Origin of the sequence: Streptococcus pacificus, assembly GCF_016481305.1 — a bacterium.
In the GTDB taxonomy this organism is placed as follows: Bacteria; Bacillota; Bacilli; order Lactobacillales; family Streptococcaceae; genus Streptococcus; species Streptococcus pacificus.
On sequence record NZ_JAENBO010000001.1, the window covers coordinates 461372 to 519042 of the forward strand.

Annotated in this window: 57 protein-coding genes (2 of these 57 running past the window's edge); 43 read left to right on the forward strand and 14 right to left on the reverse strand. The window is 33.9% G+C overall.

What is annotated here, in order from left to right; translation table 11 throughout:
* The 6 genes from JHK62_RS02090 to pgfM1 all read left to right on the forward strand — a co-directional run.
* Positions 1-158, forward strand: the 3' end of a protein-coding gene (locus tag JHK62_RS02090) for an ABC transporter ATP-binding protein (protein ID WP_199575022.1). 997 nt of this gene lie to the left of the window's left edge; the window shows 158 of its 1155 coding nt (coding positions 998-1155); its start codon lies off the left edge, out of view; it ends in the stop codon at positions 156-158.
* Positions 142-936 carry an ABC transporter permease gene (locus JHK62_RS02095; RefSeq protein ID WP_199575023.1) on the forward strand — a complete coding sequence of 265 codons (795 nt, stop codon included), beginning with the start codon at positions 142-144 and terminating at the stop codon, positions 934-936. The genes JHK62_RS02090 and JHK62_RS02095 overlap by 17 nt, the downstream gene beginning before the upstream one ends.
* Positions 933-1709, forward strand: coding sequence for an ABC transporter permease (locus JHK62_RS02100; protein WP_199575024.1), 777 nt, complete (start codon positions 933-935; stop codon positions 1707-1709). Before JHK62_RS02095 ends, JHK62_RS02100 begins: the two co-directional genes overlap by 4 nt.
* Positions 1702-2775: an ABC transporter substrate-binding protein gene (locus JHK62_RS02105; RefSeq protein WP_199575025.1), complete on the forward strand. Its 1074-nt coding sequence runs from the start codon at positions 1702-1704 to the stop codon at positions 2773-2775. Before JHK62_RS02100 ends, JHK62_RS02105 begins: the two co-directional genes overlap by 8 nt.
* 146 nt (positions 2776-2921) lie before the next feature.
* Positions 2922-3872, forward strand: a complete 951-nt coding sequence (pgfS, locus tag JHK62_RS02110) for a glycosyltransferase PgfS (RefSeq protein ID WP_199575026.1) — start codon at positions 2922-2924, stop codon at positions 3870-3872.
* 3 nt (positions 3873-3875) lie between these two features.
* Positions 3876-6812, forward strand: coding sequence for a glycosyltransferase PgfM1 (pgfM1, locus tag JHK62_RS02115; RefSeq protein ID WP_199575027.1), 2937 nt, complete (start codon positions 3876-3878; stop codon positions 6810-6812).
* 55 nt (positions 6813-6867) lie between these two features.
* Here pgfM1 and JHK62_RS02120 read toward each other — a convergent pair whose 3' ends face one another.
* Positions 6868-7356, reverse strand: coding sequence for a prolyl-tRNA synthetase associated domain-containing protein (locus tag JHK62_RS02120; RefSeq protein ID WP_199575028.1), 489 nt, complete (start codon positions 7354-7356; stop codon positions 6868-6870).
* Between the two features lie 167 nt (positions 7357-7523).
* On the opposite strand from JHK62_RS02120, the gene JHK62_RS02125 reads away from it, so the two are divergent.
* The 5 genes from JHK62_RS02125 to radC all read left to right on the forward strand — a co-directional run bounded on the left by JHK62_RS02125 (position 7524) and on the right by radC (position 11747).
* Positions 7524-8162, forward strand: coding sequence for a GDSL-type esterase/lipase family protein (locus tag JHK62_RS02125; protein WP_199575029.1), 639 nt, complete (start codon positions 7524-7526; stop codon positions 8160-8162).
* A gap of 15 nt (positions 8163-8177) precedes the next feature.
* Entirely contained in the window at positions 8178-8564 is a 387-nt protein-coding gene (locus JHK62_RS02130; protein ID WP_246447862.1) for a hypothetical protein, read from the forward strand.
* Between the two features lie 413 nt (positions 8565-8977).
* A complete protein-coding gene (locus JHK62_RS02135; RefSeq protein WP_199575030.1) occupies positions 8978-9802 on the forward strand; it encodes a Cof-type HAD-IIB family hydrolase in 825 nt (274 codons plus the stop codon).
* 39 nt (positions 9803-9841) lie between these two features.
* A complete protein-coding gene (locus JHK62_RS02140) occupies positions 9842-10990 on the forward strand; it encodes an AI-2E family transporter (RefSeq protein WP_199575031.1) in 1149 nt (382 codons plus the stop codon).
* A 76-nt stretch (positions 10991-11066) separates the two neighbouring features.
* Positions 11067-11747, forward strand: coding sequence for a RadC family protein (gene radC, locus JHK62_RS02145; RefSeq protein ID WP_199575032.1), 681 nt, complete (start codon positions 11067-11069; stop codon positions 11745-11747).
* 34 nt (positions 11748-11781) lie between these two features.
* Here the strand turns inward: radC and JHK62_RS02150 are convergent, their stop codons facing one another.
* The 5 genes from JHK62_RS02150 to JHK62_RS02170 form a co-directional block, all read right to left on the reverse strand.
* Positions 11782-12423, reverse strand: a complete 642-nt coding sequence (locus JHK62_RS02150; RefSeq protein WP_199575033.1) for a redox-sensing transcriptional repressor Rex — start codon at positions 12421-12423, stop codon at positions 11782-11784.
* Positions 12424-12540: 117 nt separating this feature from the next.
* Positions 12541-12888 carry a DUF1831 domain-containing protein gene (locus JHK62_RS02155; RefSeq protein ID WP_199575034.1) on the reverse strand — a complete coding sequence of 116 codons (348 nt, stop codon included), beginning with the start codon at positions 12886-12888 and terminating at the stop codon, positions 12541-12543.
* A gap of 1 nt (position 12889) precedes the next feature.
* Entirely contained in the window at positions 12890-14005 is a 1116-nt protein-coding gene (locus JHK62_RS02160) for a cysteine desulfurase family protein (protein ID WP_199575035.1), read from the reverse strand.
* Positions 14006-14007: 2 nt separating this feature from the next.
* Positions 14008-14985: a ribose-phosphate diphosphokinase gene (locus JHK62_RS02165; RefSeq protein WP_199575036.1), complete on the reverse strand. Its 978-nt coding sequence runs from the start codon at positions 14983-14985 to the stop codon at positions 14008-14010.
* An 82-nt stretch (positions 14986-15067) separates the two neighbouring features.
* Entirely contained in the window at positions 15068-15637 is a 570-nt protein-coding gene (locus JHK62_RS02170) for a CYTH domain-containing protein (RefSeq protein WP_199575037.1), read from the reverse strand.
* 94 nt (positions 15638-15731) lie between these two features.
* On the opposite strand from JHK62_RS02170, the gene yjbM reads away from it, so the two are divergent.
* The 5 genes from yjbM (at position 15732) to pepC (ending at position 20555) form a co-directional block, all read left to right on the forward strand.
* Complete coding sequence (gene yjbM / locus JHK62_RS02175) at positions 15732-16403, forward strand: GTP diphosphokinase (protein ID WP_199575038.1); 672 nt, start codon at positions 15732-15734, stop codon at positions 16401-16403.
* Positions 16378-17211: an NAD kinase gene (locus JHK62_RS02180; protein WP_199575039.1), complete on the forward strand. Its 834-nt coding sequence runs from the start codon at positions 16378-16380 to the stop codon at positions 17209-17211. Before yjbM ends, JHK62_RS02180 begins: the two co-directional genes overlap by 26 nt.
* Positions 17208-18098 (forward strand): RluA family pseudouridine synthase, encoded by an 891-nt coding sequence (locus JHK62_RS02185; protein ID WP_199575040.1) that lies wholly within the window; start codon positions 17208-17210, stop codon positions 18096-18098. Before JHK62_RS02180 ends, JHK62_RS02185 begins: the two co-directional genes overlap by 4 nt.
* Positions 18099-18108: 10 nt before the next feature.
* On the forward strand, positions 18109-19095 hold the full coding sequence (pta, locus tag JHK62_RS02190) for a phosphate acetyltransferase (RefSeq protein WP_199575242.1): 987 nt from the start codon (positions 18109-18111) through the stop codon (positions 19093-19095).
* A 128-nt stretch (positions 19096-19223) separates the two neighbouring features.
* Positions 19224-20555, forward strand: a complete 1332-nt coding sequence (pepC, locus tag JHK62_RS02195; protein ID WP_199575041.1) for an aminopeptidase C — start codon at positions 19224-19226, stop codon at positions 20553-20555.
* A gap of 38 nt (positions 20556-20593) precedes the next feature.
* Here the strand turns inward: pepC and JHK62_RS02200 are convergent, their stop codons facing one another.
* The 3 genes from JHK62_RS02200 to JHK62_RS02210 form a co-directional block, all read right to left on the reverse strand.
* Complete coding sequence (locus JHK62_RS02200) at positions 20594-22204, reverse strand: ABC transporter permease (RefSeq protein ID WP_199575042.1); 1611 nt, start codon at positions 22202-22204, stop codon at positions 20594-20596.
* Complete coding sequence (locus JHK62_RS02205; protein ID WP_199575043.1) at positions 22201-22947, reverse strand: ABC transporter ATP-binding protein; 747 nt, start codon at positions 22945-22947, stop codon at positions 22201-22203. Before JHK62_RS02205 ends, JHK62_RS02200 begins: the two co-directional genes overlap by 4 nt.
* Before the next feature lie 118 nt (positions 22948-23065).
* Positions 23066-23797: a hypothetical protein gene (locus JHK62_RS02210; RefSeq protein ID WP_199575044.1), complete on the reverse strand. Its 732-nt coding sequence runs from the start codon at positions 23795-23797 to the stop codon at positions 23066-23068.
* Positions 23798-23986: 189 nt separating this feature from the next.
* Between JHK62_RS02210 and adhP the strand changes: the two genes are divergently transcribed.
* From adhP to JHK62_RS02240, 6 genes are all read left to right on the forward strand, one after another.
* Positions 23987-25003 carry an alcohol dehydrogenase AdhP gene (adhP, locus tag JHK62_RS02215; RefSeq protein WP_199575045.1) on the forward strand — a complete coding sequence of 339 codons (1017 nt, stop codon included), beginning with the start codon at positions 23987-23989 and terminating at the stop codon, positions 25001-25003.
* A 133-nt stretch (positions 25004-25136) separates the two neighbouring features.
* Positions 25137-25862 (forward strand): ABC transporter ATP-binding protein, encoded by a 726-nt coding sequence (locus tag JHK62_RS02220; protein ID WP_199575046.1) that lies wholly within the window; start codon positions 25137-25139, stop codon positions 25860-25862.
* Positions 25859-27385: a glycine betaine ABC transporter substrate-binding protein gene (locus JHK62_RS02225; RefSeq protein WP_199575243.1), complete on the forward strand. Its 1527-nt coding sequence runs from the start codon at positions 25859-25861 to the stop codon at positions 27383-27385. The genes JHK62_RS02220 and JHK62_RS02225 overlap by 4 nt, the downstream gene beginning before the upstream one ends.
* A 174-nt stretch (positions 27386-27559) precedes the next feature.
* Positions 27560-28720, forward strand: a complete 1161-nt coding sequence (locus JHK62_RS02230; RefSeq protein ID WP_199575047.1) for an MFS transporter — start codon at positions 27560-27562, stop codon at positions 28718-28720.
* Positions 28721-28861: 141 nt separating this feature from the next.
* Positions 28862-30109 carry an MFS transporter gene (locus tag JHK62_RS02235; RefSeq protein ID WP_199575048.1) on the forward strand — a complete coding sequence of 416 codons (1248 nt, stop codon included), beginning with the start codon at positions 28862-28864 and terminating at the stop codon, positions 30107-30109.
* Positions 30106-31158, forward strand: coding sequence for an ArsR/SmtB family transcription factor (locus tag JHK62_RS02240; RefSeq protein ID WP_199575049.1), 1053 nt, complete (start codon positions 30106-30108; stop codon positions 31156-31158). The genes JHK62_RS02235 and JHK62_RS02240 overlap by 4 nt, the downstream gene beginning before the upstream one ends.
* Positions 31159-31178: 20 nt before the next feature.
* On the opposite strand, the gene JHK62_RS02245 is transcribed toward JHK62_RS02240, so the two are convergent.
* Positions 31179-31364, reverse strand: coding sequence for a 4-oxalocrotonate tautomerase (locus JHK62_RS02245; protein WP_199575050.1), 186 nt, complete (start codon positions 31362-31364; stop codon positions 31179-31181).
* Between the two features lie 504 nt (positions 31365-31868).
* On the opposite strand from JHK62_RS02245, the gene JHK62_RS07885 reads away from it, so the two are divergent.
* From JHK62_RS07885 to JHK62_RS02295, 10 genes are all read left to right on the forward strand, one after another.
* The gene (locus tag JHK62_RS07885; protein ID WP_246447865.1) at positions 31869-32243 is read left to right on the forward strand and encodes an AAA family ATPase; all 375 of its coding nucleotides are present in this window, start codon (positions 31869-31871) and stop codon (positions 32241-32243) included.
* Positions 32244-32353: 110 nt separating this feature from the next.
* Positions 32354-32644: a DUF4176 domain-containing protein gene (locus tag JHK62_RS02255; RefSeq protein WP_199575051.1), complete on the forward strand. Its 291-nt coding sequence runs from the start codon at positions 32354-32356 to the stop codon at positions 32642-32644.
* Between the two features lie 136 nt (positions 32645-32780).
* Complete coding sequence (locus JHK62_RS02260; protein WP_199575052.1) at positions 32781-33350, forward strand: thymidine kinase; 570 nt, start codon at positions 32781-32783, stop codon at positions 33348-33350.
* Between the two features lie 15 nt (positions 33351-33365).
* Positions 33366-34445, forward strand: a complete 1080-nt coding sequence (prfA, locus tag JHK62_RS02265; RefSeq protein ID WP_199575053.1) for a peptide chain release factor 1 — start codon at positions 33366-33368, stop codon at positions 34443-34445.
* Positions 34445-35269 (forward strand): peptide chain release factor N(5)-glutamine methyltransferase, encoded by an 825-nt coding sequence (prmC, locus tag JHK62_RS02270; RefSeq protein ID WP_199575054.1) that lies wholly within the window; start codon positions 34445-34447, stop codon positions 35267-35269. The genes prfA and prmC overlap by 1 nt, the downstream gene beginning before the upstream one ends.
* A complete protein-coding gene (locus JHK62_RS02275) occupies positions 35266-35862 on the forward strand; it encodes an L-threonylcarbamoyladenylate synthase (RefSeq protein ID WP_199575055.1) in 597 nt (198 codons plus the stop codon). The genes prmC and JHK62_RS02275 overlap by 4 nt, the downstream gene beginning before the upstream one ends.
* An 11-nt stretch (positions 35863-35873) precedes the next feature.
* Positions 35874-37124: a serine hydroxymethyltransferase gene (gene glyA / locus JHK62_RS02280; RefSeq protein WP_199575056.1), complete on the forward strand. Its 1251-nt coding sequence runs from the start codon at positions 35874-35876 to the stop codon at positions 37122-37124.
* Positions 37125-37231: 107 nt separating this feature from the next.
* Positions 37232-37837, forward strand: a complete 606-nt coding sequence (locus JHK62_RS02285) for a lysozyme family protein (protein ID WP_199575057.1) — start codon at positions 37232-37234, stop codon at positions 37835-37837.
* A gap of 18 nt (positions 37838-37855) precedes the next feature.
* Positions 37856-39580, forward strand: a complete 1725-nt coding sequence (locus JHK62_RS02290) for an ABC transporter ATP-binding protein (protein ID WP_199575058.1) — start codon at positions 37856-37858, stop codon at positions 39578-39580.
* 1 nt (position 39581) lies between these two features.
* On the forward strand, positions 39582-41303 hold the full coding sequence (locus JHK62_RS02295; RefSeq protein WP_199575059.1) for an ABC transporter ATP-binding protein: 1722 nt from the start codon (positions 39582-39584) through the stop codon (positions 41301-41303).
* Between the two features lie 39 nt (positions 41304-41342).
* On the opposite strand, the gene JHK62_RS02300 is transcribed toward JHK62_RS02295, so the two are convergent.
* The 4 genes from JHK62_RS02300 to JHK62_RS02315 all read right to left on the reverse strand — a co-directional run bounded on the left by JHK62_RS02300 (position 41343) and on the right by JHK62_RS02315 (position 44940).
* Positions 41343-43061 (reverse strand): phospho-sugar mutase, encoded by a 1719-nt coding sequence (locus tag JHK62_RS02300; protein ID WP_199575060.1) that lies wholly within the window; start codon positions 43059-43061, stop codon positions 41343-41345.
* A gap of 82 nt (positions 43062-43143) precedes the next feature.
* Positions 43144-43710, reverse strand: a complete 567-nt coding sequence (locus JHK62_RS02305; protein ID WP_199575061.1) for an ECF transporter S component — start codon at positions 43708-43710, stop codon at positions 43144-43146.
* On the reverse strand, positions 43707-44261 hold the full coding sequence (gene coaC, locus JHK62_RS02310) for a phosphopantothenoylcysteine decarboxylase (RefSeq protein ID WP_199575062.1): 555 nt from the start codon (positions 44259-44261) through the stop codon (positions 43707-43709). Before coaC ends, JHK62_RS02305 begins: the two co-directional genes overlap by 4 nt.
* Complete coding sequence (locus tag JHK62_RS02315; protein WP_199575063.1) at positions 44254-44940, reverse strand: phosphopantothenate--cysteine ligase; 687 nt, start codon at positions 44938-44940, stop codon at positions 44254-44256. The genes coaC and JHK62_RS02315 overlap by 8 nt, the downstream gene beginning before the upstream one ends.
* Positions 44941-45103: 163 nt before the next feature.
* Between JHK62_RS02315 and JHK62_RS02320 the strand changes: the two genes are divergently transcribed.
* The 11 genes from JHK62_RS02320 to trmFO form a co-directional block, all read left to right on the forward strand.
* A complete protein-coding gene (locus JHK62_RS02320) occupies positions 45104-46774 on the forward strand; it encodes a formate--tetrahydrofolate ligase (RefSeq protein ID WP_199575064.1) in 1671 nt (556 codons plus the stop codon).
* A 39-nt stretch (positions 46775-46813) separates the two neighbouring features.
* Positions 46814-48388 carry a cardiolipin synthase gene (gene cls, locus JHK62_RS02325; protein ID WP_199575065.1) on the forward strand — a complete coding sequence of 525 codons (1575 nt, stop codon included), beginning with the start codon at positions 46814-46816 and terminating at the stop codon, positions 48386-48388.
* 288 nt (positions 48389-48676) lie between these two features.
* Positions 48677-49753 (forward strand): aspartate-semialdehyde dehydrogenase, encoded by a 1077-nt coding sequence (locus tag JHK62_RS02330; protein ID WP_199575066.1) that lies wholly within the window; start codon positions 48677-48679, stop codon positions 49751-49753.
* A 192-nt stretch (positions 49754-49945) separates the two neighbouring features.
* Complete coding sequence (locus JHK62_RS02335; protein WP_199575067.1) at positions 49946-50284, forward strand: ATP cone domain-containing protein; 339 nt, start codon at positions 49946-49948, stop codon at positions 50282-50284.
* Positions 50285-50408: 124 nt separating this feature from the next.
* On the forward strand, positions 50409-51047 hold the full coding sequence (locus JHK62_RS02340) for a hypothetical protein (protein ID WP_199575068.1): 639 nt from the start codon (positions 50409-50411) through the stop codon (positions 51045-51047).
* 56 nt (positions 51048-51103) lie between these two features.
* Positions 51104-51706, forward strand: a complete 603-nt coding sequence (locus tag JHK62_RS02345) for a hypothetical protein (RefSeq protein ID WP_199575069.1) — start codon at positions 51104-51106, stop codon at positions 51704-51706.
* Positions 51707-51834: 128 nt separating this feature from the next.
* Positions 51835-52686, forward strand: coding sequence for a ribosome biogenesis GTPase YlqF (gene ylqF / locus JHK62_RS02350; RefSeq protein WP_199575070.1), 852 nt, complete (start codon positions 51835-51837; stop codon positions 52684-52686).
* A complete protein-coding gene (locus JHK62_RS02355; protein ID WP_199575071.1) occupies positions 52673-53440 on the forward strand; it encodes a ribonuclease HII in 768 nt (255 codons plus the stop codon). Before ylqF ends, JHK62_RS02355 begins: the two co-directional genes overlap by 14 nt.
* A 57-nt stretch (positions 53441-53497) precedes the next feature.
* On the forward strand, positions 53498-54340 hold the full coding sequence (gene dprA / locus JHK62_RS02360) for a DNA-processing protein DprA (RefSeq protein ID WP_199575072.1): 843 nt from the start codon (positions 53498-53500) through the stop codon (positions 54338-54340).
* A 92-nt stretch (positions 54341-54432) separates the two neighbouring features.
* On the forward strand, positions 54433-56547 hold the full coding sequence (topA, locus tag JHK62_RS02365; protein WP_199575073.1) for a type I DNA topoisomerase: 2115 nt from the start codon (positions 54433-54435) through the stop codon (positions 56545-56547).
* 136 nt (positions 56548-56683) lie between these two features.
* Positions 56684-57671 carry the 5' portion of a methylenetetrahydrofolate--tRNA-(uracil(54)-C(5))-methyltransferase (FADH(2)-oxidizing) TrmFO gene (trmFO, locus tag JHK62_RS02370; RefSeq protein WP_199575074.1) on the forward strand. The gene runs 347 nt beyond the window's last position, so 988 of the gene's 1335 nt are visible here — the first part of the coding sequence; the start codon lies at positions 56684-56686; its stop codon lies beyond the right edge, outside the window.

A 57671-nucleotide genomic window follows, 5' to 3' on the forward strand; every position in this document is an offset into this window, starting at 1 on the left:
TTGGTTTAAACTTCACTCCGGAAGATATTCACATCATGCGTCTCAATGAAACTGAAGAAGAGTTTGATGCTCGTATTGAAGAATATGTAGAAGCTGAAGATGTTGAAGAAGGACTCATTAAGGCAATTGAAGGAGGTAAAAATGAAGAAAACCTCTAGTTTTTTCTCTGTTCCTTATCTTCTTTGGATTGTGTTATTTGTCATTGCACCAGTTATTCTCATTGTTTATCGCTCTTTTTTTAACAGTGAAGGACAATTAACCCTAGCAAATTACCAAACATTTTTTTCAAATGGCACTTATCTTAAAATGAGTCTTAATTCTTTATTTTATGCAGGTGTTATTACTCTGATTACTTTCTTAATTAGCTATCCAACAGCTTATTTGTTAACAAAACTAAAACACAAACAACTTTGGTTAATGTTGATTGTATTGCCGACCTGGATTAACCTTCTATTAAAAGCTTATGCATTTATGGGAATTTTTGGTCAACATGGTGGGATTAATAGTTTTCTAACCTTTATTGGTGTTGGTCCCCAACAGATTTTATTTACTGATTTTTCATTTATTTTTGTGGCTAGTTATATTGAACTACCTTTTATGATTCTACCAATTTTTAATGCTTTGGATGACATTGACCCTAATCTTGTTAATGCAAGTAAAGACTTAGGAGCAAGTAGCGTTCAATCATTTAGACAAGTCGTTTTCCCGCTTTCGATGAGTGGTGTTAGAAGTGGTATTCAGGCTGTTTTTATTCCAAGTTTAAGCCTGTTTATGCTGACACGTCTTATTGGTGGTAACAGAGTCATAACACTTGGTACAGCTATAGAACAACATTTTCTGACTACTGACAACTGGGGAATGGGGTCAACCATCGGTGTTGTTCTTATCATAGCCATGTTAGCAACGATGTGGGTGACAAAGGAGAGACAAAAATGAAAAAATTTGCAAATCTTTATTTATTCTTTGTCTTTTTAGTGTTATATCTTCCTATTGTTTATCTTATATTCTACTCATTCAATAATGGTGGAGATATGAATGGGTTTGAAGGGTTTACACTTGAACACTATGCCACTATGTTCTCAGATCAGCGTTTAATGATTATTTTGGTTGATACTTTCTTACTAGCATTTCTAAGCGCCTTGATTGCAACAGTTATTGGAACGTTCGGCTCAATTATGATCTATCAACTGCGCTTAAAACATCAGAATCGCTTTTTATCACTTAACAATGTCTTAATGGTTGCTCCAGATGTGATGATAGGGGCTAGTTTCTTAATTCTATTCACCTATCTTGGTTTCAACCTTAGCATGACGTCGGTATTACTTAGTCACGTTGCTTTTTCTATTCCAATCGTTGTTCTAATGACGTTACCGAGACTTAAAGAGATGAATCAAGATATGGTTAATGCCGCTTATGATTTGGGGGCAACAAAATTTCAAATGATGAAAGAAGTGATGTTTCCCTATCTAACACCAGCCATTATAGCAGGCTATTTTATGGCATTTACTTATTCGTTAGATGATTTTGCTGTTACTTTCTTTGTCACTGGTAATAATTTTTCTACTTTATCTGTAGAAATTTATTCACGAGCAAGAAGAGGAATTTCCCTAGAAATCAATGCTCTATCAACCATTGTCTTTTTGTTTAGCATTTTACTAGTCATCGGATATTATATGATTTCACAAGAAAAGGGGGAAGACCATGCGTAGACTTTATGTTTTTTTAACTGGCATCGTGGTTATTATTGGGATTCTCTTAGGCCTTTCTCTTATTATGAAGCATGAATCCGGTGGAAGCCAAAATGACAATAAGCTAGTGATTTATAATTGGGGTGACTACGTTGATCCAGACCTACTAGAAAAATTTACAGATGAGACTGGTATTAAAGTTGAGTATGAGACTTTTGATTCTAATGAAGCCATGTACACTAAGATTAAACAAGGTGGCACTTCTTATGATATTGCTATTCCAAGTGATTACATGATTGATAAGATGATTAAAGAAGACCTTATTGTAGAGCTTGATAAGTCAAAAATAACAGGATTTGAAAATGTCGGTGATGAGTTTTTAGATAAAAGTTTTGACCCCAAAAATAAATATTCTATTCCCTATTTCTGGGGAACAGTTGGTATTGTTTATAATGTCAAAATGGTAGAAGAAGAACCAAAACACTGGGAAGACTTATGGCGCAAGGAATATCAAAATGATATTATGCTTGTTGATGGCGCCCGTGAAGTGATTGGCTTTGGTCTAAATACCTTCTCTTATAGTTTAAATACCAAAGATATGGGCGAACTCAATCAAGTTGTTGAAAAATTAAATGAATTGACTCCCAATATCAAAGCTATTGTTGGCGATGAGATGAAAGGTTACCTCATTCAAGAAGACGCAGCTATTGGTATCACTTTTTCAGGAGAAGCGAGCGAAATGTTGGATGCCAATGAAAACCTTCGCTATATTGTACCCAGTGAAGGGTCAAATATTTGGTTTGATAACATTGTCATTCCTGCTTCAGTGGAACATGAAGAGGCAGCTTATGCTTTTATTAATTTTATGTTAGAACCTGAAAACGCTGCTCAAAATGCCGATTACATTGGTTATGCTACGCCAAACCTAAACGCTAAAGCTCTTTTAGATGAAGAGGTTAGAAACAATGAGTCCTTTTATCCAAGTTCTGAAACAATTGACCACTTAGAGGTTTATGATAATTTGGGCCAAAAATGGCTTGGCATATACAACGATTTATATTTACAATTTAAAATGTATCGCAAATAAAAATAGTCTGCAATAGACTATTTTTTTGTGAGCTTTTCGCTGCTTAACCTCTTGCAATCATAGAAATGACAGCCAAAATATGATAAAATAATGAATAGTTAACTGTTAAAAGACTAAATAAGAGCGACAACTTACTGGAGAAAAACATGAAATTATCAGTCATTATTACTTTCTATAATGAAGAAAAAATGATAAAAAAAACTCATCAAGCCATGTCAGACCAATTAAAAGAAATGGTCAATACGGCTATTGATGATTATGAATTAATTTATATTGATGACGGTAGCACAGACACTACCTTTTCGCTAATGAAAACTATTGCAGATACTGATGATAAGGTAAAATTTATCCGTTTTAGCCGTAATTTTGGTCGTGAGGGTGGTATTCTATCTGGGTTTCAATATGCAACAGGAGATGCCGCTATGGTCATGGATGGTGATTTACAGCATCCACCAAGTCTAATACCATTATTTGTTGCTGCTTATAAAGAAGGCTACGATATTGTGAGTGGGCAAAGAGACCGTCAAGGAGAAGCTCTTTTTGGCAGTATTTTTGCCAAACTATTTTATATGGTTTCAAACCGTCTCATGGATGTGCATCTAACAGATGGTAAGTCAGAATTAAGATTGTTGAGTAGAAGAGCTTATCAAAAATTTATTTCTTTACCAGAGTATAATCGCTTTAATAAAGGACTTTATGAATGGATTGGCTTTAAAGAAAAAATCATTCCCTATCAAAATCAGGTCAGAGAAGAAGGAAAAAGTAAGTTTGGCTTTCGAAAATCTCTTAATTATGCCATCCAGGGTATTATTTCATTTAATGATAAACCCTTAAGAATTTCAATTCAATTTGGCTTATTTAGCATTTTTTTAGCCATTTTATATCTTTTATTTGAATTATTTAGATACATCCAACATCCAGACACAGCTGTAAGTGGTTATTTCACAACGATTGCAGCCATTATTCTCTTTAGCGGTGTTCAACTAATTTCTATTGGTATTTTAGGCGAATACATTGGAAAAATATATTATGAAGTGAAAAAAAGACCACATTATATTATTAGTGAAACTAATATTGAAGAAATAAAGAAGGAATAAGCAATGAATCAAACGACTCATCAAAAGAGTTTTCTCAAAAAAGTATATCAAGAGTATCAACCCTTGATTCAAAAGCATAAAAAAACAATCACCTACCTTTCAAGTGCTATACTACCAATTTTGGTGATGCTTATTGTCTGGTTCTTTATGGGGGCTTTTCCGTTTGGTAAGAAAACCTTGATGGCAGTTGATTTCGGTCAACAATACATTAGTTTTTACGGTTTCTTAAAAGAAACAATCCTAACGGGAGATTGGTCTGCATTTTTCTACTCGTTCACCAAATCTATCGGAGGACCGATGATTGGTATTCTAGGATACTATCTCATTAGTCCATTTAATATTTTTTATATTTTATTACCCTTGTCTCAATTTAAATGGGCTGTTTTTTTAACGATCCTTTTAAGATATGGCGCTATTTCCTTGAGTTTTAGTCATCTTTTAATTAAAAGGTATAAGGGCTTGCAAAAGAAAGCTTGGCTGGTCCCACTTTTATCACTATCATATGCCCTTTCAGGCATGTTAGTGTCATATCAGATGAATGTGCTATTTTATGATGCCATGTTCATGCTTCCTTTAGTTATTTTGACACTGGAAGAAACTTTAGATGGTAAAAGGCCATTTGGCTATATACTAACCTTAGCCTTAACCATGTTTTTACAGTTCTATATGGGCTATATGATCTGTTTATTTGTGGTTTTATATGCTTGTTACTATTTATCTCCTAAACTAGCTACTAAAGAGACTTTACGAAACAGGTTAATCGCTTTCTTTCTGCCATTATTTAAGACAGCTTTTTATTCCATTTTAGCAATTGGAAGTGTTTTTGTGCTTTTATATCCTATTTTCTTAAATCTATTAGAAAGTAAAGGAGCGATAGGAGGCGCCTTATTATTTAGTTGGGATTTTCAAATTAATCCTCTCGACATCTTATCAAAGCTGTTTGTTGGTGGTTTTGATGATAATTCATGGTCAAAAGGTCCGAGCCTTCCAAACATTTACGTTGGGGCCCTATCCTTGATTAGTTTTTTCTTTTACTTTAGACACGTCAAAGACCATCTTTATCAGAAAATTGCTACAGGACTTGTTGTTAGCATTTTCCTTATCTCATTTGTAAATGAATTCACGAGTAAAATTTGGCACATGGGCCAAAATCCAGCTGGCTTTTTCTATCGCTTTTCTTGGATTTTTTCATTCTTTATTATTCTAATTACTTATAAAGTATTAAAAACCGGTGTAAAAATTAGCACAAAAGAATTGATTTTAGCACTTGTTATCGCTTTAGCTAGCGTTATCTATGTAGTGAGTCAATCTTATACTTATATTGCACTTAAGCAGGTTAAGGCTATCACTAGTTTTGTTGCCGAAAATCCTAGGCTAGTAATATTTTTACTAACTCTTATCCCTTTAATAAGTAGCTATTTTATTTGGCTTAAAAAAGAATATTCTGCTTTACAGCGCATCATTTTGATAATAATAGTAGCATTAACGATTCCAGCGGAGTATTTTTTACTACTTAAGGGCTTTCTACTGACACAAGTAGTCTTGACACTATTTACCTGGATTCTTGTGTTACTTCTATATTATTTTGGCCCAAGTCGTTTGCTTTGGACACTTATCTATGGTGTGACAATCTTTGAACTAGGTCTTAATGCCTATTTATCACAATATACGCTTTACTATGCTGATGCAGATAAATTTACCGATGCCACTATATCGGTAAAAGAAGTAACAGACAAAATTCAAAAAGAAAGTAAGGTTGGTTTTTATCGAATTGGAACAACATTTTCCTATTCAAGAACAACACCAAGTCTGGTCTCCTATCCTGGCTTAAGCAGCTTTAGTTCCAGCTTGGAGCGCTCAACCATGGATCTCTTTTCTTACTTAGGTGACATAGGGGTTAACGCCTCGACACAATATACTAACGGGACACTATTAACCGATGCTTTATTTGCAGTCAGATACTATGTTGATGTAAAAGATCATACGCAAGAAGAAATAGACGAGCATCCTGAAAAAATGTTTTTCAATAAGAATTCTAGTCGTTTTGATTTAACCAGTTACTATCACAAAATTGATGAAAATGACCGCTACCTTGTCTACGAAAACCCTAATGTTTTTTCAGTTGCCTTTGGCACAAATAGTGTCACTCAAAGTATTTTATTTGGATTAAACAATCCTATTGCCAACCAAAATATTATTTTAAAATCAATGGCAGGTACCGATACAAACTATTTTGAACAATTTAGCTTTTCAGATATTGAAATTGAAAATATGGAAAAAGTAGATGGTCCAAACGGGCAACCCGTTTACAATCGTATTGACAAAAATCAACTAGGAATTATTAGATTTAAAATTATTCCAAAGAGCTCATTTACTTATTATTTCCTAACTCCTTCAGGCTTGGAAACAAAACGTGACAATCTTTCAATTTTATTAAATAATAAGTGGCTAACTAATCAAAAGTCATATTCTCAAAAGCAATTATGGCAATTAACTCATAATACTGAAGGACAAGAGACTGTTCTTGAAATGCGTTTTTCTGACGATGAGGTTTATATTGAAAATGCTGGCCTAGTAAGGGCTAATAATGTTGAAATTGAAAAAATACTTGCCGACAGATTAAAACAAAGTATGACTGTTACTGAATGGACAAATACAACCATTAAAGGATTTGTTGATATTACTGATAATAGTGATGTCATGATGACAAGTATTCCTTATAGTTCAGATTGGAACGTTACTGTTGATGGTAAAAAAGTTGAAACAACAAAAGCTTGGAACAGTCTTTTATCATTTCCTATCACCTCAGGAAAACATACCATTGAGATGCATTATTCACCTAAAGGTTTAAAAACTGGAATAGCAGTTTCAGCCTTATCAATTAGCATGATTTCTTTCTTGTGGTACAAAGATAAAAAATCTCCTCATTCTTATAAATAAGAGTCAATTAAAAAGGCCGCCACTTTTTGTGGTGGCCTTTTGATATATTTTCAAGTTACAAATCAATAATCTCGACAGGATTTCCTAAATGTTCTATAAAAGTGAGTAAATCCTTAGTAGCAATGAAAAGTGTTTTGGTATTAATAGTTGGGTGAAAGCTCATTATTTTTTCAGACATAATCTCACGATCAAAATAAACACGAATATCATGCTCCTTATTAAATAGTAAGCCAAAAGGAGAAACAACGCCTGGTTCTAATGACGTTTTTTCATCAATGAGTTGCTCAGAAGCTAATTTAATTCTTTTTTCTTGAATGATTTCTTTAAAATGATCTAAATTTAAGCGTTTTTGATCATCCATGACCACTAGATAAAAAGCAGTTTTTTTCTTATTGGTCAAAAAGAGTGTTTTTGTTCGAACACCTTCAATTCCTTCAATGAAAGAGTCTGCTTGTTCTGTGGTTAAAGCAGGTTCATGAGAAACAATATCATAGGGTAATTTTAAGCTGTCTAGTTTAGTTATTAATTCTTGATATAATGTCATATTAACCTCCTTTTAGTTCAACTCTTTTCTAATATTATTGTAGTTCTTTTCTAATCTTTCAGCAAGTTTTAAAAGCTAATCTTATTAAAAATATCTTATGGTATAATAGGGTAAGTATTCCAAACTGATTTTTATAAGGAAGTATTTATCTGGGAGGGGAATTAATAATGTCAAACGAAAAAATGATGCGTTATTACTTTAAAATTCAAAACGATAAAAGACAAGCCTATCAAATCGAAAATAGATGCACTTTAAGGTTTCCTGAGATTATCTTTATAGGAGACTCTATTGTAGAATTTTTCAAGTTGGAAGACTATTTCAAAACAGCAAAAGTCTTAGCTAATAGAGGGATTTCTGCCTATACTTCAGAAATTTTACTCGAGTACTTAGACACTCATGTTTTTGGTGACCAACTAAAAACAGTCTTTATCTTGATTGGTACCAATGACATTGGACTTTCAATACCAAAAGAAAAAACGATTCAAAACCTTCAAAAAATCATCGATAAAATTAAAAAAGAGTATCCTCATGTGGCGATTGTTTTGCTAGAAATTCTACCTGTTAATACAGCACAATTTGATTTAAGTAGATTCGGCATGAGAGATAATCAGACAATTGCTAGTTTAAATAGTGCTTATGAAGACTTGACTCATCAATTTGATCAGGTGACACTTTTACGAACTCATAACGCTTTTTTAGATAATGAAGGACAATTAACTGTTGATTATACAAAGGATGGCCTTCATCTGTCAGATAAAGGCTATCAAGTCCTTGCAGAGTTGATCAATCAAACTGACTTGCTATAAGAATTGGAGACTATTTTGAAAAAGAAATTGCTTTTTGTCCTTATACCAATGATCTTAGTCGGTGGAATATTTATGACTTTTAGTCTAAATAACAGTAAAATAGAAGAAGATAATTGGAAGAAAGAACAAGAAGAACGAGTTGCTTTATATCTTATTAATAATTTTGATTTAGCAGATGGTAGTGACATTGAAGAAATTGAAGTAGTTGATTTTGAAAAAAATTCAATGACGGGTACTTGGTGGATTACTCTTTGTGTAAATAATAAATATAATATGGATTTTTCACTAACCAAATCTAATAATAATCTTCGAACATCACACTATTCACCAATAGATTTTATAGATAAAACAACTATTGGTACTTTAACTGAATTACCAGTAAAATTGAAATATATAAAGTGATCATTGAAGATACTTTATATTAAACTAGATTAAGTTTTCATGTTGTTTTGTATGATATTGTAACAGATAATAAATTTATCATTTTCTAGGAATGATAATTTGAACTATTAAAACTAAATGAAATAGACGTTGATAAAAAAATTAAAGCGGTTGGTATTGATTCGAAAGAACAATTGGAATTCATTAATAGTCAGTTTGATGCCTCCATTAAAGGGGAATGGTCTCGAAAAGTTTGCGAGACTGTTTCATCTGAAAGTAAAAGTTATCTTGATTTATAAGTTTTATTGAGTAGTAATAGTGATTAATGAATGAGTGGTGCTTTTTCTTGCATCACTATTTTTGTGTAATTATGGTATAATACAGTGAAAGAAAATCATCTTACGATGATTGTTTTGAAAGGATGTAGTTTTTAAATGGCTGTAAAGCTAATTGCTTGTGATATGGATGGGACCTTGTTAGATAACAAAGGTAGTTATGATCGTTCTCGATTTGAAAAGATGTTAAATTCACTCAAAGAAAAAGACATCAAATTTTTGGTGGCAACTGGTAATAATATAGGACGTCTTTCTCTGATGTTTGATGGCCTTTTTGATGATTTAAGTTTTGTTGCTGAAAATGGGTCGCACTTGTTAGAAAATGGAAAAACATTTTCTCGTAAAGGTATTTCAGATGATCTTGTTTGTGATTTTTTAGACTTTTACCATGATAAATTAGTTGATTACCGCGTGATGATTTCTACTGCCGAATCGTCATATGTTCTTGAAGGTGCAACATTTGATTTTTCAAGAGCAGCCATCGAAAAAGAACAACTTGATAAGTTTTTAAGTCGGATAAAATTGCTTAAATCATTTTCAGAGTTACCAAACGAACCTTTTTTGAAAATTAATATGGCAATTCCGGTTAAACATGAAAATGAAATCATTTCATCTTTCAACCGTAACTTTAAAGGCCCCTTAACTGCAGTAACCAGTGGTTATGGTGCTGTAGATGTCACACCTAAAGGAATTCACAAAGCTTGGGGAATCGAGCAATTTATGAAAAAATGGCATATCAAGCCAGAAGAAGTGATGGCTTTTGGCGACGCTCCTAATGATATTGAGATGTTAAAACTTGCAAAATATTCATATGCCATGGCAAATGCCCCACAAGATGTGAAAGACAGCGGCCATTTTATTGCTCCTAGTAATGACGACAATGGTGTGTTTAGAGTCATTGAAACACAAATACTAGAACGATAGAAAGTTTTGTTTTTACCACTCATTGTTTAAGGAGAACAAATGAAATTAAATAAAATTTATTTTTACTATGTTATTTTAACGTTTGCGCTTTGCTATGCCATTATGACCTATTGGTCAACAGGTGAAGGCATTTTAAGAACTCTTTATCAAGCAGCGACACCTTTTTTGATGGGAGCAGCAGTGGCTTTTGTTGTCAATATTGTAATGACTGCCTATGAAAGATTGTTTTCGATGATTTTTCCACCTAAAAAGCATGAGAAAGTTAAAAAATCATTGGCTATGCTTTTAGCTTATGCTACTTTTATTATTGTAGCAACTCTTATTTTTACTATCGTTTTACCAGATCTGATTTCAAGTTTAAAATCCTTACTATCAATTAATCCGTCAGATATTCAAAGAATTATTGATGATTTGCAAAATAACGAAATGGTTTCTCGAGTCTTGACATTATTTGGAACCGAAACTGAACTTAGTCAGTTGATTAGCCAGTACAGCAAACAAGTTTTAGAGCAATTCTTATCTGTTTTAACAGGTGTTTTATCTTCGGTCACATCAATTGCATCGACTTTATTGTCCGTTTTTGTTAGTCTAGTATTCTCCATTTACGTTTTAGGGAATAAAGAAAAACTTAAGTATCAATTTAACCTACTCGTTTCGACTTATTTGGAGAAATATGAAGAGAAAATTCATTACCTCACAGATATTTTGAACAAACGGTTTCACAGTTTCTTTGTTAGTCAAACGTTAGAAGCGATGATTCTTGGTAGTTTATCAACTATAGGAATGATGATTCTTGGTTTACCATATTCAGCGACAATTGGGATTTTAATTGCCTTTACAGCCATTATTCCTGTCGTTGGTCCTTATATCGGGGTGACTATTGGTGCTATTTTGATTATGACACAATCCTTATCCCAAGCGCTAGTCTTTCTGATTTTTGTTGTTATTTTACAACAATTTGAGGGCAATGTGATTTATCCAAGGGTCGTTGGCGGCTCTATTGGCCTTCCTTCCATGTGGGTATTGTTATCAATTGCCATAGGAGCATCCTTGTATGGCGTTTTAGGGATGTTATTATCTGTTCCATTGTCAGCCAGTCTTTATCAAATTATAAAAGATAATGTTGCCAAAAAACAAGCAAAAAAAGCTTTGGCTAAAGTAGTTGAAGCTAAGGAACAAACCTCATAAATGGTTAACTAAAAAAACCTTATCCATTGGATAAGGTTTTTAATGTCTATAACGAATAATATAGTAGAGGTGATTTATGTATAAGATAAGATTTGAAAAAGAAGCCATTTTGCCAAGAGAGCGTTTAGTTGTAGAAGGAGCTGAAAGTTTAAGCAACCAGGAACTACTTGCCATTATTCTAAGGACTGGAAACAAAAAAGAGTCAGTTCTAAATATGGCAAACTCTATTCTAACAAAAGTAGAAACCATTGGTGCCTTTAAGCATCTCTCCTTGCAGGAACTTCAAACAATATTTGGGATAGGCAATATTCGTTCTATTGAAATTAAAGCCATGATTGAATTTGCAACTAGAATTAAAGAAGCTGAGATAAAAAAAACAGATCAGTTGCTTAGCAGTGAAAAGTTAGCCAGACAAATGATGCTTGAGTTGGGTGATAAAAGACAAGAAGAATTAAGGGCTATTTACCTTGATACCCAAAATCGTATTATTGAACAAAAAACAATTTTTATTGGCACTGTCAGACGTTCACTCGCTGAGCCTAGAGAAATTCTTCATTATGCCTGTAAGGCTATGGCGACCTCTTTAATTGTTGTCCATAACCATCCATCAAATTCATGCTATCCTAGTGAAAATGATAAATTATTTACTGATAAGATAAAGAGAACATGTGAGGATTTAGGGATTGTCTTTCTAGATCATATTATTGTTGGGCAAACAAACTATTATAGTTTTAGAGAGGAAGATGATTTGTTTTAAACTAAAAACAGTAGAGAGGCTCTACTGTTTAGAATTAGTCTTCGTTATGATTCATAAAGTATAATAGTGTTTGAAGCTCACTTGTTAAATCAACATATTGTGAGACAACGTTTTTTGGCAAGGTTAGGTTGACAGGTGAAAAACTTAAAATTCCTCTGATTCCAGCATCAACTAAGATTTCAGCTACCTCTTGAGCTTTATTGCTGGGAACAGTTAAAATCGCAGTTTCAATATTGGTTTTTTTGAGATATTTTTTGATATCAGAAATATCATAAATGGGAATGCCATCAGAAGTAGTCGTTCCTACCAACTCATTTTCCTTGACATCAAATGCCATTGCAATTTTCATTTTATTACGTTCATGAAAGCGATAATTTAAAAGGGCACCACCAAGTTTTCCAACGCCAACTAAAAGTACATTGGTAATGGCATTGTCATTTAAAATATCAGCAAAAAAATTCATTAGTTTTTGAACATCATAACCAAAGCCACGACGTCCTAGTTCGCCAAAGTAAGAGAAGTCTCTTCTAACAGTAGCAGAGTCAATACCAATTGCTTCAGCGATTTGTTTTGAGTTTGCTTTTTTTATATTATCAGCGTTAAAACGTTTAAAAATACGATAGTATAGAGATAACCGTTTTGCTGTTGCGTTAGGAATCATTTTATCAGAAGCCATTATAACACTCTCTTTCAATCTTCATAAGTCTATTGTAAAAAAAGGTTGTGAAAAATGCAACAAATAAACCTTAATTTTCTAAATATTTTATAAAAAGAAGCCCTGAAAGGCTTCTTTTTACTTTTCAATTTTTTCAAAAATGTCACGTTCTACTAAACTATTCATTAAGAAATAGAATTTATCCTGTAAGATTTTATGATCATCAGATTTAAAGATATTAACATGGCGTAAGCCAGATTTATCCGTAATCGTTAACTTAAACCCAGTTAAGTCAGAATTAATTGTTATTTTAAGTGGGAATCCCTCTTTAGAGTTAGGAACTTTTTCAAGTAAACGATTGAGTTCGTAATTACCAACCTTATTTTGAATAAAAGTAGTATCGCGTAGTGTGTATTTTTTGATATTTGGACTAATTCTATAGCCATATTGACTATCTTTTAAATAAACTTCTTTTTCAAATGCCATTTTATTTACCTATTATTTCTTTTATTTTTGTTGTTAGTTGAATCACTTCATCAGTAGTATTGAATTCAGAAAAACTGATTCTAATGGATTCTTTTAATTTTTCAGAGTCTTTACCATAAAAGGCTGCAAGTACATGACTTGGTTCTATATTCCCAGCTGTACAAGCAGAACCAGTTGAGACAGCAAAACCTGCTAAGTCAAGTTGAGTTAATAAAATAGAGTTATTGACGTTAGGAAAACCAATATTAACAATATAAGCAAGTCCATCTATGGGACTGTTGAGATAGTAATCAACATTACTTAATTGTTCTAAGAAAAGGTTTCTCAAGGATGTGACGTGGTCATAGTTTTCTTTTTGATGCGATAAACTATCATCTAACGCTTGCGCCATTCCCATTAAACCAACGAGATTTTCAGTACCGGCTCTTTTTTTATCTTCTTGATCGCCACCATGAAGTAGTTTTGTCAGATGTAAAGGTTTTGAATAAAGAATACCAATACCTGTAGGACCATGAAATTTATGAGCTGATAACGACATTAAATCAATACCAAGTTCATTAGGGTAAACTGGCACCTTTCCCATTGCCTGTACGGCATCAACATGAAAAACCGCTTGGTGATTTTTTAAGAGTTCACCAATAGCCTTTATTGGAAATTGATGACCCGTTTCGTTATTGGTATGCATAATGCTAACTAGTATGGTGTCATCTCTTAAAGCTTCTTTTACTTGGCTAGCACTGATTGTTCCATCAATCGGTGATAAGTATGTTACTTCAAAGCCATAATTTTTTTCTAAGTAACCCATAACATCAAAAACAGAGTGATGTTCAACGCTAGTAGTAATGAGATGCTTACCTTTATTCTCGTTTGCTAGCGCATAGCCTTTGATGGCTGTGTTATTACTTTCGGTTGCACCAGAAGTCAAAATAAGATCTCTAGTATCAACTTTTAAAAGCTTAGCAATTTTTTCCTTACCTTCTCTTAAGAGTTGATTGCTTTTTCTACCATATTGGTGAATACTAGAGGGATTAGCAGGTGAAGAATTCATCACCTTGGTCATCTCTTCAATGACTGATGGTGTTAAAAAAGTAGTTGATGCATTATCAAAATAGGGCATTATTAACCTTCTTTATTCTCAGCATGGTAAGCAAACAATGGGCTGAGTGGTTGTTTTTCATGGATACGAATAATAGCATCCGCAATTAATTCACTTGCTGAAATATAGTGAGCATTTTTAGGAATACGAACATTTGAGCAAACAGAGTCTGTAATAATGATTTCTTTAATTGGTGCAGCTTCTAAGATATCAGCAGCACCGCCTGCAAATAAGCCGTGACTAGCTACTGCATAAATCTCAGTAACACCACCACGTTCAAGAATTTTAGCGGCTTCAGCAAATGTCTTGCCGGTGTTCAAAATATCATCCACTAAAATAGCTTTTTTACCAGCTACTTCACCAATGATGTAACCTTCTTCTCGTTCGCTATCATCCATAGAATAATCAATAATTGCTAAAGGAGAATATAAAATTTCAGCAAGACTACGGGCACGTTTTATTCCTGAATTTTTTGGACTGACAACAACGACATTTTCACCAATCAATCCTTTATCAACATAACTTTTAGCAAATAATGGAATGGTAAGAAGATTATCAACTGGAATATCAAAGAAACCCTGAACCTGTGAAGCATGAAGATCTAATGTTAAAACACGGTCGACTCCAGCTTTTACAAGCATATTGGCAACTAATTTAGCAGTGATAGGCTCTCTTGCTGCAGCAATTCTGTCTTGTCTTGAATAACCAAAATAAGGGATAACAACATTAACAGAATGAGCACTTGCGCGTTTACATGCATCAACCATGATTAATAATTCCCAGAGGTGATCATTCACAGGGTAGCTAGTTGATTGGATGATGAAAATATCATCACCACGAACACTCTCTTCAATATTTATCATTATTTCCCCATCTGAAAATTGTTTTGAAGACAGCTTACCAAGTGGGATTCCAGCAGCTTCTGCAATTTTTTCAGCTATTTCAGTATTAGATGTGAGAGAAAAAAGTTTGAGTTGCTTATCAGCATATCGTTGTGTCATTATTGTTTTGCTCCTTTTTATGATAACTCTATTTTAACAAAAAACCTTGAAGATTTCAGTGATTTTTTTAAAATCATTCAACTTAATCGGTATGTAAAAATTGATAAACCCTAGCAACCTTACTTTTGGCATATTTAAATTGAATCTGATGTTGCTTTAAAAAGGCCTCAAAGTCTAGTTTCCCTTGCTTTGCGTCAGTAACCTCTAATTCTAATTCATAGTCAGTCTTGTCTTCATATGAGTTTTGATCTAAGGCTAATAAGCCAATTTCTAATCTAGTTTCTCGACGCTTTGTGGTCAATGATCCCCATACTTTAATGGTCGATAAGTCAATCTTAGTATTTTCTAAGATATTTTTAATTTTAGACTTCGGTAACTTAATATCAGCGATTAAATGATCAGCTTCCTCTAAGGAGAGGGGAAGATTGTATTCATAGTTACCAACTTTTTGAGGCACTTTTAAGGTTAGTTCTGCAGAAGAGTCATAGGTTCTAATGCGTAGTGACATTTTCTGCCTTTTAATATCCTGATTGGGGTTATCAATGTAGTAATTAGTTTGAGTGACTATTGGTATATGTTTAAATGTCTGATCGAGTTTTTCAAACTCATCTTTACTAAGTAATGTTTTATATTCTATCTCCAAATGGTTCATGTCGATTTCCTTTAACTCTTATTTTTATGGTATAATAAATTGTTACATTAATTTTATAAAAAAGTTAATACTTTTACAAGAAAGGTGTGCTCTAATGGTCGAAAATTGGGAGGAGTTTTTAGATCCTTATATTCAAACAGTTGGAGAACTAAAGATTAAATTACGGGGTGTGAGAAAACAGTTTCGAAAGCAGAAGCTACATTCTCCGATAGAATTTGTCACAGGACGGGTTAAATCTGTTGAAAGTATTAAAGAAAAGATGGTTGTTCGTTCCATAAGTGAAGAGAACCTGGCAAGTGACATGCAAGATATTGCCGGTCTTAGAATAATGGTTCAGTTTGTTGATGATATCTATGAGGTACTTGAATTACTAAGAAACAGAAAAGATATGTCCATTGTTATTGAGCGCGATTACATCAATAACAAAAAAGAAAGTGGCTATCGTTCTTATCATGTTATTGTTGAATACCCAGTTGAGACAATTACAGGTCAAAAAAAAGTTTTAGCAGAAATTCAAATTAGAACCTTAGCAATGAACTTTTGGGCAACAATTGAACATTCCCTTAATTACAAATATAAGGGCGAGTTCCCAGATGAGATTAAAGAACGCCTAGAAATTACCGCAAGAATTGCATTTCAACTCGATGAAGAGATGCGTAAAATTAGAGATGATATCAGAGAAGCTCAGCTTTTATTTGATTCAGAAACTAGAAAATTAAACGATGGTGTAGGAAATAGTGATGACACAGATGAATTATACAGATAAGATAAGAGTAGCCATTATTGCTAACGGCAAGTACGAAAGTAAGCGTGTTGCCTCAAAGTTATTTACGGCTTTTCGCAATGACCCAAAATTTTACTTAAGCAAAAAGAATCCTGATGTTGTCATTACTATTGGTGGTGATGGCATGCTCTTATCTGCTTTTCATATGTATGAAACTGAGCTAGATAAGGTTAGATTTGTTGGTATTCACACTGGTCATTTAGGCTTCTACGCAGATTACCAGGATTTTGAAGTAGATACTTTATTAAAACGTTTACGCCTTGATAGCGGTAGTAAAGTGACTTACCCTGTTTTAAAAGTAACAATTACACTTTTAGATGAAAGAGTTATTACCGCTCTTGCCCTTAATGAAGGGACCATTAAACGCGTTGAGAAGACCATGGTTGCAGATGTCATTATTAATCATGTGAAGCTAGAACGTTTTAGAGGAGACGGGCTTTCTGTGTCAACCCCAACTGGTAGCACAGCCTATAATAAATCTCTAGGTGGAGCTATTCTTCATCCAACAATTGAAGCTCTCCAATTGACAGAAATCGCTAGTTTAAACAATCGTGTCTATCGTACCTTGGGAAGTTCTGTAGTTGTTCCTAAAAAGGACAAGATTGAAATTATTCCAAAAAGAAGAGGTAATTACATTATTTCATTAGATAATCGTACTTTTTCTTACAAGAATGTTGCCAAAATTGAGTTTGAAATTGCTGATCAGAAAGTGAATTTTGTTGAAACGGTAAGCCATACAAGTTTTTGGCAACGCGTTAAAGATGCATTTATCGGAGAAGATGAGGCATGATATTTGAATTTAGCGCCCATCGCTCCTGCAAAGTAAAGACTCTTTTAAAGGAACATGATATTTCAAGAGGCTTGCTTGCTAAGATAAAATATAAAGGTGGTAATATTTGGGTAAATGGTGTTGAGCAAAATGCTGTTTACGATTTGAAAGAAGGAGATATTGTTACTGTCGCTATTCCCGACGAACCACCTTATGACAAATTAAAAGCGGTTGCCTTCTCGCTTGATATTGTCTATGAAGATGAGCATTATCTGGTAATTAATAAACCAGTTGGCTATGCGAGTATTCCTAGTGCTATTCATGACAATACTATTGCTAATTTTGTGAAATATTATATTACTAAACAAGGCTATCAGAATCAACAAATTCATATTGTCACAAGATTAGATAGAGATACAAGTGGCTTAATGTTGTTTGCAAAACATGGCTATGCGCATGCAAGACTTGATAAACAACTGCAAACTAAAGCTATCCAAAAACGGTATTATGCTTTGGTTGATGGAGAAACAGATTTGCCACAAATTGGTGAGATAACAGCACCAATTGCCCGTGATGTTGATAGTATTATCACAAGACGTGTTCATGAATCTGGAAAACCGGCGAGAACAAGTTTTAAAGTCGTCGAGCAGTATGGGACAGTGAAGCTTGTCGATATAGAACTTCATACGGGAAGAACTCATCAAATTAGAGTGCATTTCTCACATATAGGGCACCCTTTACTAGGTGATGATCTCTACGGTGGTTCTTTGGACAAGGGAATTAAACGCCAGGCGCTTCATTGTCATTATTTATCGTTTGTAGACCCTTTCACAAATCAATTGATGTCATTTTCAAGTGGCTTGACAGATGACTTTGAAAGAGTTATTCTATATTTAAAAAATCAATAAGGATGGTATGATGAAAACATTATTTGACACATTAACTGAAAAGATTGCTGGTAAAAATCTTAAAATTGTTTTTCCTGAAGGCGATGATGAGCGCGTGATTAGAGCAGCTGGTCGCTTAAAAACTGAAGGTATCTTAGAGCCAATCATTCTTGGTGATGAAGTTTTGGTAAAAGCTCTTTTAATTGAACAAGGCTTTCCGATGAAAAATATCACTATCATTGACCCTAATGATTATGTTCACTTTGAATATATGAAGCAAGAATTTTTGGAATTGCGTAAGGGTAAAGTGAATGAAGATCAAGCAGATGAAATTTTAAAAGATGTTAACTATTTTGGTGTTATGCTTGTTCAAATGGGTCTTGCTGATGGTATGGTGAGTGGTGCGGCGCATTCAACAGCTGATACTGTTCGTCCTGCACTTCAAATCATTAAAACTAAACCAGGTATCTCAAGAACATCAGGTGTTTTCATCATGAATCGTGAGACTACCAATGAAAAATTAATGTTTGCCGACTGTGCGATTAATATTGATCCAGCAGCTAATGAATTAGCAGAAATTGCTGTCAATACTGCTGAAACTGCTAAAATCTTTGATATTGAACCTCGTGTCGCTATGTTAAGTTTTTCATCAAAAGGAAGTGGTAAATCACCAGCAGTTGACAAGGTAGCACAAGCCACTCAAATGGCTAAGGAACTTGCACCAAATCTTAACATTGATGGTGAATTACAATTTGATGCGGCATATGTTCCAGCAGCTGCTAAAATTAAAGCTCCTGGTAGTCGTGTGGCGGGTTATGCTAATGTCTTTGTCTTCCCAGATCTTCAATCAGGAAATATCGGGTACAAAATTGCTGAACGTTTAGGAATGTTTGAAGCCATTGGTCCAATTTTACAAGGGTTAAACAAACCTGTTAATGATCTTTCAAGAGGCTCAAATGATGAAGATATATACAAATTAGCCATTATTACTGCAGCACAAGCGCTTGATAATCAATAAGATTAAGAACATTAAAACCCAAAATTTATTTTGGGTTTTTTATATTGTTTCTTTGTTTTTACTTGATTATCTTTACCAATATAATATAATAAATACTATATTATTATTTAGAAGAAAAGGAGTAATCGATGAAAAATATTACGAACGATTTTACGGAAAAATTATTTAAACATTATGAAGAAAATGCTAAGTTTCATGCTGTTGAAAATGCTGTCACCCACAATGGATTGTTAAAATCACTTGAAACACGTCAAAGTGCTATTGAAAATCATTATGCTTTTTCTATTGATTTGACAAAAGATCCTGTTGCCAACCAAAAAGCTTCAGGTCGTTGCTGGATGTTTGCTGCACTTAATACTTTTCGTCATAAATTAATTCATGACTATCAATTAGAAAATTTTGAATTATCTCAAGCACATACTTTTTTCTGGGATAAGTATGAAAAGTCAAATTGGTTCTTAGAACAAATTATTGCAACAGCTGACCAAGAATTGGGAAGTAGAAAAGTAAAATTCCTTTTAGACACACCACAACAAGACGGTGGACAATGGGATATGGTTGTTTCTTTATTTGAAAAATACGGTGTTGTACCAAAAGCGATTTATCCAGAATCAATCTCTTCAAGTGCCAGTCGTGAATTAAACACTTATCTTAATAAATTATTGCGCCAATACGCACAAGAATTAAGAGATCTTGTAGCTTCAAAAGCTTCTGATGAAGATATTCAAGCCAAAAAAGAAACTTTCCTTCAAGAAATTTTCAATTTCTTAGCAATGAATCTTGGATTGCCACCACGCCAGTTCAATTTTTCATATCGCGATAAGAATGATAAATATGTTACTGAAAAAAATATCACACCACAAGCTTTTTATAACAAATATGTTGGCCTAAAATTATCTGATTATGTTTCAATTATCAATGCACCAACTGCTGATAAACCTTTCGGAAAATCATATACAGTTGAACTCTTAGGTAATGTGGTTGGTAGTCGTGATGTTAAATATCTAAACCTTGAGATGGAACGTTTTAAAGAATTAGCCATCAAGCAAATGCAACTTGGTGAGACTGTCTGGTTTGGTTGTGATGTTGGACAATCAAGTGATCGTAAAAATGGTGTCATGGCTTTAAATACTTATGACTTTTCATCAAGTATGGACATCTCTCTGACTCAAGATAAGGCTGGACGCCTTGATTATAGCGAAAGTCTAATGACTCATGCAATGGTCTTAACTGGGGTTGATTTGGATGAAAATGGTGAACCATTAAAATGGAAGATTGAAAATTCTTGGGGTGAAAAAGTTGGTGAGAAAGGCTATTTTGTTGCAAGCGATGCTTGGATGGACGAATACACTTACCAAATCGTTGTTAGAAAAGAACTCTTAACCAAAGAAGAATTAGCTGCTTATGAAGCAGCACCAAAAGTGTTGGCACCTTGGGATCCAATGGGAGCTTTAGCTTAATAAAAATAAGACTACTGAAAAATCAGTAGTCTTATTTTTTATGGTAATTGATTCCAAAATCTTTTCTTGATGCGTAAGTGTAAGAATAAAAGCAAAGGCATAATAACAATCATATTAATAATGCTTATTGCTAGTGGGTCATAAATCCTACTAAAATGAACTTCAGCCATGATTAGTACAGCACCAAGAATAAAATTGCCAAAAATGATTCCGACAGTTAACCATTTTCCTCTTCCTCTAGAAAATAATTGTGTAATATTTTGCCAATTAAGTGATAATAGTTTATAGTCCCTTTGATAAAGCCATTCGCTACTTAAATAGGATGATAATAAAAGTCCCATAAGAAAGAAGAGATATAGCATAATTGGGATATGTAAAAAAACGAAAGCAACAATAGTATAAACAATTAATGGAATGGAAAGCTGGAGGAGTAGAAGTGAGTAGAATTTTTGTTTAAGAAAGAATGAAAAACTTAATGGTAAGGTTTTAATAAAGTGAAAGTTTTCGCGTTCTAAAGACATTGCTACCCCAATAAAACTAGAAGGCGATGAGGTAAAGTTACCTAAAATAACACCAAATAGAAAGGCTATACCAAAATAGCTTAGACTAAAAGATAAATTATAACCGGCACTTTCATAGTTAAATAATGGTCTTAAGAAAGAAAATGGTAAAAGAATTGGGATCAAAAAACTTTGAACAATTAAAGTACCGTTGATAATAGTTGAAAAATGGTGTTTTAGTAATAAAATGTTTGCATCTGAAACATTTTTTGGTTTTCTTTTTTTAGTCTTAGAGCTTTTTTGTAAGTCAATGCTTTTTAATTGTTCGATATAATTAGGAATGATATTCTTTTTGATATATAGCATCAAACCTAACAGTAACACAAAGCCTAACCAAAAATTTATTAGACTAGAAAAGCTAAATGGATTAACAACCACATCGTAAAATCCTCTAAAGTAAGGGATATTAGGGAATAAATTTGTGCTATTTTCTATCGTAATTTGAGCACTCACATTTTGAATCATAATGACCATTGTTAAAGAAATAATGGTAGAAACAATCATAATAGTCGTTGAAATAAATTTTTTGTAGGGACTTTCAACGAGAATGTTACCAGTCAAATTAATGAGAATAATGGCGATAGAATTTATGAGTAGAATTAATACAAAAAATAATAAGATGGCAAGAAGTATACCTATGATGAAGCCAAATCTTTGTCCAAAAGCAATACAAAACAAAGCAAAAAGTGGCATTAAAAACATGAGTGAATTGCCTTGAGACGATAATAGTTTAGCGAGATAAACTTCTTGGGACTTGATTGGTAAAGGTAAATAGAGGTCACTATCTTTACTATCATAAAAAACAGAAAAAAGTGTTGAAAAGCCTTGAATAATAGAAATCAGTGAAAAAACAGCGACTTGAATAGAAAATAAACCTGTATGAACCCTATAATCAATACCAATAAAAAGATAGAGGAGAATAAAAGAAAAAATGACCATTCCTAGTAGTTGTTGTTGCATCATTTTCTTATAAACAGAAATTTTTTTATCGGGATATTTTTTTTGTTTATTTCTTAAAGCAGTGGCAGCTTGAGGATTAGTGTAAAGAATATTAATTTTTATGAGTTCCCAAATGTTTGACCAGTTCATTTAGACACACCTGCCTCTTGTTTGCCATTTTTTCCGGCAAGTTCAAGATAAATAGCTTCAAGATCCTTGTCGGGATGATTTTCTTTTAATTCAGATAAGGTGCCAACAAAAATTAACTTTCCTTTTCTTAGAATACCAATGCGATCACAAAGTTGTTCAGCGACGGACAAAACATGCGTTGAAAAAAGAACGGTATTACCTTCTTTGGCATGTTTTTTCATCATTTCTTTTAAATCAAAGGATGCTTGAGGGTCAAGACCAGTTAAAGGCTCATCTAGAATCCAAATATCAGGATTCGGAATCAGTGCACCAATAATCATCGCTTTTTGTCGCATCCCGTGAGAGAAGCTGTCGATGGTTTCATGTTGCTTGTCAGAAATATCAAAAATGTTAGTTAACTCGCTAATTCTGTTTTCGGTGACATCATCAGGAACACCATAAATTTTAGCAATAAAATGCCAATATTCATTAGCTGATAAACTCAGAAAAATATCTGGAGAGTCTGCGACATAGGCAATTTTTTTCTTTATCTCGTCTCGGTTTTCGTCAAGAGATAAATTATCGACTAAAATTTTTCCGTAACTTGGCTCGATAATAGAGGTTAAAAGGCTTATGGTTGTGGTTTTACCAGCACCATTGTGACCGATTAATCCAAAAATTTCACCATCATTAATGGTTAAATTGAGGTCGCTTAGTGCGTCAAAATCACCGTAACGTTTTGTGATGTGATCAAAAGTAATCATTTATGACAATCCTTTCAAATTATTCAGAATTATTGTACTGTAGGTATAGTACAAAAGTCAAGTGAAAACGGGATTAATCATTAATTTAAAAGAAAAAAGGGACTTGTTAGTCCCTTTGTTATAGATCAAAGTCATCATTTTTAATAGAGGCACCTGAGGTCACATCTGACCAAGGCACAATGGCTTGACCTGTTTCATTTAGATAATTTTTAAGAATTGGTTTTAAATCAAGAACATTTTCAACTATTCCTTGATAACGCTTATTTTCATCGTAAAGTCCTTGAAAATGCTGTATTAACATTTTTTCAGAGGTCATTGTTGGAATCGTTAAAGTAAAGGAATGGCTTGCTGATTTTTTAACCTCATCAACAATCCAATCGTCAATCGCTTCCTTTGGCTGACTCTCAATAGAAAATTCATTATCGGCTTTATGATTACTGTAGTCAAGCCTGTTGTTCTCGTCATAAATAGAAAGATTATAGGGCAAGTGCTCCAAAAGAGTTTTTTGCAGTTGACTTAAAAATAAGAAAAGGCGATTACTGATTAAAAGAATACTCTCTGGATTTATAAACGCTTCAGAAAGGTTCGAAATATAAACAACATTATTGCCATGAATCGGTTTTTCACTAAATATAAAAGAAGGTAAATCAGCATCCATACTTGAAAAAGCTAATAAGCCATCATAATTCTTTTTGGCTAAGACATTTTCAAGAACTTCGTGTCTTACATCTAGTAGTTCAATACGACAGATAGCTGAAAAGGAGTCTGCAAGTCTTTCAAAAAATTTTTGATGATGTAAAGAATTGCTCTCACTGTCCCAAACAGCTAATAGATAAAGTTTTTTAATCATACTTTTATCATAATCACTTATGAGTAAAAAATCAACAGGAAAGTTTATTTAGTTTGTTAACTAGTTAACAAAAAGTTGTTAAAAACATCACAATTCTCTTTGACTTTTAAAATAAGAGAAGTATAATAATATTGAAAACGATTTCACAAAATGAAATTTCTCAAAATAAAATAGATAAAGGAGAGCAAAATGAAAGCTGTCGTTGTTAATCAAGCATCAAATGGTGTTGAGGTTGTCAGCCACGAGTTACCAAAAATTGGTCATGGTGAGGCCTTAGTTAAAGTTGAATATTGTGGTGTTTGCCATACGGATTTGCATGTTGCAAACGGTGATTTTGGAAAAGTTCCAGGTCGTATTTTGGGACATGAAGGTATTGGTATTGTCACAGAGGTGGCTGATGATGTCACTTCTTTAAAAGTTGGTGATCGTGTGTCAATTGCCTGGTTCTTTGAAGGATGTGGGCACTGTGAATATTGTACAACTGGCCGTGAAACACTTTGTCGTTCAGTTAAAAATGCTGGTTATAGTGTTGATGGTGGTATGAGTGAGTATGCTGTAGTAACGGCTGATTATGCAGTTAAAGTGCCAGATGGTCTAGACCCAGCTCAAGCAAGTTCTATAACTTGTGCAGGTGTCACAACTTATAAGGCTATTAAAGAAGGAGGGGCGGCTCCAGGTCAATGGATTGCTATTTATGGGGCAGGAGGTCTTGGTAATTTAGCTATTCAATACGCTAAAAAAGTTTTCAATGCACATGTGGTAGCTATTGATATTAACAATGATAAATTGGACCTAGCTAAACAAGTTGGAGCTGATTTAGTCGTTAACGGAAAAGAAATTGAAGATGTTGCAGGATTTATCCAAGAAAAAACAGGAGGATGTCATTCAGCAGTTGTTACTGCAGTTTCAAAAGTTGCCTTCAATCAAGCGGTTGATAGTGTTCGAGCAGGTGGGACAGTAGTTGCTGTTGGTTTACCTTCTGAAATGATGGATGTTTCCATTGTTAAAACGGTTTTAGACAGTATTAAAATTGTTGGGTCACTGGTTGGAACAAGAAAAGACTTAGAAGAAGCTTTCCAATTTGGTGCTGAAGGTCTTGTTGTACCAGTTGTTGAAAAATGTCCAGTTGTTGATGCTCCTGCAATTTTTGATGAAATGGAAAAAGGATTAATTCAAGGACGTAAAGTTTTAGATTTTAGTTTATAAATTTTAAAATAATCTGTAAAAATGATGGCATTTTGTCATCATTTTTTAATTAAAATAATTGTTGATTTTATCTGTCTATGGTAACATAATTGAGATAGGAATTTTTCCTATTTTCCTAACGAAAGGATTAGAAATGATAAAATTTAAAGACATCATTAAAAAGTATGATGACAATACGATTATTAATCATTTATCATTAACCATAGAACAAGGTGAAATCTTTGTTTTGGTTGGCCCAAGTGGCAGTGGTAAAACAACCTTATTAAAAATGATCAATCGCTTGATTGAACCTACTTCAGGCAGTATTTACTTTCAAGAGCAATTGATACATGAACTTGTTCCGAGAGAATTAAGACTACAGATGGGCTATGTGTTGCAACAAATTGCTCTTTTTCCAAATATGACTGTTGCAGAAAATATTGGCCTAATCCCTGAAATGAAGGGCTGGTCTAAGAAAGAACGTCTTGAAAAAACAACACTTCTACTTGATAAAGTTGGTCTTTTAGCCAGTAAGTATTTAAAACGTTACCCGAGTGAACTTTCTGGTGGTGAACAACAACGTATTGGTATTTTAAGAGCCATTATCACCAATCCTAAAGTCTTGCTAATGGACGAGCCTTTTAGTGCCCTAGATCCCATTTCAAGAAAACAACTACAAGATTTAACGCTATCCTTACAAAAAGAATTTGGGATGACCGTTGTTTTTGTAACACATGATATTGATGAAGCGCTTCGTTTGGGTGATCGTATTGCTGTTTTAAATAAGGGAGAAATCGTTCAAGTAGGCGCACCTGAAGAATTGCTTGACTCCCCTAAGAATGACTTTGTCAAAAGTCTTTTTAAAGGAGGAAGATTATAATGCCTTTAATTGACACTTTTAACGAAAGATTTTCTGATTGGACAAATGCACTGGTAGAACATCTACAAATTTCTTTATTGGCTTTGTTAATTTCTGTGTTCATTGCGGTTCCTTTAGCTGTTTTACTGGCAAAGAATAAAAAAGTATCTGAGCTCGTCTTACATATCGCTGGTATTTTTCAGACCGTACCTTCTTTAGCCCTTTTAGGCTTGTTTATTCCTTTTATGGGGATTGGAACGGTACCAGCTGTCTCAACCTTGATTATTTATTCCTTGTTTCCAATCCTCCAAAATACGATTACGGCTTTAAGAGGAATTGATCCTAGCTTGAAAGAAGCAGCAACAGCGTTTGGGATGACACGTTGGGAGAAACTAAAGAAGTTTGAAATCCCAATCAGCATGCCTGTCATTATGTCTGGTATTAGAACATCTGCGGTTATGATTATTGGAACGGCGACTTTAGCTGCTCTTATCGGTGCAGGTGGTCTAGGATCGTTTATCCTACTTGGCATTGATAGAAATAATACCAGTCTCATCTTAATTGGTGCCTTATCATCAGCCTTTCTAGCCATTATCTTTAATCTCGTTTTAGGATATTTAGAAAAAGCGAGATTAAGACGTATTATGGCTGTCTTTCTTGCCATGATTGTAGGTTTGGTTATTAGTTTTTTACCAGACTTACACATGATGCCAAATCAAAATCAAAAAGAGATTATTATTGCTGGGAAATTGGGACCAGAACCCGAAATCCTCAGTAATATGTACAAAGAATTAATTGAAGATAAATCAGATATCACAGTTACTCTAAAACCTAATTTTGGGAAAACAACGTTTTTATATGAAGCTTTAAAATCGGGTGATATCGATGCCTATGTTGAGTACACAGGAACTGTGACATCAAGCCTTTTAAAAAATCCTGTCGAAGTTTCAAATGATCCAGATGAAGTCTACGAACTGGCTAAAACAGAAATCAATAAGCAAGATCAACTCGCTTATTTAAAACCAATGCTCTTTCAAAACACGTACGCTTTAGCGGTTACAAGAGATTTAGCTGAAAAGTATGACTTAAAAACGATTTCTGATTTGAATAAAGTTGGCCCAGAAGTTGTAGCTGGATTTACACTGGAGTTTAACGATCGTGAGGATGGCTATAAGGGACTCCAATCCTTATATGGCTTGAACTTAAATGTTAAGACAATGGAGCCAGCTCTTCGTTATCAAGCAATTTCTTCAGGAGATATCCAGATAATGGATGCTTACTCAACCGACAGTGAAATTAAAGAGTTTGATCTCGTCTTATTAAAAGATGACAAACAGCTTTTCCCTCCTTATCAAGGAGCACCGCTTCTTAGAAATGATGTTCTAGAAAAATATCCTGAACTCAGAGCTATTTTTGAGGAACTCTCTGGCAAAATTACTGAAGAAGAAATGAGTGAGATGAATTATCAAGTGAAAGCTCAAGGCAAATCTGCCAAAGAAGTTGCACACGACTATCTCGTTAGCCATCAATTGATTTCAGAATAAAAATAATAAATGAAAACAGTCATTAACTAACTTATTTTGATGACTGGAAATACTTTAAAAGTATGAAGCTAAGAATTTTTTTCTTGGCTTTTTATTTGTCTTTACAATTAGTCTAAAAATGATAAACTAGTAAAAGCATAACAAGTCTATAATATATAAAAATGGTAGGTAAGCATGCTTAAAAAACGACGACAGCAATATTTTAGTTATTTTCTTATGTATAACTTTTATTTTTTAGCCTGGTCTCTATTTTCGACCTTAATTTCAGTTTATCTTTTAAATAGTGGGTTTAGACCTAGCCAAGTATCAATGGTTGTTTCAATGTCGTTTTTGGCTTCAATGATAGGACAACCCTTTATTGGCTATCTTAATGACCGTTACAACAATAAAAAAGTCATTCTAACCTTGTTTTCTCTTTCAATTTTTGGAGGCGTTGGCATGCTGTTAGCAGACAATATCTGGGTGATTACACTTTGTTATAGCTGGGTTTTACTCACCTTAAATGGAAACAGTCCAGCGCTTGAACATATTGCAGCTACCGGCCAATTCCCTTATGGCAGGATTAGAATTTGGGGAACGATTGGTTTTGCAACAGGGGCTCAATTAGCAGGATTCTTGTATGATCAAATTGCGCCAAAGTCGATTTTTATCGCTTTTCTTATTGGTATTGGTCTTTCTTTTATTGGTGTTTTAGGCATACCAATTGCTAATGAACATAAAAACCATGACAATTCCCAAAAACTAAGACCAACTGTACTTTTTTATAACAAGCCCTTTCTACGTTATTTATTAGTGTCGGCTCTTGTGTCTGGTGTCATGATGTCAGGTCACACCTTTGTTCCAGCACTATTACAAGATAGTGGTTTGTCTGTTGGGCATGCCTCAACGGTTGTTGCCATTGCGGTTATCTGTGAAGCACCTCTCATCTTTTTCTCTTATTATTTCATGGATAAGTACACTAGTAAAACGCTTCTTTTTTTACCAATCCTATTATTTGGATTGCAGTATAGTGTTTATGCGCTTAACATTGGCATTTTTTCTAAAATCATTGTCACTTTATTAGCTAAACATACAGGCTCCATGCTGTTCATCATGGTTAATCTTAAAATTATTTCCTCATTAGTTGATAAAAAAATAGTTATCACGGCATTAGCAGTCGCACAAACGGTCTTGAGTTTATCATCTATCGTTTTTCAAAATATTATCGGTTTTATTTTAGATTACTCTAGTTATGAAGTGATGGCATGGTTTTTAGTGGCAACGCTAATTCTAGCTTTTATTTTAGTTAAAATAATACCTCTTCCAGATGGTAAAGAACAACAATTATTTAGTTAAAAAGTACTCTTAGGAAAATTCCTAAGAGTTTTTATTAAATAATCATTTAACTTTATATAAGTATTGTCTTAATTTTATTAAAATGATATCATCTAATTAAACAAATGTTTAATATTCTGATATAATGTTAAAGGAGTACTTATGAAAAAAGTTTTTCGTAATTCATTATTCATGTTAAGCTTTCTTTCGGACATGATTTCAAATTTTGGTGATATTCTTTATTACTATGCCCTTATGAACTATGTTCTCTTAATTCCTAAAACAAACATTGCAGTAGCACTTGTCAGTATTTCTGAAGCCTTGCCGATTGTGACAGGATTTTTTATGGGGATATATGCTGATAAGACCAAAAATAAAGTGGATACGATTTTGTACACACTGATTTTTAGATTTTGCTTATATGCAGTAGTTGGTATCTTAATGGGCTTTCAACCGGCCCTTTGGATAGTCATTATCGCTATTCTTATTAATCTTTTTTCAGATGTTTCAGGGCAATATGAAAATGGTTTGTTTACACCGCTTAGTCTAAGAATTGTCTCAGATGATGATAGAGAAGCAGCCATTAGTTTTAGACAGGCAGCAGGTTCTGCTTTGTCAATTATTTTACAACCAACAGGTGCGGTATTAATCACTTGGTTGAGTTTCCAACAGTTAGCCTTTGCTAACGCAGGGACCTTTGCCTTAGCTGGGCTGATTATTTATAGCATTCGTTCAAAATTACAAGGATTGTTAGTGGAAAAACCCATTGAAATCACGACTCATGAAGTAAATCAATCAATCTTTAAAAGCATGAAAGAAAATATCTTCTTAATCTTTCAAGAACTGAAAAAAATTCCTGAAGTTAAATTTTCTATGGTCATTGCGCCAATTTTTAATGGTTTATTCAGCATATTAGGGGTTGTTGTTATCTTGTTAATCAATCAAGACCCTAATTTTGTTATTATTAATGTTCCAACAACCATTATGGCATTGCCTCTTTCTTTTACTTTAGGGACAATCATAGGCAGTTTTTTAGCACCTAATGTGTTTAAAAATATCTCACTAATAAAAATGATTTTCATCATTGCTTTTTTCCCACCAATTATCTTTTTATGTTTGCTTTGGCACAATAGTTATATCTTTATGACGTTTATATTAATCATGGCGATACTATCAGCCGTCATTAACCCTAAGATGTCCGCAAAATTAATGAATAGTCTTCCTGAAGATAAGATTGCTAGTCTGATGTCAGGGATTGGTTCCTATTTTCAATTAGGAACAATTGCAGCAAGACTCTTGATTTCTGCCTTAGTCATCGTTTTACCTCTTAATCTTATTTTACTAACCTTTTTAGTAGGTTCTATTCTATTACTTATCTATACCATTTATAAAGCAAGGAGTTTAAAATGACAATAAAACAAAGTAACGACCACCAAAGTATGATTTTAGAATTTTTAATAGCACCTGTTTTTTTCAATTCACCTTTTGAAGATTATCTTGTTGATATGACTAGTAAACAAAAAGAAATATTGTTAGACACGCTATCAGACACCGATCAACTAATAGAACTTTTTTCAAAGCATCAAGAACAAATAAAGCAATTTTATCTAGCTATTCCTTATAATAGTTCAATTACTTCGGCCTTGTATTTTTATCTTCTTAATCAAAAGAAAGATCCAAAGACAATAAAAGAAGTAGTGACTTTATTTAAAAAACTAAGTGAAGAAGAAGTCAAATATGTTTTGTCTTTATTAATTAGTAATGATTTTTCAGAAACAAGTGAAAAAGAATTTAACTATATCACTGCAATTGAAACATCCGATTTAAAAGCCGATGAAAAATGGTATTGGCTACAAGCTTTTAAGCATCCTCAAGAGTTTATGACTGGTCTTTGTGACTTAATCCTTGCCTTCCAACCAATCTATCAACCCTTTTATCAAAAATATCAAAAAGAAAGAGAAGAGTTTGCCAAAAGATTTGATGTTAAAAAAACATATTTAAAGATTCCTAATATTTCTAAAGAATTTATTACAAATTTGCTTGATTCACCCTATAAAATTTTCTTTTTAAGTCCTTATTTAATACGATTGTCAATTACTAAGATATCTTCATTAGTTAATGTTCCCTATTTAATCATTGCTTCAAGTAGAATTAATGAGATTTATGACGCCAATGATAAGCTTGATAATGAGGACTTGACTTCAGTTTTAAAAATTATGAGTGATGTTACCAGATACGAGATTTTTGCTGCTTTAACTAAGCCAGATATTAAAATTAAAACCATTGCAGAAAATCTTGGAATAACAAGTTCTGCGGTAACCTTTCACACGCAAAAATTAGTCAATTCTAAACTCTTAACAATCAATAAAACTGATGATAATGTTAAATACAATCTTAATAAAGAATTGTTAAAAGATGTTATAAAAAAATTAGAAAACGACTTATTAGATGAGAATTAAAAAAGGTTAAGCAGTAATGCTTAACCTTTTCGTTTGATTTCACCATGAGGAAAGTAACTTCCTTCAACCATATCATTGATGATAATATGAATATTTTCTTTAGGCGCATTAGTGTGTTTTGACACAACCTCAGCAACTTCACGCGCCAAATTTATTTTTTGTTCTTGACTACGTCCTTCAAATAAATCAATTTTTACAAACGGCATAGCAGTCTCCTTTCATTTTTCTTAGAATAGCATAAATCATTTAAAATGAAAAGTGAACTTCATTTAAATAAAAAGTGTCTACACCATTAGTTTGATAATTAACATTAAATAAAAAAATAATATAAACTTATAGTCATAGATTAGTAGATTATGATAGAAACATTGTATGAATGAATTATTAATTAATGAGTTAACAATAGACTGGAGTAAGATAGATAAAAAGAATTACATCAAGAGTATTTCTTCTTTCAAAAATTTTGAAAAATTAGTATTTGATAATCCTATTTCATTTTTTTCAGGAGAAAATGGTTGAGGTAAATCAACCCTTCTTGAAGCAATTATCATTGGTTATGGATTTAATCCAGAAGGAGGAAGTCTTAATTATCAATTTTCAACCTATGATTCGCACTCTAATCTAAATAATTCTATTAGACTTGCAAAAACTCCAATCAATAAAAATGGAGCTATTTTTTACGGGCAGAAAGTTTTTATAATGTAGCTTCTATGGAAGAAGAATACTTCTTATCAAGTTCAAAAAAATATCACTCAAAATCACACGGGGAAGCATTTTTAACATTAATTCAAGGTTCTTTTAATAAGAAAGGATTATATATTATTGATGAACCTAAAGTGGGGATTTCTCCACAAAGAATGTTAACGTTGATGTTTGAAATTAAAAAAAGTATTTTAAATGGCACTCAATTTATTATTGCTACACATTCGCCTATATTACTTGGATTTCCAAATGTTACAATTTTTAATTTCGATGAAAGTGGTATTAATACCATTTCTTATGAAGAAACATCAGCTTATGAAATAACAAAACTATTTATTGAAAATAAAGAAACCATTTTAAACGAATTATTTAAAGAAAATTAATAAAAACATATAATTAATGATATGACTCTTATCAAAAATGTGTTAGAATGAAAGTATTATAATAGAAAAAGTTTTTGTTCAAATGAAAATGGTTTTAAAAGGAGAATAAAATGACAGAATTATTACCACTAGGAACAATTGTTTACTTACAAGACTCATTAACAAAAGTCATGATTATCGGTAGAGGTCCTGAGTTCAATCTAGATGACCAAGAAGTTTACAGTGATTATGTTGGTGTTGTTTATCCAGAAGGGATTAATCCTGATGATTCTATCTTTTTTAATCAAGAAAACATTGAAAAAGTGGTTTTTGAAGGTTTTAAAGATGAAGAAGAAGTTGAGTATTTAACAGAGTATAAGGAGTGGGAAAACGAATTAACAGTAAAAAAAGCCAAAATATAATTACAAAATCGGTCACTTTACCGATTTTTTTATTTATTTTTTCAAAAGAATATTTTTATCCTAGTCAATATTTACATGAATACTTACTAGAATTATGATAAAATAATAAGGACATTAAAAGTAGGAGAAGGATATTTTGGCACAGCTATATTACAAATACGGTACAATGAATTCTGGCAAGACCATTGAGATCTTAAAAGTGGCACACAACTATGAAGAACAAGGGAAGCCTGTTGTCATCATGACTAGTGCACTTGATACAAGAGATGGTTTTGGGGTGGTTTCTAGCCGAATTGGCATGAAAAGAAAGGCTATTCCCATTTCTGATGATATGGATGTTTTTTCTTATATTGCTAATTTAGAAATCAAACCTTACTGTATTCTAATTGATGAGGCCCAATTTCTCACTAAAAGAAATGTTTACGACTTGGCAAAAGTTGTTGATGAACTAGATGTTCCTGTTATGGCATTTGGTCTTAAAAATGATTTTCGAAATGAATTATTTGAAGGGTCTCAATACTTGCTACTAATGGCCGATAAAATTGAAGAAATTAAAACCATTTGTCAATACTGCAGTAAAAAGGCAACTATGGTTTTAAGGACAGTTCAAGGAAAACCAGTTTATCAAGGAGAACAAATTCAAATCGGAGGGAATGAAACTTATATCCCCGTCTGTCGTAAACACTATTTTAACCCAGAACAATAAAAAGGAATAAAACTTATGAACATTTATGATCAATTAGAGTCGGTTGAAAATCGTTATGAAGAACTAGGCGAACTTTTGAGTGACCCTGATGTCGTTAGTAACACTAAACGCTTTATGGAACTGTCAAAAGAAGAAGCTAATTTACGTGAAACCGTTGCTACATATAAAGAATATAAAGATATTCTACAAGCCATCTCAGATGCTGAGGAAATGATTAAAGACTCAGGAGGAGATGCTGATATTGAAGAAATGGCGAAAGAAGAATTAAAAGAATCAAAAGCTCAAAAAGAAGAGCTAGAAGAAAAGCTTAAAATTCTTCTTCTACCAAAAGATCCTAATGATGATAAAAATATTATTTTAGAAATCAGAGGTGCTGCTGGTGGTGATGAGGCTGCTTTATTCGCCGGTGATCTCTTAACCATGTATCAAAAATATGCGGAAGCACAAGGCTGGCAATTTGAAGTGATGGAAGCTAGCACCAACGGTGTCGGTGGTTTAAAAGAAGTGATTGCCATGGTATCTGGTCAGTCAGTCTACTCTAAGTTAAAATATGAAAGTGGTGCCCACCGCGTTCAACGTGTTCCTGTCACAGAAAGTCAAGGACGCGTCCACACCTCGACAGCAACAGTACTCGTGATGCCTGAAGTAGAAGATGTGGAATATGAAATCGATCCAAACGATTTACGTATCGATATCTATCACGCATCTGGTGCTGGGGGACAAAACGTCAATAAAGTTGCAACAGCTGTTCGTATTGTCCATTTACCAACCAATATCAAAATTGAAATGCAAGAAGAACGGACACAGCAAAAAAACAGAGAAAAGGCGATGAAAATTATTAGAGCAAGAGTCGCAGACCACTTTGCTCAAATCGCTCAAGACGAACAAGACGCTGAACGCAAATCAACTATTGGTACGGGTGATCGTTCTGAACGTATTAGAACCTATAATTTCCCTCAAAACCGTGTGACAGACCATCGCATCGGCTTAACCTTGCAAAAACTAGACACTATTTTAGCTGGAAAACTCGATGAAGTAGTGGATGCCTTAATTTTATACGATCAAACTAAGAAATTAGAAGAGTTAAATAACTAATGAATTATGCTCAAGTTTTTTCTCAACTAGAAAAAGAAATTAGCCTTGCTGGTGCAGAAAAAGAAGCCTTAGAATATGTCTTTCTAGCAAAAAAGAAATGGACAAAAACGGATTATATCCTAAAACAAAATGATTCTGTTCCACAGAAAGACTATCAGTTATTGGTAGAAATTACCAAGCAACTCAAAGAACATTATCCTGCTCAATATCTTGTGGGTGAGGTGGAGTTTCATGGCGCAAGACTTCAAGTTGATAAACGTGTTTTGATTCCAAGGCCTGAAACTGAAGAGTTGGTAGACTTGATTTTAAAAGAAAATCTTGAAGATGACTTAAGCGTTCTTGACATTGGGACTGGTAGTGGAGCGATTGCGATTGCACTTGCTAAAGAAAAACCTTCCTGGTTTGTTACAGCCTCTGATCTTTCTTCTGAGGCACTTGCCTTAGCCAAAGAAAATGCCGATAACAATCAGGTTGAGATTACCTTTAGTCAGTCAGATGTGTTTAGCACTATTAGCGAATCATTTGATCTTATCATTTCAAATCCACCATATATTGCCAAAGAAGCTATTAATGAAGTCGATAGTAATGTGTTACTGCATGAACCACATAGTGCTCTATTTGCTGATAATAATGGTTTAGCCATCTATGAAAAAATTGCCAAAGAAAGTAAAAATCATCTTAAACAAAATGGCAAAATTTACCTAGAGATTGGATACGAGCAAGGTCAGCTAGTAAAAGAGCTATTCGAAACATCTTTCCCAAGTAAAACCATTCGTATTATAAAGGATTCTTTTGGCCTTGATAGAATGGTGGTGATTCTATGATGACAAAAGTATCTAAAATTTTAAATGAAGGTGGTGCAGTTGTTCTGCCGACTGAAACCGTTTATGGATTATTTGCAAAAGCCTTTGATAAGAAAGCCGTTGAAAATGTTTACAAATTAAAAAAAAGACCTTTAGAGAAAGCTTTAAATCTAAACATTTCTTCTTATCAAGAAATGTTAGACTACTCAAAGAATCAACCTGCTTATCTTAAAACCTTATACGACCACTTTTTACCAGGCCCTTTAACAATCATCTTAGAAGCTAATGATAAGGTACCTAAATGGCTTAACTCTGGGAAAAAAACTGTTGGTTTTCGAGTACCAAAACATCCCAAAACTCTCCAGTTAATCAAAGAACACGGTCCTTTAATTGGTCCATCTGCTAATATTTCTGGGAAAGAAAGTGGTGTCTATTTTGATAATATTATGGTATCATTTAAGGGTAGGGTCTCTGGTATAAAAGACGATGCTTTTTTGACAGGACAAGATTCAACCATTCTTGATTTAACTGATACAAAGGTAAGAATTTTACGCCAAGGTGCTATAACAAAAAACGATATTTTGTCATATCTACCTGAAATGACATTTGAATAAAAGGAGAAGTTATGATTTTTGATAAAGAAGACTACAAAGCGTTTGACCCAGAGGTCTGGGAAGCCGTCGTTAAAGAAGAGGAACGCCAGCAAAACAATATTGAACTAATAGCTTCTGAAAATGTTGTTTCAAAAGCAGTTATGGCAGCACAAGGAACAATTCTAACCAACAAATATGCTGAAGGTTACCCTTCAAAGCGTTATTATGGTGGGACAGATGTTGTTGATGTCATTGAAAACTTAGCGATTGAGCGTGCTAAGGCATTATTTGGTGCTTCCTATGCTAATGTGCAACCTCATTCAGGGAGTCAAGCTAATGCCGGTGCTTACATGGCATTAATTGAACCAGGAGATACTGTTCTTGGAATGGATTTGGCGGCTGGTGGCCATTTGACTCATGGCGCTTCTGTTAGTTTTTCAGGTAAAACCTATCATTTTGTTTCTTATACACTTAATCCTGAAACTGAGATGATTGATTATGACGAATTACAACAATTGGCTAATGAGCATCAGCCAAAACTCATTGTTGCAGGTGCTTCTGCCTATTCAAGAACTTTAGATTTTGAAAAATTCCGTGCGATTGCCGATAGTGTCAATGCTTATCTAGTGGTTGACATGGCCCATATTGCAGGCTTAGTAGCTGCTGGTTATCATCCTAACCCAATGCCTTATGCACATGTTGTTACATCAACAACCCACAAAACACTTAGAGGTCCACGTGGTGGTTTGATTCTAACAAATGACGAAGCAATTGCTAAAAAAATTAATTCAGCTATTTTCCCTGGTCTTCAAGGAGGACCATTAGAACACGTCATTGCAGCAAAAGCAGTTGCTTTTAAAGAAGCACTTGATCCTGAATTTAAAACTTATATTAAAAATGTCGTCGCAAATGCTAAAGCTATGGCAGAAGTATTTGCAAAAAATGACAATTTCCGTGTGATCTCTGGTGGTACAGACAATCATCTCTTTTTAGTAGATGTCACCAAAGTTATCGAAAATGGGAAATTGGCGCAAAATGTTCTAGAAGAAGTGAATATTACTCTAAACAAGAACTCAATTCCTTTTGAAACACTATCACCCTTTAAAACGTCAGGTATCAGAATTGGAACACCTGCCATTACTAGCCGTGGCATGGGCGAAAAAGAGAGTGTTAGAATCGCTGAGCTCATGATTAAAGTATTAGAAAATCATGATGATCAGTCTGTATTAAATGATGTTAAAGCTGAAATTAAAGCCTTAACAGATGCTTTTCCATTATACTAATTTGGAAATAGTCACATCCATCTAAAATGGTCATTTAATAGTATCTTATGTTCAAATGGAATGAAATGTTGCATAGTTTTGTAAGTAATAAAGAAAGATAAATGCAGATGATTAAAAAACTAAGAACTATTGTCATCATTCTTTTCTTGCTTTTTATTGGTTACCATTCCATAACCGTTTACCAGAATGTTAAAACCGTTCTCACCTATCGAACAATGGTTAGAGACGTTTTGGCTGAAAATGATACGCCTGCAAATGAAGACCTCATTTTGGCAATGATTTACACTGAAACCAAAGGTCGTGAAGGGGATGTGATGCAATCCAGTGAAAGCTCTACAGGAGAAGTTGGGACAATCACTGACAATAAAGAAAGCATCAGACAAGGTGTTGCTGTTTTATCAGAAAATCTAATAGAAGCTGAAAAATCTGATGTTGATGTATGGACTGCTGTTCAAGCCTATAATTTTGGGCAATCCTATATTTCCTACATTTCAAAAAATGGCGGAGTAAATACGATTGAACTTGCAAAGATATACTCTAGAGATGTTGTTGCTCCAAGTTTAGGCAACGATAAAAAAGAAACTTACAACTACTACACACTTGTTTCATTGTTTTACGGTGATGGTAAGCTCTACCGTAATGGAGGCAATAGTTACTACGCCAAACAAGTGCAGATGAACCTCTACTTGATTAAACTCGTCAGTTTATTTTAATCAGCAGGTGATACTAGTATGAAAATCTTATTTAAGTATTTTAAGGGCACTATAAAAGAGGCTATTTTAGCCCCATTACTCAAATTATTGGAAGCTTTGTTTGAGTTGGCTGTGCCTTTAATCCTTGCTTTTATCATTGATACTATAATCCCAAGCAAGAATAATAATCTTCTATTAGTGATGATTATTATTCTCTTTTTGCTTGCTTTTTTTAATATTATAGTGGCTGTCATTGCGCAATACTATTCTTCAAAAGTAGCAACACACTATACAAAGAATCTCAGTAAAGCTTTATTTGAAAAAATACTTGGACTTTCCTATACAGAATCATCAATCAGCTCAGGTGAACTTATTTCACGATTGTTAAATGATACGCTTTACATTCAAATTGGCATCAATCTTTTTTTACGATTATTCTTAAGAGCTCCTGTTATTATTTTCGGCTCATTAATACTAGCCTTTTCAATAAATAAGAAGATTGCCTTTGAATTTTTGATCATGCTGTTAGGCTTACTGTTCATTATATATTTAATCTCTCGCTTTTTAGTCCCTGTTTATCAAAAAATGAAAAGAACTCTTGACCGAATGACTTCATTGATTAGTGAACAGGTGATGGGGATGCGCGTTATTCGTTCTTACCACAAAACGGATCAAGAACTAAGCGTTTTTGAAAATGAAACCAGGGAAAACTTTCGACAACAAATTAAAGCAAGTTATCTCACTAGTCTACTTAATCCTTTGACGTTTACTATCATTAACGTTACCTTGATTGTTATTATTTGGCAGGGACATCTTGCTGTCTTAACAAAAGAGTTGAGTGTTGGAGTTGTTGTGGCACTGATTAACTATCTTCTACAGATTTTAATTGAAACTGTTAAATTAACAACGCTTGTTTCTGCTGTTAACCAATCCTTTGTTAGTTCACGTAGACTCCTTGATTTGCTAGAGCTTAAAGAAAGGGTAAATACCTCATTACATAACATAGAGTTGCCTAAAGACGATGACGTTTCTCTGGTGGTTAATAAGGTTAGTTTTTCCTACCCGAATTCTCAAAAAATGGCTATTAAAGAGATAGATTTTTCACTGAAACCTCATGAAACACTAGGCATCATAGGGGGCACTAGTTCTGGCAAAAGTACCTTGCTTCACCTTTTAGCAGGTCTTTTACTTCCTAGTCAGGGGCAAATAGAACTTTATTACCACAATAAAACCCCAAAAACACTGAAGGAATTTTCTCAATGGGTTAGTTTATCCCCTCAAAAACCTCAATTATTTGAAGGGAGTCTAAGAGATAATCTTGAACTCGGACAAAGTCGGTCATTAAGTGAAGAAGAGCTGTGGCAAGCTCTTGATATTGCACAAGCGAGCGAATTTGTTGAAAAAGAATCTCTCAAATTAGATAGTCCTGTGGAACAGTATGGTCAAAATTATTCTGGCGGCCAAAAACAGCGGTTGACCCTTGCAAGAAGTTTGGTTGATAAAAAACCTTTCTTATTACTTGATAATCCAACCTCCTCCTTGGATTACTTGACTGAAAAAAAGGTACTAGATGCTCTTCATCACCTATCTTTCTTTCAAAATATGATTATTGTCTCACAACATTATCATGTTATTAGTCGCTGTGATAAGATCTTAGTCTTAGATAACGGCAACCAGGTTGGTTTGGGCAGTCATAAAGAGCTACTAGAGACTAATCCTTACTATCAAGCCATCTATCAAACGCAAAAAAAGGGAGGTGAATAAAATGAAAAAGACTACAATGAGTCGTTTACTTTATTCTTTTTTACAGACACCTTTTCGCTTGATAAGCTTGATAATTGTTTCTATTGTACATGTTTCATTAGCTGTGTATCTTCCTGTCTTAATAGGAGAAGCAGTTGATTTTATTGGTCAAAAAAATAACACACAAACGCTTATCTCCCTTCTTTTCTCCATGCTTTTTGTAATTATAGCCCATTCTTTGTTTTTATGGTTTTCAGGCTTAATTGCTCAAAAAATGGTCTTTCAGTATGGGAAAAATCTAAAAAATGAACTAATGGCACGTCTCCATCAATTACCAATTCCGGTTTTTGACAACTATACAACAGGTGATTTAATCAGTCGTGCTACAACAGACATTGAACAATTGACAAATGGCTTGTTATTGGTATTTGAGCAATTTTTGACGGGCTTATTGACACTTATTTTTCTCATTTTTTCAATGGCCAACTTAGATGGTGTAATGCTCGCAATGGTTTTATTTCTTACACCATTAACCTTACTTGTCGCCAATTTTATTGGTAAAAGAAGTTATCATTTTTACGAAAAACAATTAATGGCTCGAAAAAAAGAAAGCCAATTAATTGAAGAAGTGGTTAGACAAAAATCATTGATTCAATTATTCAATGCCAAAGAGAAATTTTTAAATCTTTTTGATAAGCGGATAGAAGACTATACTTTGGCATCTCAAAAAGCAACTTTTTATTCCTCAACAGTTAATCCAGTGACAAGATTCTTAAACAGTCTTATATATGCTCTCTTAATTGGAGTTGGCGCATTGAGAATTTTGCATGGCTTTCTATCTCTTGGGCAATTAGTTACTTTTTTAAATTATGCTAAGCAGTATAGTAAACCATTTAATGACATCTCTAGCGTTCTATCAGAATTACAAGGCGCTTTAGCTTGTGCCGAAAGACTTTATGAACTCATTGATGCTAAAAATGATATAGAGACTTCAGAAAATCAAAGCAATAAAACACTCAATCTCAAAGAAAAAATTACTTTTGAGAATATCAATTTTTCCTACCAAAAAGGGCATAGGGTTTTAAAGGATATTTCGTTTAGTATTAATCCAGGAGAAACAGTAGCTATTGTTGGACCAACTGGTTCAGGTAAAACAACGCTAATTAACTTATTAATGCGTTTTTATTCGCCTGATAGTGGTAGCATTCTATTTGGTGATACGGCTATTCAAGCATTAGATAAAAAAGAGTTTTATCAAAAAATTGGAATGGTCGCTCAAACAACTTGGTTAAAAAAAGCCAGTGTTTTTGATAATATTTCCTATGCTTATCCAAATAGTGACAAACTTTCTGTTGAAAAAGCAGCTAAATTAGCAAACGCAGATCACTTTATTCAGCAATTACCAGATGGTTATGATACCTTATTAGATGAATCCCAAACAAGTTTGTCTGAAGGGCAAAGACAGTTGATTAGTATTGCAAGAGTGTTTTTAAAAGCCCCTGAGTTACTAATACTTGATGAGGCAACTTCATCAATAGATGCCAATACAGAAGTATTAGTACAAAATGCGCTACAAAAATTAATGGCTGGCAAAACAAGTATTATTATTGCCCATCGCCTTTCAACGATTATGAAAGCTGACAATATTATTGTCTTAAAGGACGGAAGACTTGTAGAATCAGGAAATCATCAAGAATTAATGACTAGAAAAGGTCTTTATTATGAAATGTATCAGAGCCATTAATTAAAAAAGGATTTGAAGCTAGCTTCAAATCCTTTTTTGTTATTTAATAAACTGATTAATTTCTTTTTCGATGCTATCGATTTTTGCTTGTGAGTCTTCAAGTTTTTTTCCAACTGTTGCAATATAGAATTTAATTTTTGGTTCAGTACCTGAAGGTCTAACAGCAAACCAAGAATCATCAGCAAGAGTATATTTTAAAACATCACTAGGAGGAGTAGAAAGAGAAGTAACATTCCCTTTTTCGTCAGTGGCTGTTTGTTTTTTAAAGTCTTCAACTTTTACAATGGCAGTTTGATTAAAGCTGCTTGGCGCATTATCACGGAATTTGCTCATAATAGTTTTAATTTGACTAGCACCATCCACTCCAGAAAGCTCAAGTGAGATTGTTTTTTCAGAGAAGTAACCATATTCTTGATAGATTTCAGCTATGCCATCTGCTAAGGTTAACCCTCTTGAACGATAATAGGCAGCAATTTCAGCAATCAATAAAACAGCCTGAATAGCGTCTTTGTCACGAACAAATGGTTTTACAAGGTAACCAAAGCTTTCTTCAAAGCCAAACATATAAGTGTATTTGCCAGTATCTTCAAATTCTTGAATTTTTTCAGCAATAAACTTAAAGCCGGTTAACACATTAAACATAGTAGCATTATAACTTTCAGCAATCTTTGTCACCAATTCTGTTGAAACAATTGATTTAGCCAAAGCTGCATTAGCAGGTAAAGTACCAGCTTGTTTATGTGCTTCTAAAATATATTTTGCCATAATGGCACCAATTTGATTACCAGATAAGTTTTGGTAACTACCATCGGCTAAACGAATTTCAACGCCAAGACGGTCAGCATCAGGATCTGTTGCAATCAAAACATCAGCATCAATCTCACGACCAAGCTGTTCAGCAAGAGCAAATGCTGCTTGACTTTCTGGATTTGGTGATTTGACTGTTGAAAAATCAGGGTCAGCAGTTGCTTGGCTTTCAACAATAGCAACAGAATCAAACCCAGCTTGTGCTAAAGCACGTCGTGCAAGCATTTCACCAGTTCCATGAAGCGGGGTATAGACAATTTTCATGTCTTTGCCGTATTCTTCAATAAGTTTTTGGTTAATAGTAACTGTTTTAACTTCTTTTAAGTATTCACTATCAACATCTTCTGCAATGATTTGAATCACACCACTGTCTTTTTGAGCGTCAAAATCAGCGATAGCAATTTCAAAAGGATTGTCAATCGCACGAATATAATTGGTTAAAGCATCCGCATCAGCTGGAGGCATTTGACCACCATCTTCGCCATAAACCTTATAACCATTAAAAGGAGCAGGGTTATGACTGGCTGTTATCATAATACCAGCAATGGCATTTAAATGACGAACTGCAAAAGATAATTCAGGAGTTGGTCGAAGACTTTCAAAAACATAAGACTTAATACCGTGTTGTGCTAAGACACTAGCAGCGTCCTTTGCAAACTCTGGAGAGAAGTGTCTTGAATCATAAGCAATAGCAACACCTCTTTTTTTAGCTTCTTCACCTTTTTCTTCAATAAGTTGAGCCAAACCTTCAGTTGCCTGACGAACAACAAAAATATTAATACGGTTAGTGCCGGCTCCAATGAGTGCTCTCATACCAGCTGTACCAAACTCAAGGTTGGTATAAAAGGCATCTTCCTTTGTTTTTTCATCCATTTCAAGGAGCTCATCATGTAAATATTTGGGAAGATTTGGTTCATTTAACCATTTCTTAAAATTATCAGTATAGGTCATCTTTTTTACCTCTTTCTAAATACTTAAGCGCTTTAATTATACCATGTTTAAAATTAAAAATCACGGTTACCCGTGATAAATTTTAGATTTTTTCTATTCTTGGCACAATAATACTTGTCATAAATGATGCAATTATGAGTTCCGCAATTGAATTACTTGAAATCACGGTTGCCAATAATTTTTGAATATTACCATCATAAACCGTTGAAAAGAGAAGAAAAATACCGGTTAACACAAAAATTGTATTTGTCAAAGAACCAATACCACCTGCAACAAGAAGTCCTGCTTTGTTTTTCATCATTTTATATACAAAATATGGGAAAATACCAATCAGTACACGAGGTAGAAGCGCAATGACTAGTGATGCAAAGTTTCCTCCAGGAACAAACGGTGAAAATAAGTAACTAGTCGGCAATATAATAATCGTATTAGTGATAACACTCATAAGTCCCATTAAAGCTCCTAAAACACTACCTACTTTAGGACCATAGATGATTGAGGCAATAATAACCGGGATATGAACAAGTGTTGGCTTGATAGGAAGTGGAAGCCAGTTAAAAATAAAGGAACTTAATAGGTGAATGACAAGCATAACGGCAAAAAAGATAGCAATAGTAGCAATAGATTGTGATTGTTTCTTATTTCTCATTTAAAATACTCCTCAACTGTAGTTATAATGTCATCAAGATTGGCTAAAGCCCCTTTTCCTACATCACCACAAGCAAGTAGTGATGATTTAGGTGGAATTTCACGATAATCAATTTCTTTTAAAATTTCCAAATTTTTTTGAGTAATAGGATGTTCATACATTTTAGTGTTCATAGCAGGCGCTAACAACTTAGGAACATTTGTTGGTAATGCAAGTGCAGTTCCAGTGACAATATTATCTGCTAATCCATTGGCTAATTTAGCAATTGTATTGGCACTTGCAGGTGCTACTATAAATAAGTCACTTTGTTTTCCCAATTGAATATGGTTAACAAATCTAGGATCATCTTCAGCCATAATATCCAAATGCACAGGATTGCTAGATAAGACTTGTAATGTTAATGGGGTAATAAAATGAGTCGCTTTTTCAGTCATTAAGACCTGAACATTGTACCCTCTTTTTTTCAATTGACTAACTAAATCAGTCGCCTTATAGGCAGAGATACTACCAGTAATAGCTAAAGTAATCGTTGGATATAGACCTTTAGGCATCTTTAATCACCCTTTCATAGATTAATCTAGAGATATCTTGTTTGGTGTAAGCTTCTTCTAGTCCTGATTCAGAAACAAGATAAGCATGATGAGCATCAGTCGAAATCTCAGTCAAATCATTTGCAATAATATAGTCTGCTTGATTGGTTGTTAGACTTTTTCTAGCGGTCTCAAGTAAGTCATCTTTTGAAACAGCCACTAGTAGCTTAAATCCTACCAAAATAATAGAAGGGTTCCACTCTTTGATGAAATGAATCACCTTGGGTGTCTTCTTTAAAAACAGAACTTGGTAATCACTAGAAGAAGAAATCTTTGTTTCAGTGTTTTTTTGTTCTAAAAACAGTTCTAGCTGATCTGCTTTTTTAACAGTATCAAAATCTGTCATAAAAGTAGGAGTATAATCAGAGACAGCCATACTGTGAATCAAAACATCATGCGTTTTAACAAGAGGTTCAAGTGTTTCAATAAGATTATTGACGTCGCTGACTTCAACAATGTGTAAATGAGGATGAGGGGTTGGTTTCACACTAGATTTTGTGGTGACTAGAGTAACTGTTTCCCCTTTGTTTAAGAAATCCTCAGCAATAACTTTTCCTAATGTTCCTGTGGCATGATTTGTAATGCTACGCACATTATCGATTTTTTCGCTGGTTCCACCAGATGTAATTAAAATTCTCATATGAGTATTTTACAAAAAAAAACGCATAAGGTAAATAATTTGTTACTGTCTTTTTATTTTATAAGTAAAATGACTAAGTCCTAAACTTATTTTACATAAAACTCTGTATTTTTGTAAGGCTTTTGGTATACTAATAATATAAAACATTAAAGAGGAGTTTTCTATGCAAACTGATATCAAAATCGCCCAAAGCACACAATTACAACCAATTACTGACATTATTAAAAAAATTAATCTAACATCAGATGATATTGAACTTTACGGCAAGTATAAGGCAAAATTGTCATTTGAAAAAATTAAAGCCCTAGAATCAAATCCTTTAGGAAAACTCATTTTAGTCACTGCCATTAATCCAACACCAGCAGGAGAAGGAAAGTCAACTATTACGATTGGACTTGCTGATGCTCTTAGTAAAATTGGTAAAAAGACAATGATTGCTCTTCGTGAGCCATCAATGGGGCCAGTGATGGGTGTTAAAGGTGGTGCAACTGGGGGAGGATATGCACAAGTTCTTCCCATGGAAGACATTAATCTTCACTTTACCGGTGACATGCATGCGATTACAACAGCAAACAACGCCCTATCCTCTTTAATCGACAATCATTTACAACAGGGTAATGAATTAGAAATTGACCAACGTCGTATCATCTGGAAACGAGTGGTCGACTTAAATGATCGTGCGCTTAGAAAAGTTATTGTGGGACTAGGAAGCCCATTTAATGGTGTTCCTAGAGAAGATGGTTTTGATATTACTGTCGCTAGTGAAATTATGGCTATTTTATGTTTGGCTACTGATTTAGCAGATTTGAAATCAAGATTAGGAAAAATTGTCATCGGTTATAAAACAGATAAAACTCCTGTTTTGGTTAGTGATTTAAAAGTTGAAGGGGCTCTAACGCTCATCTTAAAAGATGCTTTAAAACCAAACCTTGTTCAAACAATCTATGGAACACCAGCCTTTGTCCACGGAGGACCTTTTGCTAATATCGCTCATGGCTGTAACTCGGTTCTTGCGACCTCAACAGCTTTACGTTTAGCGGATTATACCGTGACAGAAGCAGGTTTTGGTGCTGATCTAGGCGCTGAAAAATTCCTAGATATTAAGGTTCCTCAATTACCTAAAGCTCCTGATGCTATCGTTGTTGTTGCTACTTTGCGTGCGTTAAAAATGCATGGTGGTGTCCCTAAAAACGAGCTTGAAAATGAGAATGTTGAAGCTTTAACACATGGTTTTTCAAATCTCGAGCGCCATGTTAACAATATGCGTCAATACGGCGTCCCAGTTACCGTTGCTATTAACCGTTTTGTTTCAGATACTAAAGAAGAAATTGCAACCCTTAAAAAACTTTGTCAAACCATTGACGTACCAGTAGAGCTAGCAACAGTATGGTCTGATGGTGGAGAAGGAGGAGTGGCCCTAGCCAACACGGTTGTTGCCTCTATAGAGAAAAATCCTGGCCAATACCAAAGATTATATGATCTTACAGATACTATCGAAGAGAAGGTCACAAAAATTGTCACTCATATTTATGGTGGTAAAAGTGTTGCCTTTTCTGGTAAAGCTAAAAACCAAATGAGAGAATTAAAACAAAATGATTGGGATAAACTACCAATCTGTATGGCAAAAACGCAATATAGTTTTTCAGACAATCCTAGCCTTCTTGGGGCACCATCAGACTTTGAAATTACGATTAGAGAATTTGTTCCTAAAATAGGTGCAGGTTTTATCGTCGCACTAACTGGTGATGTTCTCACTATGCCTGGATTACCAAAACAACCAGCCGCTTTAAATATGGACGTTACTGATGAGGGCGTTGCTCTAGGTTTATTCTAAACAACTGATAACTACTTTGAATAATGGGAGGAGGAAACAATGAACGGGCAAAAAAATACTGTCGTAAAATTACTTGATAAGAGTAAAAGAGGTATTTTAAGAGGGATTTTTAGCCGTTTAACACTCTTTCTTGTTCTCATTCTTCTACAAATTATTCTCATCAATTTATTTTTCCTTAAGTTAGAAGATTTTCGAATTCCTCTAAAAATTATTGAAGCCATTGTTATTGCGGGTTCTGTGATATTTCTTGTCAATAGCAAAATGGATACAACGTCCATTATCACTTGGCTCTTGGTAATCTTTCCTTTTCCAATACCAGGTGCCATGTTTCTCTTTTATACCAAGAATGATTTAGGCTATAGGGAACTTAAAAAAAGAATTAAAAAGTCGATATCGGAAGTTTCACCTTATTTTCACCAAAAATCAGATATATTAGCTGAGTTAAAACAAGACCACCTTATTACCTACAACCTTGCTAAATACCTTAACAGACGTGGTGGTTACCCCATCTACAAAAATCCAGAAATCACCTATTTCCCAAGTGGAATGAAAAAATTTATTGCTCTAAAAGAAGAATTGCAAAAGGCAAAAGAGTTTATCTTTTTGGAATACTTTATTATTGATGAAGGTACCATGTGGGGTGAAATCTTGGCTATCCTTGAAGAAAAAGTCAAAGAAGGTGTTGAAGTCAGAGTAATGTATGACGGGATGATTGAGTATTCAACCTTGTCACCTGATTATAAGAAAAGATTAGAAAAAATTGGTATTAAGGCGCGTGCTTTTGCACCAATGTCCCCTTTTTTATCAACCTACTACAATTACCGAGACCATAGAAAAATTTTAGTCATCGATAATCAAGTGGCTTTCAATGGTGGGGTTAATTTGGCAGATGAATACATTAACCTTATTGATAAATATGGTTATTGGAAAGACTCAGCTTTGATGATAAAAGGCGAAGCAGTTAGTTCTTACACTTTGATGTTCTTACAAATGTGGGCAACTTATGATCAAACCGATGATATCAAACGCTACTTACTTCCCAACAAATCAAATAGTAACTGCAATCAAGGTTACGTTATTCCTTATGCTGATTCACCTTTAGATAATGAAAAAGTTGGCGAGAACGTCTATATTGACATTTTAAATAACGCTAATGAATATGTACATATCATGACTCCTTATCTTATTCTTGATAGCGAATTAGAGCATGCTTTGAAATTTGCTGCAGAACGTGGTGTTGATGTTAAAATAATCATGCCAGGGATTCCTGATAAGAAAATTCCATATACTTTGGCTAAACGTTACTTTCCTTCTTTAATCGATTCAGGGGTTAAAATTTATCAATTCACACCTGGATTTGTACATGCCAAAAACTTTGTTAGTGATCATAATAAAGCAGTTGTTGGCACAATTAATCTTGATTATAGAAGTTTGTATCATCATTTTGAATGTGCTACCTACATGTATCAAACAAGTAGCATTGCTGATATAGAAAATGATTTTCAAAAAACACTTGCTAAAAGTAAAGAAATTACCTTAGAGTCCTTAAAAAAAGAAAATATTTTGATAAGAGGAGCAGGCTACATCATAAAATTAATAGCACCTCTGTTATAGATTAAAACGATTGATTAAACAGTTCTCTTTACAATTGTTATCATTTAAGGTAGAATTAATTCATGCGATGAGTCGATTATGGTTTTTCGAAACCATATTTGCGCAGGGAAGTCATTAACGCAGGAGCGGACTTTGAAGAGATGTGTGAACCGTCTCTTCACATTCATAGAGTGCCCTAAATCCCTTTCCTTTTGGAGAGGGATTTTTTATTAAAAAAACTATTCAAATCTTTAAAAAAATAGTATGATAGAACAATAACATTAAAAAATGAAAAAAATGAGGAATAATATGTCATATAATGTCGCTATTGTTGGGGCTACAGGTGCAGTAGGTCAACAAATGATTAAAATGCTGGAAAAATCAAGTTTGCCAGTCAAAACTTTGAAATTATTAGCTTCAAAACGTTCGGTTGGTAAAACATTTTTATTTAAAGACCAAACTATTGCTGTTGAAGAAACGACTGAGAACTCTTTTGATGGCGTTGATATTGCTCTTTTTTCTGCCGGTGGAAAAACATCAGAAAAGTTTGCGCCTTATGCCGTAAAAGCTGGAGCTGTTGTGATTGACAATACGTCACACTACCGTCAAAATCCTAATGTTCCTTTGATTGTTCCTGAAGTCAATGCGCACGCGCTTAAAAATCACAAAGGAATCATTGCTTGTCCTAACTGTTCAACCATCCAAATGATGATGGCTTTAGAACCTATTAGGCAAGAATGGGGGCTTGAACGCATCATTGTTTCAACCTATCAAGCCGTCTCTGGTGCCGGAGCAAAAGCCATTGAAGAGACTCAAAAACAATTAAAACAAGTTCTTAATGAGGAAACACCTGTTAAAGAAGTAGGAGCGACTATTTTACCTTCTGGAGGGGATAAAAAGCATTACCCTATCGCTTTTAACGCCTTGCCACAGATTGATCTTTTCACTGATAATGATTATACCTATGAAGAGATGAAAATGACGAAAGAAACCAAGAAAATTATGGAAGATGAAACTATTAAAGTGTCAGCGACTTGTGTTCGTATTCCAGTTCTCACAGCTCATTCTGAATCAGTTTATATTGAAACAAAAGAAATAGCAGACATTAATGCCGTTAAACAGGCCATTTCTGACTTCCCAGGAACTATTCTTGAAGATGACCCTTCAGAACAAATTTACCCTCAAGCAATTAATGCTGTTGGTAAAACAGAAACATTTGTAGGTCGTATCCGAAAAGATTTAGATGTTGATAATGGTATTCACATGTGGGTTGTTTCTGACAATCTTTTAAAAGGGGCCGCTTGGAATTCTGTTCAGATTGCAGAAAGTTTACACCAACAAGGCCTTGTTCATGCAACAAAAGAACTTTTGTTTGAATTAATTTAGTGAAAGATGGCTGTGCCATCTTTTTTGATCTAATAAAAAATGGCATTATTTTTAAAATTATGATAATCATTTCTAATTAATCTTAAAAGTAGACTTATTTATTAGATACCAAGCAATATAACTTGACAAATCAGTCTAAGACCTAGATAATATTAGTAACAAACATACTTCATCAATAGAAAAGAGGTTTCTATGCAAATTATCAAACGTAATGGCCAACTAACAGAATTTAACCCTGATAAGATTTATCAAGCCATCCTAAAAGCGGCTCAAACAGTTTATGCTCTAGATGAAGAACTGCGGCAAAAACTTGCTCAAGTGACGAAAAAGGTTGCCATAGATTTAGAAGAAGCTCAAGTGGAACGCCCAACCATCAATATGATACAATCCTTAGTTGAAAATCGCTTAATTGAAGCAGGATTTATTAAGATTGCTGAACGTTATATAGCCTATCGTTTGCAACGAGACCTCGAAAGAAACGGTTATGAAAATCATATTAATGTTCACTTAAGATTTGAACAAATTTTATAAGAATGAAAAACCTTGCCAGACAAGGTTTTTTACGTTACAATGGAAATAGGAATAAAACAAGAATATTCATAAAAATGTTCTTTTGGTAATTTATTCAAATACTTTAAGTGATAGAAAGGTTAAGATGAAAAAACTTTTTTTAACTAGCATTGTAGCTGTTTCACTTTTTGCGTTTGTTGGTTGTTCAAATAATACTAATTCATCTCAATCAAATGTTCCTGAAAAAACAACCACAACAAAGAAAGAACAATTAGAGAAAAAGGAAACAACTGAAGAAGTCAACGAGAATTCAGAAAATCTCCAAAAACAGAATCTTGATTCAACAAAAAGAGTTGGCGATGACAGAGTTGGCTACTACGATATCCCTGAGGATTTTATTAGCTTTACCGATATTGGTCGTCCTGATAGCACTGATGTTCAGTATTCTGATAGTACAGGGGAAAATATCATTTCTTTTAATGTTGTTAATCCATCAGATTTGCCTGAAGGCGATGAAGAAAGAGATAATCTAAAAATAGTTGCCATTTATATGGCAAGTCTGCTTCAAGATACTGAGAATTTTGAAGATTTTAAAATTAATCATTTTGGTAATTTTGGTAACGAGCTTTATCAGATTGTTGCATTTTATTCAACTGGTCTTAGATATTCTGGACAAGTTTTTGAAGATAATGGCATGATTTATATATTTACTGTTGAAGGAAGCGAGGAATTTGTTAATAAACACTGGTCTCCTATTTTAAAAAGTTTTAGTCCCACAAAATAAATAACTTTTTGGTAATTGTAGCTACAATTATTTCTCAAACAAAGAAAGGAATACTTATGAAAAAATTTCTAACGGTTAGTCTTGTTGCAATTGGTTTATTTGGATTGTTCGGTTGCTCCAATAATAATGAATCTGGTAAATCGGATGCTATTAATGAGATTTTGTCAAAAAAAGAAGACGAAATGTCTGAAAAAATCTCAAATAAAGAACTCAAACTCACACAACAAGTTGGTGACGATAGAGTTGGATACTATAATATTCCAGAAGATTTTATTAGTTTCACAGATATAGATTTCCCAGATTCAGATGATGTCCAATATTCTGATGTCACTGGTCAATCAATTCTTACCTTAAACATCATTGACAAATCAAGTCTTTCAAAAGAAGATCAAGAGGCGCTGACAGCTGAAGTTGCAGCTGATAATATAGCTAGTCATCTACAACAAAACGAAAATATGAAAAATCTTGAATTACTTTATTTTGATGATTTTCAAGATAAAGTCTATCAAGATCTTGCAACTTATAAAACTGGAGAAGTCCTGTCAGTTAATCTTTTTGAGCATGAAGGGAAAATTTACTATTTTGCAATTGAAGGAACCGAAGAATTCGTCAATAACTATTGGGCACCTATTTTAGATAGTTTTAGCACAACAAAATAAGTCATTAAAAATCATTAGAGTGTTCTAATGATTTTTTTGTGTCCTAAAAAAGTAAACATTATCTTCTTAAAAATTATGTTAAAATAGAAGATAAACAGATACGTATGAAAGTGAAAGGAAAAAAACTTATGGCAACGATTCAATGGTTCCCAGGTCATATGTCAAAAGCTAGGAGACAGGTTCAAGAAAATATCAAGTTTGTCGATTTTGTGACAATTTTGGTTGATGCAAGACTACCTTTATCTAGCCAAAATCCCATGTTATCAAAAATTATTGGCGATAAGCCAAAATTATTAATTTTAAATAAAACTGATTTAGCTGATCCTGTCATAACTAAAGAATGGCGACATTATTTTGAAAAACAAGGAATCACAACCTTAGCTATTAATTCTAAAGAACAGAAAACTGTTAAAAAAGTGACTGAGGCTGCTAAAAAATTAATGGCAGATAAAATCAACCGTTTAAAAGAACGAGGCATTCAAAAAGAAACCTTAAGAACTATGATTGTTGGAATTCCCAATGCTGGAAAATCAACTCTAATGAATCGTTTAGCTGGAAAAAAAATAGCAGTAGTGGGCAATAAACCTGGTGTCACAAAAGGACAACAATGGTTAAAATCAAATAAAGACTTGGAAATTCTAGACACACCAGGTATTTTATGGCCTAAATTTGAAGATGATTTAATCGGTCTAAAATTAGCATTGACAGGAGCTATCAAAGATACCTTGCTACCCATGGATGAGGTCACCATTTTTGGACTTAATTATTTTAAAACATACTATCCTGAGCGTTTAAAAGAACGTTTTAAGGGTATTGTCATAGAAGATGAAGCACCAGAAATCATTATGACAATGACAAAGCAGCTTGGCTATCGTGACGACTATGATAGATTTTATCAGTTATTTGTTAAAGAGGTTAGAGATGGGCGCTTAGGAACATATACCTTAGATAGAATTGAGGATCTTAATGCTAACGATTAAGGAAATTAAATCACTTTTGGTAAACGTTAAGAGCATTGATGATCCCATTTTTCATCAGTTTTTGGAAGATAAACGTATTGGTGTCCAAAATCTTCTCAACAAAAAGAAAAAAGAGATTGATAATCAAAAGAATGAGTTAAAGCGTCTTGAACAAATGCTGACTTATGAAAAAGCACTCTATCAAAAAGGCATAAAACTAATTTGTGGGGTAGATGAAGTAGGACGTGGCCCCTTAGCTGGCCCAGTAGTCGCAGCAGCGGTTATTTTACCTGAAAACACTTTGATAGCAGGATTAAATGATAGTAAAAAAATTCCTAAAAAGAAACACCATACTATTTATCAGAAAGTAATGGAAAGTGCTTTAGCGGTTGGTATTGGGATTGTTGATAACGACGTTATTGATGACATCAATATTTATCAAGCGAGTAAATTAGCCATGCTTGAAGCGATATCAAAATTAACTACAATACCCCAGTTTCTTTTAATTGATGCCATGACACTTGACAGTGATATCCCACAAGAAGCGATTATTAAAGGAGATGCCAAAAGTTTATCAATTGCGGCTGCCTCTATCGTTGCTAAAGTGACAAGAGATCAATTGATGGATGATTACCATCAAAAATATCCAGCATATGACTTTAATAAAAATGCTGGTTATGGCACCAAAACACATCTAGAAGCTTTAAAAAGAAACGGTATAACGGCTATTCACCGAAAAAGTTTTGAACCAATTAAATCTATGTTAACTAAATAATAAGCCAACCAGTCTTTTTGACTGGTTTTTTCGAATAGTCAGATAGAAGAGGTGATTATGAATAACTTTGAACTATTTAAATTAAAAAAAGCAGGCTTAAGCAATCAAAACTTATTGCATCTACTAGATTATCGCAAATCTCATCATGAGAAATTATCCTTAAAAAATATTGCTGTGGTTTCTGGTGTGAAATCACCTAACCAATTCATTCAAGCATACAAGACACTTGATCTCAAAGAGCTTAAAAAGACTTTTTATCAGTTCCCAACCTTATCTATTTTAGATGACTGTTACCCTCATGCGCTTAAAAATAGCCATAATCCTCCAGTATTATTATTTTATCAAGGTAATATTGAGTTACTATCTTTCCCCATGCTAGCAGTAGTAGGGGCAAGAATGGCTAGTCAAAAGGGGGTTAGAGTTGTTAGGAAATTGATTTCAGAACTTGGTAATCAGTTTGTCATTGTTAGTGGACTAGCAAAAGGCGTTGATACGGCAGCTCATTTAGCAGTTCTTAAAAATGGTGGAAAAACAATAGCAGTCATTGGTACTGGTTTGGATACCTTTTATCCTAAAGAAAATGAGCTATTACAAGAGTATCTTGCAAAAAATCACCTCATTCTTTCAGAGTATGAACCTAAAGCAAAACCCCTACGCTACCATTTTCCAGAGCGTAATCGTATAATTGCTAGCTTATCACAAGGTGTGATTGTGGTTGAAGCAAAATTAAGGTCAGGGAGTTTAATCACTTGTGAACGTGCGATGGAAGAAGGAAGAGATGTATTTGCTGTCCCTGGTAATATAATGGATGGCAAATCTGAAGGATGTCATCGACTGATAAAAGAGGGTGCAAAGTGCATCACATCAGGCTTAGATGTCATTTTAGAATATCAACATTAAAAGCTGTTTTCCTATAGAAAAACATTTTTTATTGACAGTAGCTAAAAAAAGGGGTATTATGCTAGTTGCTATTAAAAATAAGGAAGACTAGTATGCCTACAACTTTAAAAACAAAAAAGAAAACAACTAAGAAGAAAACAACAGCTAAAAAGAATCTGGTCATTGTAGAATCACCTGCCAAGGCAAAAACGATTGAAAAGTACCTTGGTCGTCAGTATAAGGTAGTAGCAAGTGTCGGACACATTCGTGATTTAAAAAAATCAAGCATGTCAATAGACTTTGAAAACAACTACGAGCCACAATACATTAACATTCGTGGTAAAGGTCCTTTAATTAATTCTCTAAAAAAAGAAGCAAAAAATGCCAAGAAAGTTTATCTAGCAAGTGACCCGGACCGTGAAGGAGAAGCCATTTCATGGCATTTAGCCCATATTCTCAACTTAGAAGAAGGCGATAAAAACCGTGTGGTCTTCAACGAAGTCACCAAAGAAGCCGTTAAAAATGCTTTCGTGGAGCCTAGAGAAATCGATATGGACTTAGTTGATGCCCAACAAGCCAGAAGAGTGCTTGACCGTATTGTTGGTTATTCTATTTCTCCAATCCTTTGGAAGAAAGTAAAAAAAGGATTATCGGCTGGTCGTGTTCAGTCTATTGCTTTGAAACTGATTATTGACCGAGAAAATGAGATAAAAGCATTTGTTCCTGAAGAATACTGGACTATTGAAGGTGTCTTTAAAAAAGGCGCTAAAAAATTCCAAGCTAATTTTTATGGGCTTGATGGCGATAAATTAAAACTTAAAGATAATGATACTGTCAAAGAGGTTTTAAAACGCCTTAAAGGAAATGACTTTGTAGTAGATAAGGTTGAGAAAAAAGAAAGAAGGAGAAATGCTCCTCTACCTTACACAACCTCATCACTTCAACAAGATGCTGCTAATAAGATCAATTTTAGAACGCGAAAAACAATGATGGTTGCTCAGCAACTTTATGAAGGACTTAGCTTAGGCCCCGCAGGTCATCAAGGATTGATTACTTATATGCGTACTGACTCTACACGTATCAGTCCGGTGGCACAAGCAGAAGCTGCTAAGTTAATTACGCAACGCTATGGTAGTCATTATTCCAAACACAGTCAAAAGATAAAAAACGCTAGTGGCGCACAAGATGCCCATGAAGCCATTCGTCCTTCAAATGTGATTCACACGCCTGAGAGCATCGCCAAATACTTAGACAAGGACCAATTAAAACTTTACACTCTTATTTGGAATCGTTTTGTTGCCAGTCAAATGAAGCCTGCCGTTTTTGATACAGTGAAAGTTAATCTTTCTCAAAATGGTGTGATGTTTACTGCTAATGGTAGCCAAGTTAAATTCGATGGATACTTAGCGGTTTATAATGATTCCGATAAAAGTAAGATGCTTCCAGAAATGGCTGAAAAAGATGTTGTTAAAAAGGTTTCAGTTAGCCCAGAACAGCATTTCACTCAACCACCTGCGAGATTTTCCGAAGCGACGCTGATTAAAACGCTCGAGGAAAATGGCGTTGGAAGACCATCTACTTATGCACCAACTTTAGAGACCATTCAAAAAAGATACTATGTAAAACTGTCAGCAAAACGATTTGAGCCGACGGAACTCGGTGAAATTGTTAATGGTCTTATTGTTGAATTCTTCCCTGATATAGTCGATGTAACCTTTACAGCAGAAATGGAAGAAAAACTTGATCAAATTGAGGTGGGTAAGGAACAATGGCAAAAAGTCATTGATAGTTTCTATAAACCATTTGAAAAAGAATTGGCAAAAGCTGAACAAGAAATTGAAAAAATTCAGATTAAAGATGAACCTGCTGGTTTCCTCTGTGATGTTTGTGGTCATGAAATGGTGATTAAACTTGGAAAATATGGCAAATTCTATGCTTGTAGTAACTTCCCAGATTGTCGTAATACAAAACCTTTCACAAAGGAAATTGGTGTGACTTGTCCGCTTTGTCATAAAGGACAAGTGATAGAAAGAAAAACAAAACGTAATCGTATTTTCTATGGTTGTAGTCGTTACCCAGAGTGCGAATTTACGTCATGGAATCTCCCAATTGGTAGAAATTGTCCTAAATCTGGTGATTATCTCGTTGAAAAGAAAATCAGAGGTGGAGGCAAACAAGTTGCATGTAGTAACGAAAATTGTGACTACGAAGAAGAAAAGATTAAATAACACAGTGAAGTTTACATAATAATATTTATGTAAACTTTATTTTTTTCTATCGTTAAAACGTGATTATTTTGTTATAATAACACTATTAAAATAGAAAGATTTGAACTAGGGATTCCTAGTAAGAGGTATTAGTGTCATGTCTCAATCTTATATTAATGTTATCGGTGCTGGTTTAGCTGGCAGTGAAGCTGCTTACCAAATCGCTAAAAGAGGTATTCCTGTAAAGCTTTATGAAATGAGAGGTGTTAAAGCAACCCCTCAACATAAAACTGATTTCTTTGCTGAACTAGTTTGTTCTAACTCTTTACGTGGAGATAGTTTAACCAATGCAGTTGGACTTTTAAAGGAAGAAATGCGCCGTTTAGATTCAGTGATTTTAAAAGCAGCAGAAGACTCAAGAGTTCCAGCTGGTGGTGCATTAGCAGTAGACAGAGAAGGTTTTTCAAAAAGTGTTACGGATCTGATTACCAATCACCCTCTTATTGAAGTCATTCGAGAAGAAATCACTAGCATTCCAGATGATGCGATTACTGTAATTGCAACAGGACCTTTGACCTCGGATGCTTTAGCTAGCGAGATTCATCGCCTAAATGGTGGAGATGGCTTTTATTTCTATGATGCTGCAGCACCTATTATTGATAAAAGTACCATTGATATGAACAAAGTTTACCTTAAATCACGTTATGATAAAGGTGAAGCTGCCTACCTCAATTGTCCAATGACTAAAGAAGAATTTATGGCTTTTCATGATGCTTTAACAACAGCAGAAGAAGCACCACTGAATTCCTTTGAAAAAGAAAAATATTTTGAAGGGTGTATGCCAATTGAAGTTATGGCAAAACGTGGCGTTAAAACCATGCTATACGGCCCAATGAAGCCAGTAGGTCTAGAGTACCCAGAAGACTATACAGGAAAGCGTGATGGCGAGTATAAGACCCCCTATGCTGTTGTTCAATTAAGACAAGACAATGCAGCTGGTAGTCTTTTTAACATTGTTGGTTTTCAAACCCATTTAAAATGGGGGGAACAAAAACGTGTTTTTTCAATGATTCCAGGACTAGAAAATGCTGAGTTTGTGAGATATGGGGTTATGCACCGTAATTCTTATATGGATTCTCCAAATC

Bases quoted from the DNA above. Each gene is read 5' to 3' on its own strand.
- JHK62_RS02155 (WP_199575034.1), bottom strand. From the start codon at position 12,888: ATGGCATTTGAAAAAGAAGTTTATTTAAAAGATAGTCAATATGGCTAT.
- JHK62_RS02340 (WP_199575068.1), top strand. From the start codon at position 50,409: ATGAAAAAACTTTTTTTAACTAGCATTGTAGCTGTTTCACTTTTTGCG.
- JHK62_RS02135 (WP_199575030.1), top strand. From the start codon at position 8,978: ATGGCTGTAAAGCTAATTGCTTGTGATATGGATGGGACCTTGTTAGAT.
- JHK62_RS02140 (WP_199575031.1), top strand. From the start codon at position 9,842: ATGAAATTAAATAAAATTTATTTTTACTATGTTATTTTAACGTTTGCG.
- JHK62_RS02205 (WP_199575043.1), bottom strand. From the start codon at position 22,947: ATGATTACTTTTGATCACATCACAAAACGTTACGGTGATTTTGACGCA.
- JHK62_RS02210 (WP_199575044.1), bottom strand. From the start codon at position 23,797: ATGATTAAAAAACTTTATCTATTAGCTGTTTGGGACAGTGAGAGCAAT.
- prmC (WP_199575054.1), top strand. From the start codon at position 34,445: ATGAATTATGCTCAAGTTTTTTCTCAACTAGAAAAAGAAATTAGCCTT.
- yjbM (WP_199575038.1), top strand. From the start codon at position 15,732: ATGGTCGAAAATTGGGAGGAGTTTTTAGATCCTTATATTCAAACAGTT.
- JHK62_RS02125 (WP_199575029.1), top strand. From the start codon at position 7,524: ATGTCAAACGAAAAAATGATGCGTTATTACTTTAAAATTCAAAACGAT.
- pgfM1 (WP_199575027.1), top strand. From the start codon at position 3,876: ATGAATCAAACGACTCATCAAAAGAGTTTTCTCAAAAAAGTATATCAA.
- JHK62_RS02220 (WP_199575046.1), top strand. From the start codon at position 25,137: ATGATAAAATTTAAAGACATCATTAAAAAGTATGATGACAATACGATT.
- pta (WP_199575242.1), top strand. From the start codon at position 18,109: ATGAAAACATTATTTGACACATTAACTGAAAAGATTGCTGGTAAAAAT.
- JHK62_RS02185 (WP_199575040.1), top strand. From the start codon at position 17,208: ATGATATTTGAATTTAGCGCCCATCGCTCCTGCAAAGTAAAGACTCTT.
- topA (WP_199575073.1), top strand. From the start codon at position 54,433: ATGCCTACAACTTTAAAAACAAAAAAGAAAACAACTAAGAAGAAAACA.
- ylqF (WP_199575070.1), top strand. From the start codon at position 51,835: ATGGCAACGATTCAATGGTTCCCAGGTCATATGTCAAAAGCTAGGAGA.
- JHK62_RS02295 (WP_199575059.1), top strand. From the start codon at position 39,582: ATGAAAAAGACTACAATGAGTCGTTTACTTTATTCTTTTTTACAGACA.
- glyA (WP_199575056.1), top strand. From the start codon at position 35,874: ATGATTTTTGATAAAGAAGACTACAAAGCGTTTGACCCAGAGGTCTGG.
- JHK62_RS02170 (WP_199575037.1), bottom strand. From the start codon at position 15,637: ATGAACCATTTGGAGATAGAATATAAAACATTACTTAGTAAAGATGAG.
- JHK62_RS02320 (WP_199575064.1), top strand. From the start codon at position 45,104: ATGCAAACTGATATCAAAATCGCCCAAAGCACACAATTACAACCAATT.
- JHK62_RS02160 (WP_199575035.1), bottom strand. From the start codon at position 14,005: ATGCCCTATTTTGATAATGCATCAACTACTTTTTTAACACCATCAGTC.
- JHK62_RS02235 (WP_199575048.1), top strand. From the start codon at position 28,862: ATGAAAAAAGTTTTTCGTAATTCATTATTCATGTTAAGCTTTCTTTCG.
- JHK62_RS02150 (WP_199575033.1), bottom strand. From the start codon at position 12,423: ATGGCTTCTGATAAAATGATTCCTAACGCAACAGCAAAACGGTTATCT.
- JHK62_RS02230 (WP_199575047.1), top strand. From the start codon at position 27,560: ATGCTTAAAAAACGACGACAGCAATATTTTAGTTATTTTCTTATGTAT.
- JHK62_RS02355 (WP_199575071.1), top strand. From the start codon at position 52,673: ATGCTAACGATTAAGGAAATTAAATCACTTTTGGTAAACGTTAAGAGC.
- JHK62_RS02305 (WP_199575061.1), bottom strand. From the start codon at position 43,710: ATGAGAAATAAGAAACAATCACAATCTATTGCTACTATTGCTATCTTT.
- JHK62_RS02180 (WP_199575039.1), top strand. From the start codon at position 16,378: ATGACACAGATGAATTATACAGATAAGATAAGAGTAGCCATTATTGCT.
- JHK62_RS02105 (WP_199575025.1), top strand. From the start codon at position 1,702: ATGCGTAGACTTTATGTTTTTTTAACTGGCATCGTGGTTATTATTGGG.
- pgfS (WP_199575026.1), top strand. From the start codon at position 2,922: ATGAAATTATCAGTCATTATTACTTTCTATAATGAAGAAAAAATGATA.
- JHK62_RS02165 (WP_199575036.1), bottom strand. From the start codon at position 14,985: ATGACACAACGATATGCTGATAAGCAACTCAAACTTTTTTCTCTCACA.
- JHK62_RS02285 (WP_199575057.1), top strand. From the start codon at position 37,232: ATGATTAAAAAACTAAGAACTATTGTCATCATTCTTTTCTTGCTTTTT.
- pepC (WP_199575041.1), top strand. From the start codon at position 19,224: ATGAAAAATATTACGAACGATTTTACGGAAAAATTATTTAAACATTAT.
- JHK62_RS02300 (WP_199575060.1), bottom strand. From the start codon at position 43,061: ATGACCTATACTGATAATTTTAAGAAATGGTTAAATGAACCAAATCTT.
- JHK62_RS02255 (WP_199575051.1), top strand. From the start codon at position 32,354: ATGACAGAATTATTACCACTAGGAACAATTGTTTACTTACAAGACTCA.
- JHK62_RS02120 (WP_199575028.1), bottom strand. From the start codon at position 7,356: ATGACATTATATCAAGAATTAATAACTAAACTAGACAGCTTAAAATTA.
- JHK62_RS07885 (WP_246447865.1), top strand. From the start codon at position 31,869: ATGGAAGAAGAATACTTCTTATCAAGTTCAAAAAAATATCACTCAAAA.
- JHK62_RS02345 (WP_199575069.1), top strand. From the start codon at position 51,104: ATGAAAAAATTTCTAACGGTTAGTCTTGTTGCAATTGGTTTATTTGGA.
- coaC (WP_199575062.1), bottom strand. From the start codon at position 44,261: ATGCCTAAAGGTCTATATCCAACGATTACTTTAGCTATTACTGGTAGT.
- JHK62_RS02100 (WP_199575024.1), top strand. From the start codon at position 933: ATGAAAAAATTTGCAAATCTTTATTTATTCTTTGTCTTTTTAGTGTTA.
- adhP (WP_199575045.1), top strand. From the start codon at position 23,987: ATGAAAGCTGTCGTTGTTAATCAAGCATCAAATGGTGTTGAGGTTGTC.
- JHK62_RS02330 (WP_199575066.1), top strand. From the start codon at position 48,677: ATGTCATATAATGTCGCTATTGTTGGGGCTACAGGTGCAGTAGGTCAA.
- JHK62_RS02290 (WP_199575058.1), top strand. From the start codon at position 37,856: ATGAAAATCTTATTTAAGTATTTTAAGGGCACTATAAAAGAGGCTATT.
- prfA (WP_199575053.1), top strand. From the start codon at position 33,366: ATGAACATTTATGATCAATTAGAGTCGGTTGAAAATCGTTATGAAGAA.
- dprA (WP_199575072.1), top strand. From the start codon at position 53,498: ATGAATAACTTTGAACTATTTAAATTAAAAAAAGCAGGCTTAAGCAAT.
- JHK62_RS02245 (WP_199575050.1), bottom strand. From the start codon at position 31,364: ATGCCGTTTGTAAAAATTGATTTATTTGAAGGACGTAGTCAAGAACAA.
- cls (WP_199575065.1), top strand. From the start codon at position 46,814: ATGAACGGGCAAAAAAATACTGTCGTAAAATTACTTGATAAGAGTAAA.
- JHK62_RS02095 (WP_199575023.1), top strand. From the start codon at position 142: ATGAAGAAAACCTCTAGTTTTTTCTCTGTTCCTTATCTTCTTTGGATT.
- JHK62_RS02315 (WP_199575063.1), bottom strand. From the start codon at position 44,940: ATGAGAATTTTAATTACATCTGGTGGAACCAGCGAAAAAATCGATAAT.
- radC (WP_199575032.1), top strand. From the start codon at position 11,067: ATGTATAAGATAAGATTTGAAAAAGAAGCCATTTTGCCAAGAGAGCGT.
- JHK62_RS02240 (WP_199575049.1), top strand. From the start codon at position 30,106: ATGACAATAAAACAAAGTAACGACCACCAAAGTATGATTTTAGAATTT.
- JHK62_RS02200 (WP_199575042.1), bottom strand. From the start codon at position 22,204: ATGAACTGGTCAAACATTTGGGAACTCATAAAAATTAATATTCTTTAC.
- JHK62_RS02335 (WP_199575067.1), top strand. From the start codon at position 49,946: ATGCAAATTATCAAACGTAATGGCCAACTAACAGAATTTAACCCTGAT.
- JHK62_RS02275 (WP_199575055.1), top strand. From the start codon at position 35,266: ATGATGACAAAAGTATCTAAAATTTTAAATGAAGGTGGTGCAGTTGTT.